Annotated in this window: 55 protein-coding genes and 6 pseudogenes (1 of these 61 running past the window's edge); 10 read left to right on the top strand and 51 right to left on the bottom strand. The window is 58.1% G+C overall.

The window, feature by feature from the left end; all coding sequences use genetic code 11:
* Positions 1-267: the final stretch of a LysR family transcriptional regulator gene (locus tag NCR98_RS22560; RefSeq protein ID WP_250527356.1), read on the top strand. 648 nt of this gene lie to the left of the window's left edge; the window shows 267 of its 915 coding nt (coding positions 649-915); the start codon falls outside the window, past its left edge; its stop codon occupies positions 265-267.
* Positions 268-299: 32 nt separating this feature from the next.
* Here NCR98_RS22560 and NCR98_RS22555 read toward each other — a convergent pair whose 3' ends face one another.
* The 7 genes from NCR98_RS22555 to NCR98_RS22525 form a co-directional block, all read right to left on the bottom strand.
* The gene (locus NCR98_RS22555; protein WP_250527436.1) at positions 300-1,307 is read right to left on the bottom strand and encodes a zinc-dependent alcohol dehydrogenase family protein; all 1,008 of its coding nucleotides are present in this window, start codon (positions 1,305-1,307) and stop codon (positions 300-302) included.
* Between the two features lie 5 nt (positions 1,308-1,312).
* Complete coding sequence (locus NCR98_RS22550; RefSeq protein WP_250527355.1) at positions 1,313-1,882, bottom strand: NYN domain-containing protein; 570 nt, start codon at positions 1,880-1,882, stop codon at positions 1,313-1,315.
* A gap of 9 nt (positions 1,883-1,891) precedes the next feature.
* Positions 1,892-2,788, bottom strand: a complete 897-nt coding sequence (locus tag NCR98_RS22545; RefSeq protein WP_250527354.1) for an alpha/beta hydrolase — start codon at positions 2,786-2,788, stop codon at positions 1,892-1,894.
* 72 nt (positions 2,789-2,860) lie between these two features.
* A complete protein-coding gene (locus NCR98_RS22540; RefSeq protein WP_250527353.1) occupies positions 2,861-3,226 on the bottom strand; it encodes a EutQ-related cupin domain-containing protein in 366 nt (121 codons plus the stop codon).
* A gap of 50 nt (positions 3,227-3,276) precedes the next feature.
* Positions 3,277-3,789, bottom strand: coding sequence for a flavin reductase family protein (locus NCR98_RS22535; protein WP_250527352.1), 513 nt, complete (start codon positions 3,787-3,789; stop codon positions 3,277-3,279).
* Positions 3,790-3,793: 4 nt separating this feature from the next.
* The gene (locus NCR98_RS22530) at positions 3,794-4,150 is read right to left on the bottom strand and encodes a DUF4286 family protein (RefSeq protein WP_250527351.1); all 357 of its coding nucleotides are present in this window, start codon (positions 4,148-4,150) and stop codon (positions 3,794-3,796) included.
* A 22-nt stretch (positions 4,151-4,172) separates the two neighbouring features.
* Complete coding sequence (locus NCR98_RS22525) at positions 4,173-5,228, bottom strand: LLM class flavin-dependent oxidoreductase (RefSeq protein ID WP_250527350.1); 1,056 nt, start codon at positions 5,226-5,228, stop codon at positions 4,173-4,175.
* A 489-nt stretch (positions 5,229-5,717) separates the two neighbouring features.
* Between NCR98_RS22525 and NCR98_RS22520 the strand changes: the two genes are divergently transcribed.
* Complete coding sequence (locus NCR98_RS22520) at positions 5,718-6,701, top strand: aldo/keto reductase (RefSeq protein ID WP_250527349.1); 984 nt, start codon at positions 5,718-5,720, stop codon at positions 6,699-6,701.
* A 96-nt stretch (positions 6,702-6,797) separates the two neighbouring features.
* Positions 6,798-8,111, top strand: coding sequence for a multidrug effflux MFS transporter (locus NCR98_RS22515; protein ID WP_284503920.1), 1,314 nt, complete (start codon positions 6,798-6,800; stop codon positions 8,109-8,111).
* Between the two features lie 34 nt (positions 8,112-8,145).
* Here the strand turns inward: NCR98_RS22515 and NCR98_RS22510 are convergent, their stop codons facing one another.
* The 8 genes from NCR98_RS22510 to NCR98_RS22475 all read right to left on the bottom strand — a co-directional run bounded on the left by NCR98_RS22510 (position 8,146) and on the right by NCR98_RS22475 (position 14,752).
* On the bottom strand, positions 8,146-9,198 hold the full coding sequence (locus NCR98_RS22510; protein WP_250527348.1) for an alcohol dehydrogenase family protein: 1,053 nt from the start codon (positions 9,196-9,198) through the stop codon (positions 8,146-8,148).
* 58 nt (positions 9,199-9,256) lie between these two features.
* The gene (gene ehuA / locus NCR98_RS22505) at positions 9,257-10,084 is read right to left on the bottom strand and encodes an ectoine/hydroxyectoine ABC transporter ATP-binding protein EhuA (RefSeq protein ID WP_502799793.1); all 828 of its coding nucleotides are present in this window, start codon (positions 10,082-10,084) and stop codon (positions 9,257-9,259) included.
* A gap of 26 nt (positions 10,085-10,110) precedes the next feature.
* Positions 10,111-10,785, bottom strand: coding sequence for an ectoine/hydroxyectoine ABC transporter permease subunit EhuD (ehuD, locus tag NCR98_RS22500; RefSeq protein WP_250527347.1), 675 nt, complete (start codon positions 10,783-10,785; stop codon positions 10,111-10,113).
* A gap of 1 nt (position 10,786) precedes the next feature.
* Positions 10,787-11,434 carry an ectoine/hydroxyectoine ABC transporter permease subunit EhuC gene (gene ehuC, locus NCR98_RS22495; protein WP_250527346.1) on the bottom strand — a complete coding sequence of 216 codons (648 nt, stop codon included), beginning with the start codon at positions 11,432-11,434 and terminating at the stop codon, positions 10,787-10,789.
* An 86-nt stretch (positions 11,435-11,520) separates the two neighbouring features.
* Complete coding sequence (locus NCR98_RS22490; protein ID WP_250527345.1) at positions 11,521-12,369, bottom strand: transporter substrate-binding domain-containing protein; 849 nt, start codon at positions 12,367-12,369, stop codon at positions 11,521-11,523.
* 312 nt (positions 12,370-12,681) lie between these two features.
* Positions 12,682-12,876, bottom strand: coding sequence for a hypothetical protein (locus tag NCR98_RS22485; protein ID WP_250527344.1), 195 nt, complete (start codon positions 12,874-12,876; stop codon positions 12,682-12,684).
* A 29-nt stretch (positions 12,877-12,905) separates the two neighbouring features.
* The gene (locus NCR98_RS22480; RefSeq protein WP_250527343.1) at positions 12,906-13,604 is read right to left on the bottom strand and encodes a flavin reductase family protein; all 699 of its coding nucleotides are present in this window, start codon (positions 13,602-13,604) and stop codon (positions 12,906-12,908) included.
* Between the two features lie 260 nt (positions 13,605-13,864).
* A complete protein-coding gene (locus NCR98_RS22475) occupies positions 13,865-14,752 on the bottom strand; it encodes a LysR family transcriptional regulator (RefSeq protein ID WP_250527342.1) in 888 nt (295 codons plus the stop codon).
* On the opposite strand from NCR98_RS22475, the gene NCR98_RS22470 reads away from it, so the two are divergent.
* Entirely contained in the window at positions 14,745-15,020 is a 276-nt protein-coding gene (locus tag NCR98_RS22470) for a hypothetical protein (RefSeq protein ID WP_250527341.1), read from the top strand. The genes NCR98_RS22475 and NCR98_RS22470 overlap by 8 nt on opposite strands.
* 112 nt (positions 15,021-15,132) lie before the next feature.
* On the opposite strand, the gene NCR98_RS22465 is transcribed toward NCR98_RS22470, so the two are convergent.
* The 8 genes and pseudogenes from NCR98_RS22465 to NCR98_RS22430 all read right to left on the bottom strand — a co-directional run.
* On the bottom strand, positions 15,133-16,155 hold the full coding sequence (locus tag NCR98_RS22465; RefSeq protein WP_250527340.1) for an LLM class flavin-dependent oxidoreductase: 1,023 nt from the start codon (positions 16,153-16,155) through the stop codon (positions 15,133-15,135).
* A 257-nt stretch (positions 16,156-16,412) separates the two neighbouring features.
* Complete coding sequence (locus NCR98_RS22460) at positions 16,413-16,784, bottom strand: Rid family hydrolase (protein ID WP_250527339.1); 372 nt, start codon at positions 16,782-16,784, stop codon at positions 16,413-16,415.
* 81 nt (positions 16,785-16,865) lie between these two features.
* Entirely contained in the window at positions 16,866-17,840 is a 975-nt protein-coding gene (locus NCR98_RS22455; protein ID WP_250527338.1) for a dipeptidase, read from the bottom strand.
* 42 nt (positions 17,841-17,882) lie between these two features.
* Positions 17,883-18,431: an NYN domain-containing protein gene (locus NCR98_RS22450; protein ID WP_284503919.1), complete on the bottom strand. Its 549-nt coding sequence runs from the start codon at positions 18,429-18,431 to the stop codon at positions 17,883-17,885.
* A 16-nt stretch (positions 18,432-18,447) separates the two neighbouring features.
* The gene (locus NCR98_RS22445; RefSeq protein ID WP_250527337.1) at positions 18,448-19,347 is read right to left on the bottom strand and encodes an alpha/beta hydrolase; all 900 of its coding nucleotides are present in this window, start codon (positions 19,345-19,347) and stop codon (positions 18,448-18,450) included.
* A 198-nt stretch (positions 19,348-19,545) separates the two neighbouring features.
* Positions 19,546-19,689 (bottom strand): hypothetical protein, encoded by a 144-nt coding sequence (locus tag NCR98_RS22440; protein ID WP_250527336.1) that lies wholly within the window; start codon positions 19,687-19,689, stop codon positions 19,546-19,548.
* A gap of 423 nt (positions 19,690-20,112) precedes the next feature.
* A complete protein-coding gene (locus NCR98_RS22435) occupies positions 20,113-20,334 on the bottom strand; it encodes a porin family protein (protein WP_250527335.1) in 222 nt (73 codons plus the stop codon).
* Positions 20,335-21,141: 807 nt separating this feature from the next.
* Positions 21,142-21,468, bottom strand: a pseudogene (locus tag NCR98_RS22430) (amidohydrolase family protein); the annotation flags it as partial.
* 220 nt (positions 21,469-21,688) lie between these two features.
* On the opposite strand from NCR98_RS22430, the pseudogene NCR98_RS22425 reads away from it, so the two are divergent.
* Positions 21,689-21,912 (top strand): annotated as a pseudogene (locus NCR98_RS22425) (arginine--pyruvate aminotransferase AruH); the annotation flags it as partial.
* Between the two features lie 92 nt (positions 21,913-22,004).
* Here NCR98_RS22425 and gabT read toward each other — a convergent pair.
* The 9 genes from gabT to NCR98_RS22380 all read right to left on the bottom strand — a co-directional run bounded on the left by gabT (position 22,005) and on the right by NCR98_RS22380 (position 31,993).
* On the bottom strand, positions 22,005-23,300 hold the full coding sequence (gene gabT / locus NCR98_RS22420; RefSeq protein WP_250527333.1) for a 4-aminobutyrate--2-oxoglutarate transaminase: 1,296 nt from the start codon (positions 23,298-23,300) through the stop codon (positions 22,005-22,007).
* A 58-nt stretch (positions 23,301-23,358) separates the two neighbouring features.
* Positions 23,359-24,108, bottom strand: coding sequence for a class II aldolase/adducin family protein (locus tag NCR98_RS22415; RefSeq protein WP_250527432.1), 750 nt, complete (start codon positions 24,106-24,108; stop codon positions 23,359-23,361).
* Positions 24,108-25,586 (bottom strand): NAD-dependent succinate-semialdehyde dehydrogenase, encoded by a 1,479-nt coding sequence (locus NCR98_RS22410; protein ID WP_250527332.1) that lies wholly within the window; start codon positions 25,584-25,586, stop codon positions 24,108-24,110. Before NCR98_RS22410 ends, NCR98_RS22415 begins: the two co-directional genes overlap by 1 nt.
* 31 nt (positions 25,587-25,617) lie before the next feature.
* Positions 25,618-26,643 carry an ABC transporter ATP-binding protein gene (locus NCR98_RS22405; protein ID WP_250527331.1) on the bottom strand — a complete coding sequence of 342 codons (1,026 nt, stop codon included), beginning with the start codon at positions 26,641-26,643 and terminating at the stop codon, positions 25,618-25,620.
* Positions 26,640-27,695: an ABC transporter ATP-binding protein gene (locus NCR98_RS22400; protein WP_250527330.1), complete on the bottom strand. Its 1,056-nt coding sequence runs from the start codon at positions 27,693-27,695 to the stop codon at positions 26,640-26,642. The genes NCR98_RS22405 and NCR98_RS22400 overlap by 4 nt, the downstream gene beginning before the upstream one ends.
* Complete coding sequence (locus NCR98_RS22395; protein ID WP_250527329.1) at positions 27,692-28,480, bottom strand: ABC transporter permease; 789 nt, start codon at positions 28,478-28,480, stop codon at positions 27,692-27,694. Before NCR98_RS22395 ends, NCR98_RS22400 begins: the two co-directional genes overlap by 4 nt.
* 9 nt (positions 28,481-28,489) lie before the next feature.
* Positions 28,490-29,428: an ABC transporter permease gene (locus NCR98_RS22390; protein ID WP_250527328.1), complete on the bottom strand. Its 939-nt coding sequence runs from the start codon at positions 29,426-29,428 to the stop codon at positions 28,490-28,492.
* A 33-nt stretch (positions 29,429-29,461) separates the two neighbouring features.
* On the bottom strand, positions 29,462-30,946 hold the full coding sequence (locus NCR98_RS22385) for an aldehyde dehydrogenase (protein WP_502799792.1): 1,485 nt from the start codon (positions 30,944-30,946) through the stop codon (positions 29,462-29,464).
* Positions 30,947-31,012: 66 nt separating this feature from the next.
* Positions 31,013-31,993 carry an aldo/keto reductase gene (locus tag NCR98_RS22380; protein WP_284503917.1) on the bottom strand — a complete coding sequence of 327 codons (981 nt, stop codon included), beginning with the start codon at positions 31,991-31,993 and terminating at the stop codon, positions 31,013-31,015.
* Between the two features lie 104 nt (positions 31,994-32,097).
* On the opposite strand from NCR98_RS22380, the gene NCR98_RS22375 reads away from it, so the two are divergent.
* Together NCR98_RS22375 and NCR98_RS22370 are read left to right on the top strand one after the other, a co-directional pair.
* Positions 32,098-32,889 carry an alpha/beta fold hydrolase gene (locus NCR98_RS22375; RefSeq protein WP_250527326.1) on the top strand — a complete coding sequence of 264 codons (792 nt, stop codon included), beginning with the start codon at positions 32,098-32,100 and terminating at the stop codon, positions 32,887-32,889.
* Between the two features lie 49 nt (positions 32,890-32,938).
* The gene (locus NCR98_RS22370; RefSeq protein WP_250527325.1) at positions 32,939-33,649 is read left to right on the top strand and encodes a GntR family transcriptional regulator; all 711 of its coding nucleotides are present in this window, start codon (positions 32,939-32,941) and stop codon (positions 33,647-33,649) included.
* A 59-nt stretch (positions 33,650-33,708) separates the two neighbouring features.
* Here the strand turns inward: NCR98_RS22370 and NCR98_RS22365 are convergent, their stop codons facing one another.
* The 6 genes from NCR98_RS22365 to NCR98_RS22340 form a co-directional block, all read right to left on the bottom strand.
* Positions 33,709-34,317, bottom strand: a complete 609-nt coding sequence (locus NCR98_RS22365) for an amino acid synthesis family protein (protein WP_250527324.1) — start codon at positions 34,315-34,317, stop codon at positions 33,709-33,711.
* Between the two features lie 2 nt (positions 34,318-34,319).
* On the bottom strand, positions 34,320-34,724 hold the full coding sequence (locus NCR98_RS22360) for a carboxymuconolactone decarboxylase family protein (RefSeq protein ID WP_502799791.1): 405 nt from the start codon (positions 34,722-34,724) through the stop codon (positions 34,320-34,322).
* Positions 34,725-34,737: 13 nt separating this feature from the next.
* On the bottom strand, positions 34,738-35,568 hold the full coding sequence (locus NCR98_RS22355; protein WP_250527323.1) for a hypothetical protein: 831 nt from the start codon (positions 35,566-35,568) through the stop codon (positions 34,738-34,740).
* On the bottom strand, positions 35,565-37,319 hold the full coding sequence (locus tag NCR98_RS22350; protein ID WP_250527322.1) for a hypothetical protein: 1,755 nt from the start codon (positions 37,317-37,319) through the stop codon (positions 35,565-35,567). The genes NCR98_RS22355 and NCR98_RS22350 overlap by 4 nt, the downstream gene beginning before the upstream one ends.
* 206 nt (positions 37,320-37,525) lie before the next feature.
* Positions 37,526-38,698, bottom strand: a complete 1,173-nt coding sequence (locus NCR98_RS22345) for a porin (protein ID WP_250527321.1) — start codon at positions 38,696-38,698, stop codon at positions 37,526-37,528.
* A gap of 223 nt (positions 38,699-38,921) precedes the next feature.
* Positions 38,922-40,463 carry an ABC transporter substrate-binding protein gene (locus NCR98_RS22340; protein ID WP_250527320.1) on the bottom strand — a complete coding sequence of 514 codons (1,542 nt, stop codon included), beginning with the start codon at positions 40,461-40,463 and terminating at the stop codon, positions 38,922-38,924.
* 239 nt (positions 40,464-40,702) lie between these two features.
* Here NCR98_RS22340 and NCR98_RS22335 point away from each other — a divergent pair.
* From NCR98_RS22335 to NCR98_RS22325, 3 pseudogenes are all read left to right on the top strand, one after another.
* Positions 40,703-41,146: pseudogene (locus NCR98_RS22335) on the top strand (error-prone DNA polymerase); the annotation flags it as partial.
* Positions 41,147-41,335: 189 nt separating this feature from the next.
* Positions 41,336-41,615: pseudogene (locus NCR98_RS22330) on the top strand (transposase); the annotation flags it as partial.
* A 46-nt stretch (positions 41,616-41,661) separates the two neighbouring features.
* Positions 41,662-42,453 (top strand): annotated as a pseudogene (locus NCR98_RS22325) (IS110 family RNA-guided transposase); the annotation flags it as partial.
* Between the two features lie 158 nt (positions 42,454-42,611).
* Here the strand turns inward: NCR98_RS22325 and NCR98_RS22320 are convergent.
* From NCR98_RS22320 to NCR98_RS22255, 13 genes and pseudogenes are all read right to left on the bottom strand, one after another.
* Positions 42,612-44,288, bottom strand: coding sequence for an electron transfer flavoprotein-ubiquinone oxidoreductase (locus NCR98_RS22320; protein WP_250527319.1), 1,677 nt, complete (start codon positions 44,286-44,288; stop codon positions 42,612-42,614).
* 299 nt (positions 44,289-44,587) lie between these two features.
* The gene (locus NCR98_RS22315) at positions 44,588-45,232 is read right to left on the bottom strand and encodes a GntR family transcriptional regulator (protein ID WP_250527318.1); all 645 of its coding nucleotides are present in this window, start codon (positions 45,230-45,232) and stop codon (positions 44,588-44,590) included.
* Between the two features lie 172 nt (positions 45,233-45,404).
* Positions 45,405-45,947 carry a DUF2889 domain-containing protein gene (locus tag NCR98_RS22310; RefSeq protein ID WP_250527317.1) on the bottom strand — a complete coding sequence of 181 codons (543 nt, stop codon included), beginning with the start codon at positions 45,945-45,947 and terminating at the stop codon, positions 45,405-45,407.
* A complete protein-coding gene (locus NCR98_RS22305) occupies positions 45,937-46,770 on the bottom strand; it encodes an HpcH/HpaI aldolase/citrate lyase family protein (RefSeq protein WP_250527316.1) in 834 nt (277 codons plus the stop codon). The genes NCR98_RS22310 and NCR98_RS22305 overlap by 11 nt, the downstream gene beginning before the upstream one ends.
* Positions 46,754-47,650 (bottom strand): HTD2 family dehydratase, encoded by an 897-nt coding sequence (locus NCR98_RS22300; RefSeq protein WP_502799797.1) that lies wholly within the window; start codon positions 47,648-47,650, stop codon positions 46,754-46,756. The genes NCR98_RS22305 and NCR98_RS22300 overlap by 17 nt, the downstream gene beginning before the upstream one ends.
* Before the next feature lie 557 nt (positions 47,651-48,207).
* Positions 48,208-49,587: an MFS transporter gene (locus NCR98_RS22290; protein WP_250527314.1), complete on the bottom strand. Its 1,380-nt coding sequence runs from the start codon at positions 49,585-49,587 to the stop codon at positions 48,208-48,210.
* Between the two features lie 433 nt (positions 49,588-50,020).
* Positions 50,021-50,533: a nuclear transport factor 2 family protein gene (locus NCR98_RS22285; RefSeq protein ID WP_250527313.1), complete on the bottom strand. Its 513-nt coding sequence runs from the start codon at positions 50,531-50,533 to the stop codon at positions 50,021-50,023.
* 17 nt (positions 50,534-50,550) lie between these two features.
* Complete coding sequence (locus NCR98_RS22280; RefSeq protein WP_350029517.1) at positions 50,551-52,203, bottom strand: MFS transporter; 1,653 nt, start codon at positions 52,201-52,203, stop codon at positions 50,551-50,553.
* A gap of 280 nt (positions 52,204-52,483) precedes the next feature.
* Complete coding sequence (locus NCR98_RS22275; RefSeq protein ID WP_250527312.1) at positions 52,484-53,926, bottom strand: NAD(P)(+) transhydrogenase (Re/Si-specific) subunit beta; 1,443 nt, start codon at positions 53,924-53,926, stop codon at positions 52,484-52,486.
* The gene (locus tag NCR98_RS22270; protein ID WP_250527311.1) at positions 53,927-54,247 is read right to left on the bottom strand and encodes an NAD(P) transhydrogenase subunit alpha part 2; all 321 of its coding nucleotides are present in this window, start codon (positions 54,245-54,247) and stop codon (positions 53,927-53,929) included.
* Between the two features lie 18 nt (positions 54,248-54,265).
* Entirely contained in the window at positions 54,266-55,411 is a 1,146-nt protein-coding gene (locus tag NCR98_RS22265) for a Re/Si-specific NAD(P)(+) transhydrogenase subunit alpha (protein ID WP_250527310.1), read from the bottom strand.
* 395 nt (positions 55,412-55,806) lie between these two features.
* A complete protein-coding gene (locus NCR98_RS22260) occupies positions 55,807-56,739 on the bottom strand; it encodes an electron transfer flavoprotein subunit alpha/FixB family protein (protein ID WP_250527309.1) in 933 nt (310 codons plus the stop codon).
* Positions 56,740-56,753: 14 nt separating this feature from the next.
* A pseudogene (locus tag NCR98_RS22255) lies at positions 56,754-56,903 on the bottom strand (electron transfer flavoprotein subunit beta/FixA family protein); the annotation flags it as partial.

The following is a 56,903-nucleotide window of genomic DNA, read 5'->3' as shown; positions in this document are numbered from 1 at the left end:
CGCCGGCTCGTGCACGAATTCGGCGGATCGGTGCTGGTGCCCGTCAGGACGCTTCACAAGAACAACGCTTATGGAATACTGTACCCCGTGAAGGGTTCACCGCTTCTCGAGCGCAAAGCATATTTGGTCTACTCTGAGTCGTTGAGAGAGCGGGTGCCGGACATTTCGATCGACGATATCCGTTCGACGGTTCTCGCCCTGGTGCATGCGTCGCAGACCGACATCGTTTGCCTACAGCCGGCCTCAGGAAGGCAGGACCGTACGTAGACTGAACAGTATTGCCTGTACGCGTGGAGCGATCAGAACTCCACGCATATCTTTCCGAAGTGTGCGGCCTTGTCCTGCACGCGGAAAGCCTCGGCAAGATTCTCTAGCGGGAACACCGCATCGACCACCGGCCGCACACCTGTGCTATCAAGTGCTCGCACGAGTTGACGTTGGTGCTCGCGGCTGCCGACGATCAAACCTTGCAAAGTTTGTTGACGCACCATCATCGCGGCGGTCGGCACCGGTCCGGCACCGCCTGTCAGGACGCCGATCAACGCGATATGGCCGCCGATCCGGCATGATTTAATGGATTGCGCGAGCGTGCCCGGACCACCCACCTCGACGACGATATCTACACCGCAGCCGCCCGAGGCGGTGATCACCTCCTTGCACCAGTCAGGCTGATCATTGTAATTAATCAAGTGATCCGCACCGATCTCGCGAGCTCGTTCAAGTTTCGCGTCCGACGAAGAGGTTGCGATGACGTTCGCGCCGAATGATTTGGCCAGTTGCATCGCGAATATCGACACGCCGCCGGTTCCCAAAACGAGGACCGTATCGCCGGCCTTGATCGCGGCATCCACTACGAGCGCACGCCAAGCCGTCACGCCCGCCGTCGTTAATGTGGCGGCTTCTACATGCCTGAAGCCTTTCGGCGCGTGCGTAAACGACGAAGCCGCGCGCACGACGTACTCGACAGCAAACCCATCGACACCGTCACCGGGTACCGTCGAGAAGTCACCAACCGTAGGCGCGCCCTCCAGCCACGTCGGAAAAAAAGTCGATACCACGTAATCGCCCACTGCGAATTCGGTGACCTGCGAGCCCACCGCTTCGACGACACCCGCGCCATCGGCCATCGGAATGCGGCGGTTGCCCACCGGTTTTCTGCCATCGGCGACGATCAGGTCGTGATAGTTCAGCGAGGTTGCGTGTATGCGAACACGAATCTCCGACGCTCCGGGCATGCCGGGATCCGCGATATCGACGAACTCCAGACGATCGAGACCGCCTGGCGCTACTACTCGGATTGCTTTCATCGAGATCAAGCCGCTTCGTAGGTGGCCATTTCCTGGCTGAAATAAGGTACCGGCCCGCTTCGCACGTGCCGCGCGACGCTCGCACACGTGATGGTATGAGTGCGATCACAATGCCGATGGAGCGGGTTGAACGGATCGCGCTCGTATTGAAAGAACGCCACTTCGACTTTTTTCCCCATCTCTTGAAGTGCTGCAAGCGGCAAGGACAGATCCTGGCGCTTGCTGACGACGACAAAGGTATCGAATGCATCGGAGTGGGCGTCGGTCAGCAATCTGGTTGCCATCGCTGCTTCAATGCCTCGGTCCACAAAAATGCTCGACACGACCTGTGTGCGTCCGAGATGAATCTCTATGCCCTGATCGTGCAGAGTCTTCAATAACGCAATCTGATTCTGGTGCTTCACGGGATACGGTTGTTCGGGTAGTTCCGAGATGAAGAAATGGACTCTGCTGATTTCTGCGTTGTTGGTCGAACTTCGCAGAAAGGCCATCCAGTCCAGATCCACAGAGAAGCCCTGACCGCGTATGCCGTCAAGCAGTGGACCACCGTCGATGTAAAACGAAACTCTTCGCATAGCTTTAGCTCACTGTGTTTCGGTCAATCGGACCGCAGCGCCAATCGGGCAGCTTTCCAAAAACGCCACGATCGCGTTTGTCACGGGGCTTTCGGGACTTCCCATCTGAAATAGCATTGTGGAATGATCCTCGCCGTCCACGTCAAGGTATTTCGCGCAATGCCCGTGGGCCATCAATGCATCGACGAACTGTTGCGCTTGCCGGTGGAACTCCACCGACTCTTCCGCGCCGACCATCACCAGTAGCGGCGGCACGTTCTTGCCGATGTTTAACACTGCGCTCTCGCTGCGCACCGTGTCGCCTGTCAATTGCAGCCAGGGTTGCAACCAAGAGGATTTGAACGGGTACATGTCGAAGATGCCGCTCATCGGTACCACGCCCTTCACAATGTTCCCGGGAACACCGTAGCTAGCCCAGTCCGTCACCGCGACCATTCCCGCCTGCTGGCCGCCAGCGGAATGACCGACGACGAAGATCCGCTCCGGATCGCCGTTGATACCGTCGGCATTCTCGTACGCCCACACAATGGCCGCGCGCGTCGCCTGCGTGATATCGGGAATTGTCGCCACCGGACAGAGCGGGTAATCGGCCATCACCACCGTATATCCGCGCCGGTTTAGCCCATTCGCACAGATGCCGAATTCCTTGCGCGTGCCGCCGCGCCACCATCCCCCATGCACGAACACGACGATCGGCGCACCGGCGTTCTCCGCCAGATAGACGTCGATGCGTTCCTCGTGTCGCGGCCCGACCCTGACGTCCTCGAGACAGTTGTTCGCCCTGCGGCACATCTGGCTCTGACTCACCAAAAATTCGTAGTACGGCGCCTGGTCCCACATGTGATTGATCAGATCGAGCTGAAGACTAATGTCGTTAGGCGACGCATAAGGGGTACCGATAATCATCGTTTTGGCTCCGAGTCTAAATTTTTTCTCCAGGGAAATCCGGGTAGGCGTCATTATCCCGCGCAATGATCTTCAAGATCCTGCGTCCTTCTCAGCGCGGGCACGCCAGTCCACCGGGAACACGCCGTAAAAAGCCACCGCGTTTTCGCCGTCGAACGTAATATCGGTGCCCTTAGGAATCCACGCGAAATCGCCGACTTCCAAATTGTTCAGGACACCGCCAACGGTCAACTTCAGCTTGCCTTCTAGACAAATTGCGACCTCGTCGTACGGCAGGGCGACGGTGTTCGGCGCACGATGCACGCGGAACATACCGGCGCCCATTTCGCTGCTGAAGGTCTCGTCGACCATGCGATCCAGCATCGAGCCATCGACCGCGTTGTTGGCGAAACCTAGCTTGGCGTCATGCCGGCGAAACACCTGAAAAGGCTTCTTCATATCGAACTCCCTTTTATTAAATACAAATGGATAACAGATGCCTGTTACTTCTATAGGGTCTGAATGTCGTAGTCGACGCCCACATAAGCACCGCGAAAAAAACCCAGCGGTGTGCCATCGGCGGCGATAAAACGCTGTACCCGTCCAAGCAGGATAATATGATCGCCGGCATCGACGGTCTGATGCGGCGCGCACTCGAGGACTGCGAGGCTATCCGCCACATAGGGGGTTAGTTCGCCGATCAGACTGCGTGCGGAGGCCGCCTTGATTTCCGGATCGCGCGATGCGAATCCTTTCGAAATGTCTCGCTGCTGCTCCTGCAGAATGCTGATCGAAAACGATTTCGCAGTCGCGAACATAGCCACACTGGGCGAGCTCTTCAACAAACACACCAACACGAGCGCGGGCTCAAGCGACACCGAGGTAAACGAATTCGCGGTAAAAGCGCGAACGTCGCCGCCTGCACCGCGGCATGCAACCACGGTCACGCCGGTCATGAAACTGCCCAGCACTCGCCGGAACGCCTGTGCGCTGGAATCGGCTATATCGGTCCACGACGTCATGTCTTTAACTCTGCGCGTCCTGCACCGTACGGAACTGAATGTCCGTCAACGGTTCGAAAAAATGCAGTGAGCCGCCTGGCGCGATGCTGTCGGTAACGCGCATCGCCGGCGTGCCCAACCGCCGCGATAGTTCGGCAATCACGCTCTTCAGATCGGCGGTCTCGACTTCGTACTCGGTCAGATAAGTCCATTGACGCGACGCGCCTTCGCGTTGATCTTTAGCCAGCCGGAAACGCTGTCCGCTGACGAAACCCGGCACTTTCAATGCATCGGGCAAATGATGTGTGTCGAACCACTCGTTGAATTCCTCGTCTTTTCCTTCCGCGGAATTGAGCAGAACAATCAGCTTGTATCGAATCATTGCAGTCTTCCGTGAGAAACGCTCAGCCTGCTGCCGCTACTGCGGCTTCTTCAGGCGTGTGTAACAAGGGCAGAACGCGTTCGCCGAAGGTTTCCATCGAGGTCATGATGTCCCGATGATCCGGTCCGCAATGCGCCTGCATCATGAAATAGTCGAAGCCGAGTTCTTTCAGTTCCAGCAGATGTTCCGTGACGTATTCGAGACTGCCGATGGCGACGTTCTTCGCATAGTCCTCGGGCGAGCCCGGCAGATCGACCGGCGGAATGCGGCCGCTCTTCACCGTCGATGAATCTTTCAGGATGCCCATGAATTTGCGGTGCTTCTGGTAAGCAAGTTCGACCTTCTCGCGACGGTCGGCTTCGTCTTTCGCGATGTACACCCATTGGATGATGCCGATGTTCTGCTTGCCCTGATGCTGGTCCGCTACCGCTACCCCTTCGTGAAACGCATTCATCATTTCCTTTACGTAGGACATCGGATTGCGCAACTGTGCCATCTGCACGTGATAGCCCTGCTTGGCGATGTGATAGGCCGCTTCCACTCGCTGGGCAGACAGCCAGATCGGCGGATACGGGCGCTGGAAAACCGGCGGCACGATCGTGACGTCGTTGAATTTCGTGTGCTTCCAGTCGAGGGAAATGTCTTTCTCCACAAACAGCAGACGCATGGCGCGCAGCCGTTCTTCGAAGATCTCGCGAGCAGATTCATAATCGGATGGCACGTTGAAGCGGCGTAATTCGTACGGGCCGCCGCCGCGGCCGAACCCGACGTCGATGCGTCCGCGGGTAAGCTGGTCAGCCATCGCAAGTTCGCCGGCGAGACGCTGCGGGTCGTGCAACGGAAGCAACATGACCGCGAGAATCAGGCGTTGCCGTTTGGTCATGGCCGCAATATGGGTTGCTAGGGCAATCGGATCAGGCGTCGCGTTGTAGTCCATGAAATGATGCTCACCCATCAGGAAAGCGTCGATTCCAACCTGATCGGCCAGCTTGACCACCTCGAGCATCTCGGGAAAGAGATTGTCGATATGGTGATTATGATCAGGCCAGTGCCCACCCAGTTCCAGCGCAACCTGCATGGCAAACTCCATTTATTCGCATTAGATGATATCGATCGGCGATCTCGATGGGTGCCAATTTCGCATGCCAGAAACTTCTCAACAATCGAATTATTTTGTGACTTGGATCAATAATATTGAAGGATGGAATCTCGACTATCACCGTCTTCCAAGACCGGCGGAATGGGCTTCGCCAATTTCGGCGGAGTAATCCGCTGCTTTTGGTATGCGACGCCATCGATGAAGCGGATTACGGGCCGAGTTGAACAGAATTAATCCGGCTCGTCACATAACGGCGGGTGCTCGTCGTGATGTTTATAGGAAATCGTTTATAGGAAATCTTAAATCCGAATTCGCGCCGCAGTTATCGCCTGCCGACGCCTGCAGACAAACAAGCTCAAGGTATTAATGAATTTTCCTCACGACCTTTTCAACATCCAGCCCCATTGTTGAAAATGGGACAGCGGCATAAGCTGCTGGATTACTACCTCGTCGTCAAGGAGAGTGAAGATGGAAAAGCGCAGACTGGGAAACAGCGGCCTGGAGGTGTCGGCACTCGGCCTCGGCTGCATGGGATTGAGCTACGGCTACGGACCTGCCACCGAAACGACACAAGGGATCGAACTGATCCGCTCCGCTTTCGAGCAGGGCGTTACCTTCTTCGATACGGCCGAATGCTACGGCCCATTCCTCAACGAAGAACTGGTTGGCGAGGCAGTCGCGCCGTTTCGCGATCAGATCGTGATCGCCACCAAATTCGGCTTTGAGGACGGCGATTCGAAAAAAGCATTGAACAGTCGTCCCGAACGCATTCGTGAGGTGGCGGAACTCTCCCTCAAACGGCTGAAGACCGATCGTATCGATCTGTTCTATCAGCATCGCGTGGATCCGAACGTGCCGCTCGAAGACGTGGCCGGCACTGTCAAGGACCTGATTGCCGAAGGCAAGGTCAAACACTTCGGCATGTCCGAAGCCGGCCCAGAGTCCATTCGTCGCGCGCACGCCGTGCAACCCGTGGCTGCGCTGCAGAGCGAATATTCGCTGTGGTGGCGCGCGCCGGAACAGACGGTAATGCCGACGCTCAAAGAACTCGGAATCGGCTTCGTGCCGTTCAGCCCGCTGGGCAAGGGCTTTCTGACGGGTGCGATCGACGCGACGACCTCATTCGACAAAAGCGACTTCCGCAATGTCGTGCCGCGTTTCTCCGAGGAAAATCGCAAGGCGAATGCAGGGCTCGTCGAAGTACTCGGCAAGCTTGCCGACGACAAGGGCGCGACACGCGCGCAGATCGCGCTGGCTTGGTTGCTCGCTCAGCATCCGTGGATCGTGCCGATTCCGGGCACGACCAAGCTGCATCGTCTGGAAGAAAACGTCGGCGCGGCAAACGTCTCTTTGTCTGCCAACGAACTGGCGGCCATCGAGACCGCACTGAAGCAGATACAGATCGTCGGCGATCGCTATCCGGCTCATTTGCAACAGCGGGTAGCCAGGTAGGACTTGATGTCCACGACGTCCCGAGCAGGCAGCGCCATTGCGCTGCCTGCTCGTTTTTGAAGAACGCAATATGCGCGCAGAACCGGGAAGCAGACCATGACATCGAACAACCGATCGTCCACCGGACATGAAACCTATCCCGGCGATTCGCTTGCAAGCAGCACGACGAATCCCAGTGCGCCTGCCGGCATTCGTCACGAGGCGGAGAAACATGGTCTGCGCATCCTCGCTATCCTGAGTCTGCTCATGGCCTTCGCGTCGATTTCGACGGACCTGTATCTGCCTGCGCTACCGGCCATGGCGACCGCCTTGCACTCGAATGCCGGCGCGGTCGAATTGACGATCTCCGGGTATCTGATCGGCTTCAGCCTGGGTCAATTGCTGTGGGGCCCGATTGGCGACCGTCATGGGCGCCGCTTACCGATTGCGATCGGCCTCGTGCTTTTCATCGCCGGTTCGGCCGGTTGCGCCCTTTCGACCAGCGCCGGCATCCTCATCGGCTGGCGCGTGCTACAAGCCGTGGGCGCTTGTGCGAGCGTGGTGCTTGCGCGTGCGATGGTGCGTGATCTCTACACCGGACACCGCGCCGCCCAAATGATGTCGACGTTGATGACGGTGATGGCCATCGCGCCGCTCATCGGCCCGAGCGTCGGCGGAATGATCCTGCACGTAGCGTCGTGGCGAGTAATTTTCTGGGCACTGGTCGCGGTCGGCATTGCGACGCTCGTCGCATTGCGTGCGCTACCCGAAACCTTACCGCCGGACCGCCGCAGCCAGGAGCCGCTCGTCCATGCGCTCGCCATCTATGCACAGTTGCTGCAACATCGCCGCGTACTCGGATACGCGGGCGCCGGCGGCTTCTTCTACGGGGCGATATACGCGTACATTGCGGGCACGCCCTTCGCATACATCACGTATCACCACGCTTCGCCGCAAGCGTATGGCTTGCTGTTCGGACTCGGCATCGTCGGGATCATGGTGACGAATCAACTCAATGCGCGAATGGTGCGCGGCTTCGGCAGCGATCGATTGATGCGCCTTGGCGCGCTCGGCGCCGCCGTTTGCGGCATCGTGACCGGGATCGACGCGTGGACCGGTTGGTGTGGACTCGCGGGCCTCGTGGTGCCGATTTTCGGTTTCGTGTCCGCGACGGGGTTCATCGTTGCCAATGCTATAGCCGGTGCGCTCGGCACGTATCCATCACGATCCGGCGCCATGTCCGCGTTGATTGGCGCAAGTCAGTACGGCACCGGAATTCTCGGCTCGGCACTCGTGGGCTTTTTCGCCGACGGCACGCCGTGGCCGATGGGCGCAGTGATTGCCGCCATGTGCACCGGCAGCTTTCTCAGCGCCTCGCTGCTGGTGCCCACCCGGAACGATGCGGCGAACCCGGCGAGCGCCACGCGCTGACCCGCATGGCGCAGACGAACGCCGCCTGGACCGCCTAGACCGTCAGCACGATTTTTCCGACGTGCTTCTTGGTAAGGAACGACGCCTGGGCATCGGCCATCCGCGACAACGGATAGATCTCGGCCACGAGCGGCCTGATCTTTCCGTCTTCGATATGGCGAACCAGCGCACTGAATACCTCCCGCTCGAAATACGTGCAGCCGTAGAGCGTCAGATCTTTGAAATAGAAAGTCCGTAGATCGAGCGACACAACAGGCCCCGCAATCGCGCCGGACGCCGCGTAGCGCCCATTCGTGTTCAGAACGCCCAGCAGTTCCGGCCAGTCCGGACCACCGACCAAATCGATCACGACGTCAACACTATTGTTGCCGAGTTCCTCGACGAGCGACAACTCACGCCGATGAATGCGGTCCGCAGCGAGTGAGAGGAGCAACCCGGCCTTGGCTTCCACCGTGACCGCAATCACCCTGGCGCCGCGCAACTTCGCCAGTTGCACGACCGCCGAGCCCACGCCACCCGACGCGCCCGTGACGAGCACCGTCTCGCCAGCCATGACACGCGAACGGGTCAGCAGATTCTCCGCGGTTGAGTACGCGCAGGGAAACGACGCGAGTTCGGTATCGCTTAGCGGACTCTCCACTCGATGCGCGTTCGCTGCGGGAATGCGCACGTACTGGGCAAAGCCGCCGTCACAATCCGCGCCTAGATATCCGGCGGGGTTGCGCAACACGGGGTCGAGAATCACGCGCTCGCCGATCCGCGTGGCATCCACGCCTTCTCCGGTCGCGACGATCCGGCCGCACACATCCGCTCCCTGCACGCGCGGAAGATTCATGTCGCCGCCTTTCCATACGCCTTCGGCCAGATGCCCCGACGGCGTTTCGCTGCCGCTCGCGGCACCCCCTTGCGCATACCACGCGATGCGGTGGTTCACGTCCGTGTTATTCACGGCCGCGGCAAGCACCTTGACCAGCACATCGCCTTGCCGCACCGTTGGAACCGGTAGATCGTCGCGCAACACGAGCTGGTCGTAACCACCCTGGCCCACGAGTTGCATGCCGGTCATGAGCTCTGGAACTTCAGCCATAAGATCTCCCGATTCAAAAGCTATTCCAATACGAATTGATCGCCGGATGGCCGCGTTGTCAATTGGCCTCCAACACGGCCCTGAGGAATTTCTGCGTGCGGGGATTTTGCGGATGCTCGAAGATCTGTTCCGGTGTACCCATCTCGGCAATCTTGCCCTGATAGAAAAACGCGACACGGTCCGATATCTCTCGTGCAAAACCCATCTGGTGCGTGACCATGATCATCGTCAGGCTGTGTTCGCGAGCTAGCTTCCGGATCACCGCCAGCACTTCGCCGACTACTTCCGGATCGAGCGCGGACGTCACCTCGTCCAGCAGCATCACATTTGGGCGCATTGCCAATGCTCTGGCGAACGCGACACGCTGCTGCTGACCGCCCGAGAGTCGTAGCGGATGCTCATCCATCTTCGACGCGAGCCCGACCATTTCTAGTAACTCCACCGCCCGCTCACGCGCTTCTTTCTTCGACAGCCCCAGCACCTGCACCGGACCTTCCATGCAGTTCTGCAGCGCCGTCATGTGCGGAAACAGATTGAAGTGCTGGAACACCATGCCAATATTCGTTCGCATTCTGCGCAAATGACGATCGTTCGCTGGCACCAGTTTGCCGCCACGTTCCATATGGGTAAGCGGCTCGCCGTCGATCGCAATCATGCCGCCATCGATCTGTTCGAGCGTCATGAGGACACGCAAAACGGTCGTCTTACCCGAACCGGAGGGTCCGATGATCGAGATCAGTTCGTTGCGCCTGACGTCGAGATCGAGCCCATCCAGTACCGTAAAATCGCCATAACGTTTCGTAACGTTGCTCAGGCGGACCATCGACCGCTCTTGCGGCGATGAGTCGGAGCGGGGTTGAGGGCGGCTCACGGTATCGAGCGTCATACTTTGCCTTTCATCGATTAGATTCATTACGGAGCCCCTCGAAACTTTCTGGCGATGCCCTTTTCGGCTTTGGCCAACAACACGAAAACCGGTGCCGCTACGAGAAAAGAGAGCACGCCGATCAGCGTGAAAGGTTCCAGAAAGCGGTAGCTGTTGGTGCCGATCGTGCTGGCCGTCTGCACCATCTCGGCAATCGAAATGACCGACAGAATCGACGTGTCCTTGAAGCAACCGATCAGATAGATGCGCAGGCCCGGCATGCTGGCCGGCAGAGCCTGCGGAATCACGACACGCAAGAGTGTTTTCACCGGACGCAATCCGATCGCCTTAGACGCTTCCCATTGCCCTTTCGGCACCGACATCAGCGCACCGCGATACACCTCCGACAGATACGCCCCGTAATGCACGCCCAGCGTCAGCATGCCCGCGACCCATGGGCTCATAGTGATGCCCATCTGCGGGAAAACATAGAAAATGAAAAACAGTTGCACCAGAATCGGCGTCGTTCGGACGAAGTTTGTCAGTTCACGGACGAGCCAGTTGAGCGCGCCATAACGTGTACGTTGCCCGAGCAGCAGGAACATGCCGAATAAGATGGCGAGCCCGAAGCCGGTCATCGTCGCCAGCACGCTAACCCCCAGCGCGCGCAGGATGGTCAGGAAAATCTCGATCAAAAATGGCCATTGCCAGTCGAAACTCATATCAGACGATCCCCATGCGTTTTGCCCACATCTTCTCGAACATATTGAATAGCGGAATGATAATCAGGCGCGACAGCACGTAATAGAGAATCAGTGCCGTGCCGAACGCCTGCGCCGATTGCATGGTCAGTCCATTGATGCTTTTGACTTGGTACATTAGATCCGGAATCGCGATCAGCGAAACCAGCGACGAGTACTTCAGGTATTCGACCAGCAGGTTGCCCCACGTAGGAAGGAAGAGCCGCATGGCTTGCGGGAATATGATTCGCGTCATCCGTTTGAGCGGCGACAGGTTCAGCGCGACCGATATCTCGTACTGCCCCCGCGGCACGGCGCGCAGCGCGCCGATCACGGCTTCCGAACCATATGCGCCCATGTTGCTGCCGAGACTCAACACGCCGACCAGTCCCGCCGCGAACGAAAGGCCAAGAAGCGGAAGCACGTAGTAAAGCCAGAACAGCTGAATCATCAGCGGCGTGCTTCGGAACACTTCAACATACGCGACCGAAACATAGCGGATCACGCGCACGGGCGACAGCTTCATAAAAGCCAATGCAACTGAAAGTACTGTGCCCAGAACGATGGAACACCCGTACACTTCAAGCGTGACTAGCACACCGGACACCAGATCTTGCCGGTTGGTCGTCAAGAACTCTAAGTAAGTCATCTTTCACCTCTTTGCTTGCCGACTGCTGCGTGCGGCCGGCATGCGCTCCACCGACCGCATTGCCACCATCAACGGTTCTTGCAAGCCCATGTCGCAGTGACGTCCGGCTCGGGGAGATATTGCTGGTCGTACGAGTCGGACTTGACCATCGACATCATTTCGGGCGTACCGAGGTACTTGCGCTGCGCGACGTCGTATGCTTTCGCGAAGTCGGCATCTTCCTTGCGGAAGCCGCTAGCTGCCCAGTTTAATGAACTCTTCGGCTGTTTCTTCAGATCGCTCAGGTCGAACAGGCCCGGGTTCAGCCGCACAATCTCCTGCGCCTCAGGAAGATTCTCCGCGCCCACGTCGATGCGACCCGCCTTCATCGCGGCAGTCAGTTCCGTTCTACTCGGGAACGACACCATCTGTGACAGATCCATGCCCTCCTGCTTTGCCGTGCTCATCGAGTTCGTGCCGGCGATAAAGCCGACGCGTGATTTCAGGCGGCTCAAGTCCTGCCAGGTTTGCACTTTCTTCGGATTGCCTGCTGGCAGCAGAAACACGTCGCCGATCACGGCCAGCGGGTCGGCGAACTCGACGTTCTGGCAACGCGCCGACATCACGTACAGTCCGCACGCCACCACGTCGAAGCGACGTGCCATCAGACCGGGAATCAGTCCACCCCATTCCGGCATGGGCACCAACTGAACCTTGAAGCCCATCTTTTTCAAAGTCTCGACCGTGATGGTCGTCGCGAATCCGCCCGCGGTGTCCGGCGCTTTCGTGTAACACCACGGCGCCGCATTCGCGTAGCCGACACGCACTGGTTCACCACTCTTCGCACGGTCCAGCAGACTTGCCGCCGATGCCGGCGCCGACACTATGCCGAACACAATAAGCAAGGATGCGCAGAACAGGATCATCGCCTTGCCCAACGACTGCAAGCTTCGTCGTAGCTTACGGGCATCCGCCATCACACTGCCAAATTTCGACATCGTTACTCTCCAGTTGTAAGCCCCGAGCGCATCGTTGCGCCGGGGTAGAATAAACTCGGGATACCAGGTCTAAATTCAGACACGTGACGAAGCCCAGACAATGCGGCACCACCAGGAAAGCTGTAGGCCGGTTTAATTGGAGGCAGTCGTCGGTTGTGGATAGCCAGTCGTTCCGGACCAGGCATCCCAGGAAACAGGTTCCACCTGCATGAGCACGACACCACCGCCATCCAGCAAATCGAAATACACGCCCTAGCGCCCCGACACCACTCCGTTCAGATAGCCCATCAGCAGTCCCGCTTTCATGACACCGGCGACATTGCTCAGCGCAGAATTGCTCTGATCGACCATTGCCCACCGGGTGCCGTCCGCCATTACGCCGGATTCCACTTCGGTCTCGCTTTGGACCAGAAAGATCATCGTCGTGTCGACTTCGTCCGCTTCCATAAAACGGAGTAAGGAGCAGCCACGCTGATTTACACACCGATCCCCGAAAACCGTTGCTGCAACGCGTGTTCGAAGCGGATGCCGCTGTGCAGCGCAACGGTCGGAGTGGACCACATACTGCTGCCTGGACTGCGCACCAGCAGCACGCGGCCGTTCTGTCCGAGCACGCCGCCGACGGTCACCGACGCACGCACCGGTGCCTTCTCCAGCGGCGCTGCTTCCACGCCGACATACGCGCCACGCAAACAGGCCAACGGTCTGCTCTTGTTGACGACGAAGCGCTCGACCTTGCCAATCAGGATCAGATGGTCGCCGGCATCGACGACCTGCTCCGGCGTACAGAGGAACGTCGCCAGGCTGTCGGGGACGTACGGCACCGTGTCGCCGCACAGATGGGTAGTCGCCGCCAGTTTTGTTTCCGGGTTGCGCGAAGCGAACGCGTCCGACAAAGGCAGTTGTGACGCTTCGAGCACGCTGATCGAATAGCCGTCGACATTGGCAAACGCACCGACACTGGCGGAGCGCCTGGCGAGGCAGGCCAGCACGAGCGGAGGATCCAGCGAAACCGACGTGAACGAGTTGGCCGTGAAGGCGCGCACCTCGTCGTCTTTTGAACGGGTCGCAACGACAGTCACACCGGTAGCGAACGTGCCAAGTGTCCGGCGAAAATTCGCCGATTGCAATGCTGTGGTGCTGTGCCGGACTTCGCCTTCCTTTGCCTTACTCATTGCTCCTGCCCTCATCCTTCCTCGTTGCATCGCCAATACCGCTGCTGATGTAGCTATTTTTTGCTAGACGTCGTGTTTTATAAATTGAAAAAAAAAATACAATTCTTATAAATAGTTGAACTGAGACTGGGCGACCCGGCACGCTTGCGCAATCAGGAAGGCATAGGAGAGCACCGGCCGACAAGCAGACGCTTACCGGCCGGACGTGGAATGAAGAATAAGGAGGAATAACGAAGCCATGCGCAGCGCAGGCCGCGCAATCAGACCAGCGCGGGTGCGCCCATGGGCCTGAAATTCAGCGCCGCCATGACGGATTCCTTAAAGCCGTCCAGGGTTATTTTCGCGTACTTCGACTCCATCGCTTCGATGGAATAGGCCAGATATATCGACCGTTCTATTTTCTCGACATCGTGCACGCGATACATTGGTCGCGCGAGTTTCTTCGACAGCAGGAAGCGCTCGGGCATATATATTGACCCGCCGAATTTCTGCACCAGTTCCAGCCCTGCCGAGAATTGCGAGACATGAATGATCGGCCGCTTGCCGGCCACGTCAAAATGATTTTCCACGTAGATACGATAGGCGTCGCCCCAATCGATTTCGATGAATGTCGGATCCCAGTCCACCCTGCCGCGATCTTCGGTCGAGACGAGTACCAGCGGGTCTTCGAAGAGCTGGATGAACTTGATGCCGTCACGCGAGAACACCTCGCTGCTCAGACACAGGTCGAGCCATCCCTGAAACAGCATGTCCGTCAGTCTTGCGCTGGTCTCGCTCTCGCAGCGCACCGCAACGCCCGGATGTGTCTCGCGCATCTTCGTGATCCAGTTCGTCAGAAATCCTTCGAAGATCATCGAGTCGATACCGACAGAAAGTTCGATATCCAGTCCCGGTGCGAGCGACATCTGACGCCGCATCAACTGCCAGGCGCGGACCATTGCTTCGGCATGGCGATGGAACTGCGCGCCTTCTGCGGTAAGGGAGACGCCATACTTATTTCGCAGCAGCAGAGTCTTGCCGAGGAGATCCTCAAGCGACTTGATGCGCATGGTGATTGCCGAGTGGGTAACGTGCAGACGTTCGGCAGCTCGGCCGAAGCTTCCTGTCGCCACGACCTCGAGAAATGTTTGAGCGAATGCAATGTTCATTGTTCCGGGGTTCGACTGGTATGAGGTTTCAACGCGCTCGCGCAAAGGCGATGGAACCGGCTCGCCAGCGTATCGACATCATGCCCGAATCAAAAAATCCGCATTCGATGCGGACAAAAATGCGCGAAGACCGACCGCTTATGCCCCCAGAAATCCGGCACGCTTGCGTCAGGCGTTGAACTTTCAAAACCGCGCTATGACGGCACAAAGAACAGCCATCCATCAGCCGAAAATAACGGTGCAGAGGAATGAAGACAAAGGAGGCTGACGGCCGACAGAGCGGCAATCCGCCACATTGACTGGATACCATCTCCGCGCCACCGGTCGCGCAAAAGCGAGGGGCCTTCGCTCGAGGCAGATCACGCGCCTGATAAGCCGACTTACTTCATTTTTGGATGGATGTACTCCGCGAAGCGATCGAGACCCGCAAGTTCGTCCGCGTTCGATGCGCCAAAGCCCGTCTTCATCACCATCAGGTCGACACCCATTTCCTTCATTTCGAGCAACCGTTCTTCAACATAATTACGCGTACCGATCACAAGGCCTTTTGCCAGATCTTCGACCGTGTCCGGCATTTCGACTCCCGGAATGATCCCGTCCTGGACTTGCACCGTGTTGTTGAATATTCCCCAGAACTTCTGTTGCTTCACATAGGCGATATCGAGTTTCTGCCGGGCATCCGCATCGTCTCTAGCGACATATAACCACTGCAGATGCGCAAAGTCCGGCTCCTTCTGCGGATTGCCCGAATCCTTGACGCCCTCACGGAACGAATCGAGCAGACCCTGAACATAAGACATGGGCCGGCGCAGCGACGATGTGAACACATGATAGCCATTCTTTGCCGAGTGATAAGCAGCCTCATTACGCTGGCAGGTCTGCCAGATCGCCGGATGGGGCGTTTGCTGCGGAGGCGGCATTATGGTCGCATTGTCGGCGCCGCAATACTTGCCCTTGAACGTCACGTTCTTTTCGGACAACAGCTTACGGAGCAGCAGGAACTTCTCTTCGTAAATTTCGCGCAGCGAATCGACATCCGAAGGCCGGCACATGCGGTCAAACTCGTAGGGCGCACCGCCCCGGCCCGGTCCGATCTCGAGTCGTCCTTTGGTCAGATGATCCACCAGTGCGACATCGCCCGCCAGCACACCAGGATCGTGAGCCGGCAACATCAGGATGGCGGCGACCAGACGCGGGATCGAGATTAACGGCGCGACGTGGGAAAGAATCGCCAATGGTGACGGCGTCGAACCATAGTCCATGAAATGATGTTCACCAACTACCAGGGCGTCAAAACCAAGTTGATCCGCCTTGCCGACTACTTTGAGCATCTCGGGAATCAGATTATTGAAATCGCCGCTTTCGGGAGACCAATAACCGCCCAGTTCAATACCAATCTGCATGTACCCACCTCTTGAATGTTTTGTTGCAGGCAAGGTTATGGTGTCACGCGCCATCACTTGAAGACAAACGAGAAATATTGGCTGTCGGGACAAATAGTCTTAAACGCGATTCGTGTTCATTCATTCGTGACGCCAACTTTTTTTCGAAGCGCCGGATCTATCCGCAAACGTCACCGATCCAAGCTATACAAAAATCGCGCGACCATTGCGCGCGATTTTCGACATTCGACCTGCGATAGGCGAAGCGCCTATCGCTATCAGTCGATCATCGCTTCCACCTTGATTTCGATCGACATGCCGGCTACCAGTCCGGAGACGCCGACGAGGGTTGACGTAGGTTTGTACTTTGCAAATACATCCGAGTGGACCGCTTGGTACTCCGCAGTCGTCGACATATCTGTCACATAGATCACGACGCTCACGATGTGGCTCAAGTCCGCACCGAAGTGAGCAAGAGCCTTCTCGATCTTTTTGTACACCAGCCGGGATTGCGACGTCACATCGGGACCCGCCAGCTTCCCGTGCTGATCGAGGCCGCCAGTTCCCGAAACAAATATCATGTTGCCTTGTTTAAGGGCACGGCAATAACCACCGGAGACTTCCGTACCATCCAGGTATTCTTCACGCATGACGCCATTCCTTTACTTAAAAATCAACGGATAAAACCTGACTGGAGTGTTCAGCTTCGACGTTCTGGCCAAGCGACTCTGCTACTTCCAGACACGACCAAAGAAGTCGAGCCAGTTCCTGCCCATCACTTTCTCGATTCGACCAGCCGACCAGCCGCGCCGCTCAAAGGCGGCGTAGAAGTTCGGATAGTCGGCACACGAACGCATTCCTTCCGGATAGGTCACTTCACCGAAGCGTGTCAACTGGCGCGCGTAGCCCTTATCGCGGATGCCGTACTCAATCAACTCATGCGTCAGATTCTTCGCGAGGTCGGTACCGATGCCGACGTTGTCCTCGCCCAGCAGATTAGCCACGTGGTCGATCTGCACGACGTAATCGTCGATCGTGGCCGCTGGTCCTTTTGGTGAGAACGGCGGAAAGCCGGTGACTCCCACGAAGCCGCCGCGATCCACGATGAATTGCAATTGCTCGTCAGACTTGTTGCGCGGATGCTGCTTCAAAGCCAACGGCGCAATGTGCGTGTAGCACACTGGATCTTTTGAATAGCGGATCGCATCGTCGGCGGACTTCGGACCCACGTGGCTCAGGTCGATCAGAACGCCCAACCGGTTCATTTCATCGATCGCCTCGCGGCCGAAGTCGGACAGGCCGCCGTCGTGACTTTCGTAGCATCCGGTGGCAATCCAGTTTTGCGTGTTGTAGGTCAACTGCATTACCTTCACGCCCAACTCGTGGAAGAGTTGCAGGTATTCGAGCCGGTCTTCGATGCCGCCCGTGTTCTGCCAGCCGAGTACGACGCCGACGCGATTGGTCGCACGTGCGATTTCGACGTCTTCCAGACGATAGACCTGCATGATCAGATCGTCGTTTTCACGCAGGAATTTCTTGTAGGCGCCGAGCTTGCGCATCGTGCCTTCGAAGTTCTCCCAGATCGAGCAGGTGCAATTCGCAAGCGACAGTCCGCCAGCATGCATCTCTTCAAACAACTCACGGCTCCATTCAGCCACGACCAGGCCATCGACGATCAGATGGGATGCACGAGTCACTTGAGTCATAGAACTCCCTAATCTAAAGAAAAGGCGCTGTCCGCCGAGCGGTTATCGGTAGGAATACACCGGCTTTCCGCCGCGGCGAATAAACCCGGCAACATCGGGCACGGTCAGTTCGGCATAGGTGTCGCAGTGAGCAATAAGCCGGTTGACCGGATCGGTCGTGTACTCGTAGAAGCGCAGATCGACCGCCTTGCCCATTCCACGCACGGCCTGAATCGGCTCGACCAGGTCCGGCCGGCGCGTGACCAGCAGCGCGCGGTCGTAGTCATTGCGCGCGGCTTCCCTGATCATCCGCGTGGAGAATCCGGCTTCGATCCCGCGATCAATATAGATATGCGCCTTGATCTCCGCGGGATAGCTGACCGGCTCAAATCCCTGCTCCTTGAAACGCGCGGCGATTTTCAGTTCGTGCGCCCGCCGTGCCGGGTAGATATGTTCAGGCGCAATCGAGCTGAAGTAGTACATTCGGTTGAATTCAGCTTCGGGCATGAGCTTGCGGATCAGTCCTGCGAGGTCGATATCCATTGACATGCCCAAACCACGCGTGCCGTTCAGAAAATAGGCACCGTCTACGTAAACGTTAGTCCTTTGCATCGTTTTTCCCCGGCGATCAGCAGGTCCTGAAGAAATCAACAATCGACTTCACCGTCTTGCTCTGCGGATCGCACAGATCGAAGACATACGTCGAGTGATCTTCCTCGGGGAATACGGCATATTCGGTGCGCAAGCCTTTCTTCCGGCAAGCATCCACGAAGAGGCTGGCCTGGCGGTGAAATTCCTGCGATTCCTCGTCGCCGACCATGATCTGCATCGGCGGTGCCTTCTCCGGAATTTGAAACAGCGGGCTTTGCGAGATCACCGCTTCGACCGTGAGTTGCACATAGGTCTGGATATAGCAGGCTTTGATCGCATGCATGTCGTAGATGCCGCTCATCGGTGCGACGCCTTTGAGTACGTTGGCGGGCAACCCTTCTTCTCGCCAGTCGGTGAGCGCCATCATCGCGGCGAGATGGCCGCCTGCAGAATGCCCGACGAGAAAGATCTGGTCCGGATCGCCGTTGACTTCCACCGCATGTTCATAGGCCCACGCGACCGCTGCACGGCATGCCTGCGTCTGATCGGGAATACGCACTTTCGGGCACAGCGCGTAATCAGCGACAACCACCGTATAGCCGTGATGCCAGAAACCATTGGCAGCGTAATTCCACAGCTTGCGGGTATTCTTATGCCACCATCCACCATGAATGAAGATGACGATAGGTGCGCCGGGCTGTCTGGCAGGGAACACATCCACGCGTTCTTCATCGCGTGCGCCAACTCGAATATTGACGATCGGCTTTAATGCTTCTACCGTCTTTTCACTTTGAACCTTCAGAAACTCTAGATAGGGAGCAAGGTCCGAATAGGAGCGAACGAGATCGAGGTGACTACTGATCTCATCCGGATGTTCATAAGGGGTTCCGTAAAGCATCGCACGTCCTTTTCGATATTCGCATGCTGATTCGGCCATGCAGAGGTCATTCGCTTTTCAAGCTGGTCAGATTAAAGTAACGGAGCGTATTATTCCAACTCAATCGAGTCTGGATTATACGAAGACAACTTCTCAATCAATTTCAATTAAATGTGACTCAGGTCACGTTCCTTGAATCGATGGTCTGGCGCTTGGCAGGATCGTTGGTGATTTAGCCTGGCAGCGCACACGCCACAATCAGAACTGGTGCGCAATACCAATCATCGTGATGATGCGATCCGATTTGCCGGCGAGCGGCCAGGTAACCGCGCTCGAGGCTGCCGCCGCGCCCGTTCCATTCTGGCTCGACGCATGGCCGTAAGCGGCTTCGGCATAGATCATGGTCAACTTGCTCAGTCCGGGGACGTGGCCGCAGTTCCTTGCCGATAGGTCGCGGACGAATCGCCGCGCGATTTCAGCAGATCGTGGCCGGCCTCGATGGTCCGCGACGGCCTTGCCCTCCAAGTTGTAAAGCGCGAGACGTTGTTACAGCGCTCAGCGTTTCAGAACGTCGAATAGGCGTTGGTCATGTTTTGGAGAGGCTGTAGTAGCCGCCAAATATGACTTTTCCAATCTGATAGCTTGGACCGGCACACGCGATAATGACGAACTGGCGGTCTCATAAGCGGCGTTGACGGTGGGAAGAAGAGTTCGGTGCCACTGCCGGTGCAGCGCTCCAATTCGACCGGATTTCCATTATCGGAATGATGTAGCCGGCGGCGAAAGCCAGGTTGTCGGTGCTGTAATTCGCCGCGCCGGCGACAGCTAGCCTGATCCCGTCGAGCCCGCAACGGTACCGGATGCGTACAATGCACCGAGCTTGAGGCCATTCCACGACGGGCTCGGCCACTTCACTGCATTGCTGATTCCGATCGAGCTGTCCGCGAGATTGACGTCGCCTGGCGCGGTGGAATACTCAAGGTAGTAGTTGCCCTGTACAGGTGTCACGATGTCCTGCAACACGTCGAACTGACGAACGAGCGTCAATGTGACGTATTATCGTCCGACAGGCCCACGTAGGCATTGCGGTCGAACAGGCCGTCGCGTTGTGCAAAGCGCCGCTACATAGATCGAACTGGCATCCAACTTCGAAGATCGCATTCAGACCGCCAGCGAGATCTTCCATGCCGCGCAACCCCCGACGGCTGATATATCTTACTCAATTGCATGGAAAGCTGGTTACTTTGGCCGCCGGTGTAATGCAAGTACTGCCGGGATTCGTTGAGCCGGCCATACAGCTCAACCGAAAATTGAGCATTCGATTGCTGCGATATCACAAAAGCCGATAGTACGACCGCCGCACTCGCGACGATTTTCACTTTAATGCTCGACATGTCAATCACCTTGATTGGAGTTGATGAAAGATCGACCGCAATGGGTGTTAGATAACCAGATAAGTCTGTTTAGAAATTTCAGCAGTAGGCAAATTGTTTAGTTACCCAATTCAAACTAATAAAGCAAATATTTGACTCTGTAACTCTGCTAATTGGCCGACGTGTTCCCGTCATGCCGGGAAAGAGCCGTCCCTCCGTCAGCCGATTGAATTGATGCACGGGATAGCTGAAATCACCTCGCAGGCTCGTGGAATTCGCCCACATTGTTGAACATCATCGAGCGGCACCACACTGTCCGGTTGACAGAACGCCGTCGAGGCCAAGAAACCGCCTTGGAAAACGCTCACTCGGTCGCACCGGCCTGAAAGGCTCGCCGATTGCGATAGGCGGCGCAGCGTTCGATTACGTGCATCGCTGAAATGGACTAGAACCCGCACTACGACGCGGGAAAGCAAATCGTCTATTCGACGCTGCATCCGGCCTCCATCGCCTTTCGGATGTTGTTGCGGCGCACGCCCCGCGCGATTTTTATCTTCGCGATGCCTTCCGGCCGCGCCCCGCTCTTCTCTCCTCTGGCAATGGTGAAGTCGGAGATCGACAGTGTGGGCACCAGCCATGTGCCTTGCTTCAACATGATATCGATGCAGGCTTCGTCGATGAACGAGCCATGCTTCACCGTATCCACCCCGGCTGCCAGAACGTGGCGGATGCCCTCAGTGGAGTGCGCGTGTGCAGCCACGCGCATGTCGGAGTCATGGGCCTCGGAAACGATGACCTTCATTTCCTCGACCGTATAGTTCGGCTAGTGCACCTTGTCGCCGGCCGAAAGAGTACCTTCGGCGCAAGCGGCGTCTTCGACTTCGCCGGGTCATAAGGATATGAATGCAGCGACGGATCAAACCACCACGCGTCGAGCGGCGCGATGGACTCGGCCAGCGGATCAGCAGCTTCTAGAAGTCGTACGCTATGACCGGTTGGCGACTGGGCTGGATCATCGGCCGGAGACCGTCGATACACTGCGTTGCTTGCTGCCCGAAGCGGGCATATACATGATGATTGACGTGCGCGCAACGTTAGCACGTACGTTTTCACGTGGCAGCTTTTCCGCGAGAAAGGTGTCTCACTGCTGGATGCGAGCCTGTTTGGCGAAACCGCGAAGGGCTTCATGCGGCTCAGACTGGTGGTGGACGAGCCGCGTCTGATCGACGCCTGCGATCGCACCGCGGATTTCGCGCGCCGTGAAGTTGCGCGGGCGTGGGTTTGTGTGAAGCCGGTCACGCGCAAAGAGCGGGCCGTCGCAACCCACTCGCGTGTTAGCCAGCGTTAGACCACCAGCGCTTGGCGTTGTGTCGCGGCTTCGCGCATCACGTCCACTAGATTCTCGATCCCTTCGGCGAACTGCGCATCGCCGATCGTCAACGGAAACAGGAAGCGGATCACATTCGCATTCACGCCGCAAGTCAGCAGGATCAGCCCGCGTTCGAGCGCGAGAGTCTGCACGCGCTTGACGAATGCCGCATCCGGCTTGCGCGTTTGCGGATCGCTAAATTCCGCCGCTATCATTGCGCCGGGACCGCGCACATCGATTAATTGCGGCACAGTTTCGCGCAGTGCGTGCAGATGTGCCTTCAGGCGATCGCCAAGCACGATCGCACGCTCGCAAAGCCGCTCTTCGTCGATCACGCGAATCACCGCCAGCGCCGCCGCGACCGCCAGCGGATTGCCTGCGTACGTGCCGCCCAAACCGCCCGGCGCGGCGGCGTCCATCAGATCCTTCCGTCCGGTGACCGCCGACAGCGGGAAACCGCCCGCGAGACTTTTCGCCATCGTCGTGATGTCGGCACACACGTCGTGGTGTTCCATCGCGAGCAGCTTGCCGGTGCGCGCAAAGCCGGTCTGCACTTCATCGGCGATCAGCAGAATGCCGTACTGATCACAGATCGCGCGCAGGCCGCGCACGAAGTCGGCGGGCGCGGGATTGAAGCCGCCCTCGCCCTGGACTGGTTCGAAGATGATCGCGGCGACGCGCTGCGGATCTACGTCCATTTTAAAGAGCGCATGGATCGCTGCAAGCGCGTCGTCGGTGCTCACGCCGGCCGATGCGCTTGGAAACGGCGCGTGAAAAACTTCCGACGGGAAAGGGCCAAAGCCGAGCTTGTAAGGCGCGACCTTGCCGGTCAGCGCCATGCCCATCATCGTACGGCCATGAAAGCTGCCGCCGAACGCGATCACAGCAGGCCGCCCGGTCGCCGCGCGCGCGACCTTAATCGCGTTTTCCACGGCTTCCGCGCCGGTGCTGAACAGCGCAGTCTTCTTGTCGAAGTCGCCGGGCACACGCGCATTCAGCGTTTCTGCGAGCTCGACATACGACGCGTACGGCACTACCTGATAGCAGGTATGCATGAAGCGATCGAGCTGTTCGCGCACCGCATTAATGACCCTCGGATGACGATGCCCCGTATTGAGCACCGCAATGCCCGCTGCGAAGTCGAGATAGCGATTGCCTTCGACGTCCCACAATTCGGCGTTCTGCGCACGATCGATGTGGAACCGACACATCACGCCGACGCCGCGCGGCGTGGCGGCTTCCTTGCGTTGTATGAATTCGCTGTTGTTCATGACGCTGATTCCTTGATGATGGCGACGGACCATGGCCGATGAACCGCCGGATGAAAAGTCAGTCGAGATACGACGACGTAGTCGGCGCGAGGCGTCGCAGATACGCGTTCCACTCGCGGCGATAGGGATCGTCGCTGGCAGCGTTCGACGTGCGTTCCCACTCCTCGTACTGCGTGGCGGTCAGTTCGCAGACGGCGTCGTTGAGCGGCCAGGCACGCTCACCGGTTGCCTGAATTGCGAGTTGCACGCGGCACGCGCGATCAAGGTTAAGCATCAGGATGACCGCTTCAGCGATTGATCCGCCGCACGTCAGCAGACCGTGATTGCGCAGGATCATCGCGGTGTGCGCGCCCAGATCGGCGATCAGCCGCTCGCGCTCGGCGAGGTTGACAGCGATGCCTTCGAACGCGTGATACGCGATGCGTCGATGAAATTGCAGCGCCCACTGGTTGCACGGCTGTAAGCCGCACGCGAGCGACGCCACCGCGACTCCCGCTACCGTATGCGTGTGCGCGACACATTCGGCGTCATGGCGTGCCTGATGGATTGCACTGTGAATCACGAATCCAGCGGGATTTACGACGTGTTCGGTCGGCTCAACGATGCGCCCTTCCGTATCGATCTTCACCAGCGAAGACGCGGTGATCTCGCGAAACAGCAGGCCATACGGATTGATTAGAAACTGGTCGCGTGTCCCAGGAACGCGCGCCGAGATGTGCGTATCGATGCCGTCGTCGAGACCATAGTGTGCGATCAGCCGATAGGCTGCGGCAAGGTCTTCCCGTGCTCTTCGCTCCTGTGCGGCGATCAAGCGACACCGCCCATGCACAGGTATTTCAGTTCAAGGTAATCATCGATGCCGTACTTTGAACCTTCGCGCCCGAGTCCGCTCTCCTTGATGCCGCCGAACGGCGCGACTTCCGTCGAGATTAGCCCTTCGTTGATGCCGACCATGCCGTATTCGAGCGCCTCAGCAACGCGCCAGATGCGCCCGATGTCCCGTCCGTAGAAGTACGACGCCAGGCCGAATTCGGTGTCGTTTGCCAAACGGATCGCTTCTTCTTCGGTCGAAAAGCGGAAAATCGGTGCTACCGGTCCGAAAGTCTCTTCGCGAAAAATCTTCATGTCGCGCGTCGCGCCCGTCAGCAGCGTTGGCTGGAAAAAATTTGCGCCATACGCATCGGCTTCGCCACCCACCATCAGCTTGCCGCCGCGCGCAAGCGCGTCGTCGACGTGCTCCTGCGCTTTCGCTACGGCCTTTTCATCGATCAGCGGTCCGAGCTTCGTGTCGCCGTCGAGACCGTTGCCGACCTTCAACTGTGTGATCGCGTTCGCCAGCTTGCCGACGAACGCATCGTGCACGCCTTCCTGCACGAGGAAGCGGTTCACACAGACGCAAGTCTGGCCCGCATTGCGGAACTTAGACGTTATTGCGCCGTTCACGGCCGCATCAAGATCCGCATCGTCGAACACGATGAAAGGCGCGTTTCCGCCCAATTCCATTGAGGTCTTCTTGACGGTGCCCGCGCATTTTTCCAGCAGTAGCTTGCCAATTTCCGTCGAGCCGGTGAACGAAAGTTTCCTGACGACCGGGTTGCGGCACAACTCGTCGCCGATCAGCGCCGCGTTGCCCGTCACGCATGACAGCACGCCGGGCGGCACGCCCGCGCGTTCGGCCAGCACACATAGTGCGAGCGCCGAAAATGGTGTCTGGCTCGCCGGTTTAAGCACCATCGTGCAACCAGCGGCAAGTGCCGGTCCAATCTTGCGCGTCAGCATTGCGGCTGGAAAATTCCAGGGCGTGATCGCCGCGCACACACCGATCGGCTGCTTGATGACGACGATGCGGCGATCGCCTGCTGGAGCGGGAATTGTGTCGCCGTAGACTCGCTTCGCCTCTTCTGCGAACCACTCGATGAAAGAGGCGGCATAGACAATTTCGCTGTGGCTTTCCGCGAGCGGTTTGCCCTGCTCGCAGGTCATCAACGTCGCGAGATCGTCCTGATGTTCGAGCATTAGATCGTACCAGCGCCGCAGAATTGCCGCGCGTTCCTTGCCAGTTTTCTTAGACCACGCAGGCAACGCGCGTTGCGCGGCATCAATCGACGCGCGCACCTGATCGAGCGTCGCGCGCGGCACCGTGCCGATCGTGCGGCCATTGGCCGGGTTAGTCACGACGATCCGCGCGGAAGGGTTCGACGCTGTCCATTCGCCGGCGATGAACGACTGTTCGCTAAACAGCGACGGGTCGCGCAACGCGGGCATGGCAAGCACATCAATCGACATCAACAACTCCAGTTCGGAAATGAAAGTGAGGTCACAACACGTCGTCACGAATGCATGCCTTGAAGTGCAGCGGCGCAACCTCGCGTATCGCTGGTCGCTGCTGCGCGCATTCCGGCACCGCGTAAATGCAGCGCGTGCGAAATACGCAACCGCTAGGCGGCGAGACAGGATCGGCGACATCGCCTTGCAGCAAGACGCGTTTTCTACGCTGTTCCGGCCGATCGTTGGGAACGGCGGAGATCAGCGCTTCGGTGTACGGGTGCTTTGGCGTCTGCGTAATCGAACGCGCCGGTCCGATCTCCATGATCTGCCCGAGATAGACCACGACGATGCGATCGGACAGATATTCCATCACCGTCAGATCGTGCGAAATAAACAGCATCGCGAGATTAAGGCGCTGCTTCAGTTCATCAAGCAAGCTTACGATCTGCGCCTGAATCGATACGTCGAGCGCGGAGATTGGCTCGTCGGCGACTATAAACTTCGGATTGACCGCTAGCGCCCGCGCGATCACTACACGCTGCCGCTGACCGCCCGACAGCGCGGTCGGGCTGCGGTCTTTATAGTCATCGGACAGCGACACAAGGTCGAGCAGTTCACTTACGCGCCGGTTCACTTCGCCTTCGGTCGCGTAGATGTTCTGGACCCTCAGCGGCTCCGCGATCACATCGCGAATCTTCATACGCGGGTTGATCGACGCGAACGGGTCCTGGAAGATGATCTGCGCGCTGCGGCGGTACTCGCGCAGCGCCGATGCGTTCATTGCCATCACGTCCCGGCCGTCGAAGCGGATTGCGCCGCCCGTAGGCTCAATCAGGCGCAGCACGGATCGGCCGATCGTCGTTTTGCCCGAGCCGGATTCACCCGCTAGGCCGAGCGTCTCGCCCGACATGATATCGAATGAGACGTCGTTGACGGCGTGCACGTGGCCGACGAGCTTCGAGAACATGCCGTGCCGGATGTCGTACAACTTTCGCAGGTGGCTCACAGTCAGTAACGGCGCCGCGGCAGCCTGCGTGGCCGCCGTGTGAACGGGGGAATCGAGAGTGGGCGTCATATCGTTTGACCCTGCAAGACGGGCATGCATTGCGGCGTCTGCTCCAATTCGCGCCAGCGCAGACAGCGCACCTGGCGCAGGCCGTCGTTGGTCGCTTCGAGCGATGGTACCTGTTTGTCGCAACGTCCGACGACCGCATGCTCGCACCGCTTATGGAAAGCGCAGCCGCCCGGGAGCGACGCCGGGTTCGGCGCACCACCCGGGATCGGTTTGACGCGGTGACGCGCGTCGCCCAGACGCGGACGTGAGCGCATTAACGCCTGCGTATAAGGCATCAACGGACGGTTGAACAGCTCCCCGACTGGCCCCGTTTCGACAATCTCACCCGCGTACATCACAAGCGCGCGATCCGCGATCTCAGCCACCAGCGATAGGTCGTGCGTAACGAAAAGAATTGCCATCTGCGTTTCCTGCTGCAGCTGTTTCATGCGTTCCACGATCTGCGCCTGCACAGTCACGTCGAGCGCGGTCGTCGGCTCATCCGCGATCAGCAACGCAGGATGGCACGACAGCGCAATCGCGATCATCACGCGCTGACGCATGCCGCCGGAAAGCTGATGCGGATAGCTTTTCAGGCACTCTGCGGGGCTTGGAATGCCGAGCATCGATATGAGGCGCAGCGCTTCAGTGGCACGTTCTCTTGGCCGCATCTTCCGATGCGTTCCGAGCGCCTCTTCGATCTGCGCGCCGATGGAATGAAGCGGGTTCAGCGAAGACATTGGCTCCTGAAAAATCATCGCCGCATCGTTGCCGCGCATGCGCTGCAATTCACGCTCTCGCAGCATGACGACATCGACGGTCCGTCCGTCTTTGCGAGCAAGACGAATGCAGCCGCGCACCGACGCATTGCCTTCAATCAAACCGAGCAGCGCAAGTCCGGTTGTCGATTTACCGCAACCGGACTCACCGACGATCGCAACGATCTCGCCCTTGCCTATTGAAAACGAAACGTCGCGCACGACTGAAGTAGGCGGCTGTCTCTTGCCGCTGTCGAACGACACGGAAAGATGCTCGACCGTGAGCACGCGGTTGTGTTCTAGAGTGGCGGTCATTTAATGCTGGTTCCGATCAGGTAGAAACTGAACACGGTGGCGGCGACAGCGGCGCCCGGCGCAAAACTCATGCTGGGGTTCATCGCCAGATAGTCGAACCCAGCGCGTACCATCGCGCCCCAATCAGGCGTCGGCGGCGGCATTCCAAGGCCAAGAAACGACAGACTCGCGGAAGTGAAGATCGAGTACGCAACCGTCAACGCGAACTGCGCGGCAACGATGCGCGCGGTGTTCGGCCAGATGTGCTTTAGCATGATCCAGTCAGCGCGCGCGCCAACCGCTTTCGAGGCCTCGACAAACACCGACTCTCGCAATGCAAGCGTTTGTCCGCGCACAAGACGCGCGATGCGCGGCCAGCTGACGAAGCCCAGCACGAGCACAAGGTTGATAAGCGTCGGACCGATCATCGCGGTAATGATGAGCGCGAGAATGAGCCCCGGCAGCGCGATAAAAATGTCGATCACTTGCGTGCACACCAGATCGACACGGCCGCCGAGATAACCGGCGACGAGGCCGACCGGAATGCCGATGATAGCCGCGATTACCGCCGCGCCGATCCCGACGATCAGCGACGATTGCCCGCCAAAAATTAGGCGCGAAAGGATGTCGCGGCCAAGCTCGTCGGTACCGAGCAAATTGTCGCCGCCAGGCGGCGCGAGAAACATGATGCTGCTCGCGGTCGGATCGTGAGGCGCGAGGAACGGTGCGAGGAGTGACATCGCGATCATCACCAGCAAAATCAGGCCGCCGACTTGCACTTTGGGACGTTTCAGAATGTCGAGCACTTCGAACTCCTAGTTCAGCCGGATCTGCGGATTGATCAGCATGTAAACGACATCGGCAAGCAAGTTCATCACAATCACTGCAACGATGATGAACATTCCGACCGCTAGCATCACCGGATAGTCCCGCGAAAGAATCGACGTGACGAAAAGCTTTCCGAGGCCGGGCATCGAGAACAGCGTCTCGGTGACGACCGCGCCGCCCATCAGCTGACCGAGACTGATGCCGATATAGGTGATGACCGGTAGGATCGAGTTGGGCAGAATGTGCCGGAAAGATACGCGGTGAGCCGAAAGACCCTTGGCCCGCGCGACGCGCACGAAAAGCCGCTCGCGCACCGCCTGATACTCAGCGCGATAGACCAGCGTGAAGGCGCCGAAGTAATAAGCGGCGAGCGTAGCAGTCGGCAGAATCAAGTGTTCAAGATGCACGAACAACCCGCGGTCCCATGGCACCCAGCCCACCGATGGTAGCCAGCCGAGCTTTACCGAAAAGACGAAGATCGCGACCATCCCGAGCATGAAATTCGGCACGGTCATACCGACAATAGACAGCACGGTCGCAAACGGCGTGATCACGCGCTGGCCCCACGTCATACTGCTGAGGCCAACCGAGACGATGGTCGCGACCGTGATCGCCAGCACCGCGAGCTCGACCGTCACCGGCAGCGAGCGCAACATCATCTCGGCGACGGTCTGATGCGTTGTGTACGAGCGGCCAAGGTCGCCGGTCAGCGCGTGACTGACCCAACTCAAGTACTGCAGAACGGCCGGTCTGTCGAAGCCCATCTGATGGCTCAGATCGGCGATCGCTGCAGGTGTTGCATCCTGGCCGAGCATTAGCGCAGCCGGATTGCCGAAGAACACCGCAACGCTAAAAAACAGTAACGCGGTGATGAAAACGAGATTTGGCGCGGCCCATACGAGCCGTCTGCCTATCACTGTCAACATAAGAGCATGCCCCCGATAAAGCGTGCGGCGCGTTCAGCGCATTACGAATGGATCTGCGACCGCTTCGCCGCCGACCTCGATCATTATTGCCTTCGTCTCTGTGTAGTCCTTGAGGGCATCAATGCCCGCTTCGCGGCCGTACCCGCTCTGCTTGAAGCCACCAAACGGCACGTTAACGCCGGTCACACGATAGGTGTTGATCCACAGGCGTCCCGCCTGAATAGCGCGCGCCGTGCGCATAGCGCGCGCGAAATCGCGGCTGAAGATGCCGCCGGCGAATGCGTAGTCGCTGTCGTTTGCAATGGCGATGGCTTCCTCGTCCGTTTGGAATTTCAGCACGCTGAGCACAGGGCCAAACAACTCTTGACGCACGATCGGGTAGTCGCTTGAATTGCAGAGCGCGATCGTCGGCTCGAAGCACAGATTATGCAAAAGTCCTCTGACGCGCTTACCCCCGGCGACCACTCTGGCCCCCCGTTCGACTGACTGCGCAAGCAGCGTTTCTATGCGACTCACCTGCCGCTCGGTCGCGAGCGGCCCCATGTTCGTCGACGCGTTTGTCGGGTCGCCGATCGTGATGGTCTTCACGCGGTCAACAAGCTTTTTGATCATCACATCGTGGATCGATTCATGCGCGATCAACCGGGAACCTGCCGCGCAACTCTGCCCGCTTGCGCCAAAAATTCCAGCGACGATCCCGTTCACGCAACTGTCGAGGTCGGCGTCGTCGAACACGATCACCGGCGACTTGCCGCCCAGTTCGAGCGAGAGTTTGGCAATGTTGTGCGCGGAGTTGGGTATTAGCTTGCGCGCGGTTTCCACACCGCCGGTAAACGCGATACGGCGCACCAGGGGATGGCTAGTGAGCGTTATCGCGCAAGGATTGGCGTGCCCGGACACAAAGTTGATGACGCCCGGTGGAAATCCGACCTCGTGTGCGACTTTCGCCAGCGCGAGCAGCGGCGCCGACGCATCTTCGGATGCTTTTATGACGATCGTGTTGCCGGTCGCGAGCGCGGGCGCGATCTTGTACGCCGATAGCTGCAGCTGAGAATTCCACGGGATAACAGCCGCGACCACGCCGACCGGCTCGTGCAACACAAGATTCAGCATGTTCGATGCGGACGGAGGGATCTCTCCCTGCAGCTTGTCGGCGAGGCCCGCGTAGTAGGTGTACGCACGCGCAGTGTGCGCTGCCTGCCAGGTCGTTTCCTTCAGCAGCTTGCCCGTGTCCTGCGTCTCGACGAAGCCAAGCCGGTCCTTGTTTTCGACGAGCTTGTCGGCAAACTTCTGCAACAGCGCCGCGCGCTCATTCGGCGTCATCCTCGGCCATGGTCCGCTCGTGAATGCGCGATGCGCGGCCTGTACGGCGCGATCTACGTCGGCGGCGGTCGCGTCGGGAATGGTTGCCCATTGCTGGCCAGTCCAGGGATTGAGACTGTCGAACGTGCGGCCGTGATCCGCCTGCACGAATTCACCGTCGATGTACATTGCGAAAGTTTCGATTTGCTGAGTCATAGAAGCGCCTCAATGAGGGATGGCACGGCGCGCAGTGTCCGTGGCGATGAGTGGCTGCGGTGGCGCTCAGTGAGTCCTGACATCGAGCGGGCGCGTTTCGTACGTATCGATCAGCACGCGGTTATCGTCGTCGTCGAGCCGGGCGTTGAGCGCAGCTACGGCACTCGTCACATGTTCGGCTTTGGTGGCACCGAAGATTGGTGATGTAATGCCGGGCTGGCGCAACGCCCAAGCAAGTGCGATCTGCGCCGGTTCCACGCCGTGCTTTTCCGCAATCTGCGCGACCCGTTTTTGCGCCATAAAGTCGCCGGGACGGTGGTAGTGCTTGAGCGTGTAATCGTCGGACTCGTGACGGACGGTGTGATTGGCCGCTTTGCGCCGATCCGCGCATAGGAAGCCACGCGCGAGCGGGCTGAACGGCACTATCGCAATGTCATATTCACGGCAGAACGGGAGCAGTTCTCGCTCGGCTTCGCGGTGGCAGATGTTGTATTCGCATTGCATTGACGCGAACGGTGTGCGTCCCATCTGCTTTGCGAGGCTCACGCAGTGTACGAAAGCCCACGCGGGCATTGTCGTCGCACCGACATAACGGACCTTGCCGCTCGTGACCAAGTCGTCGAACGCGACGACCAATTCTTCCAAATCCGTGTCCGGTTGCCAAATATGCGTTTGCAACAGATCGATGTAATCGGTTTTCAACCGCGCGAGCGATGCATCAACGGCGCTAATCACGTGCTTGCGCGAATAGCCACGCGCGTTCGCGTGTCTGCTCATCGGATTACCGAGCTTGGTGGCCAGCACGATCTCGTCACGCGAAGCGTAATCCCATAGCGCATTACCAAGCACCGTTTCGCTCGCACCCGACGAATAGAAGTCACAGGTATCGATCAGATTGATACCGGCCTCGACTGCAGTGCGTAGGATCGGGCGCGCCTCATTCTCTTCCAAGATCCACTTGCGCCACGAGGGGCTTCCGATGCCCATTGCACCCAGTCCGATGCGCGAAACGCGCAGGCTCGATCGACCAAATCTTACGTACTCCATGAAGCAGTCCCCCGTGAGTCGTATGTCTATCCAATATTGACCAAGTCTAGTCGAAATGTATTTTGTCAGCTAGTATCTCGTATACCAACAGATTAAGTGGGGTGATGCAAGTGGAAAAAATTCGTGCGAGCGACGGGTTGGAGCTTAGCTACGTGAGGCAAGGGAGCGGGCCGTTTGTTACGCTCATACACGGCATTGGTGCTGATCAGGCGAGTTGGGACGCTATAGCTAGTCAGCTTGAAATGCGTTTCACGGTGATTCGCGCGGACCTGCGCGGCCACGGCGCGTCGGACAGAATGACTTGCTGCTCGCTGGATGATCTCGTAGCAGATCTTGGTAGGCTGCTTGATGCAGTGGGAGCGCAGAAAACACATCTGGTTGGCTTTTCATTGGGCGGGTTAATCGCGCAGAAATATGCGATCGAAAATTCCGTGCGGCTTGATCGGCTTGTGCTGATCAGCTCGGTGGCCGAGCGTACCGATGAGGAGCGCGCCCGCGTGTTGACGCGTGCGGATCAGATCGATCGCGAGGGGATTGCAGCGGTCGTGGCGGCAGCTGATGAGCGGTGGTTCACGCCCGCATTCAAAGCTGCTAATCCGCAGCGCATCGCCGAGCGCCTCGAACAACTCGTGCAAAACGATCACCGTTCATACGCAGCGGCCTATCGCGTATTCGCCGAAGCGGACCGGGGGATGGCCTTCGAACGCATCACCGTACCGACGCTGGTAATGACCGGCGAAAACGATCCGGGATCGTCGCCGCGGATGTCGCGCCTGTTACATGAGAAAATTGCAGGGTCGCAGCTACGCATCCTGCCGGAATTGCGCCATAGCGTGCTGCTCGAAGCGCCGGACCTGATCGCCGGATTGCTGCTTGACTTTTTCCAGCCAACATAAAAACCGACCGGGCCGCGCATAGCGGCCCACATGTAGACAAGGTGTGACGATGACAGAAGACGCAATGGTTGCCCAAGAACTGGGGTTGGGCGTCACCAAGAACGAAACCATCCGCATAAAAACGCTGAACGTACTGCGTGAAGCAATTATCGCAGGACGGCTCGCCCCGGGCCAGAAGCTAATCGAACGCGACTTATGCGAGCAGACCGGCGTGAGCCGCAGCAGCATCCGCGAGGCGCTGCGCAATCTTGAATCGGAACGGCTCGTCGAGAGTCTCGACACGAAAGGCGTTGTAGTAGCGACGCTGACGCCCCAAATTGCCGCAGAGATCTACGAAGTGCGCGCCGCGCTCGATTCGGAAGCGGCGCTGCATTTTGCCGAGCGCAGCACCGATGCCGACATCGCCGAACTCAAAGCGACTTTCACCGCGCTAAAGACGACGCCGGTCGAGAACGACGATGAGTTCCTAGCGGCATCGAATCGCTTCTACGCGATCATCTACCAGGGCGCACGCAACGAAACTGCGAAGTACGTGATGCAACTGCTCGGCGCACGCATCAGTCTTCTGCGCGCCACAACGACGCGACGCGCACCGATCGATCGACGGCATCGCACAGTGGAGCTAATGGGGAAGATCTTTACCGCGCTGAGCAAGCGCGACGGCAATGCAGCCGCCTCGGCGGTTCGCGCACTTATCGAGCGTTCGGCGCAATCGGCATCCGCGTTGCTGAAAGAATCTCAGGGAAACCGGCAAAGTTGACTCCCGAGCGATCCTTGTTTCGACGATGCAGTGCTCTCACAAGCACTGCCCTCTATGCGTTAGCGTGGCGCTGCAGCTTCCGCCTCCGCTTCTTGCGCGATTTCCTTTGCATCCTGATGCCGATCTCCGATGCGCGCGTGCGGCCGTCCGCCGCTTGCAGCTCCCAGCACAACAACGATTTCGTCGGGGTTCGGCGCATCGGGAATTGCGAATTCGAGCGTGATGAAATACGCCCGCGCCGAACCGTCGTGAATGTGCTTAATCGGGATCTGTAGAGACGTATTCAGCCCGCCGCGTTTGTTCGTGAACGACAGGAAGCTCTCCGCCTGGACCGCGTCCCGGTAGTGATTGCCGAAGCGCAGATTGTGGATCACTGCCGACGCGTGCTCGACCTCCCCGCCACCGCCTACGACCGCGCTCTTGCCGTAGGCTTCGATGAATGCCTTTCCACCAATTTCATCGAGCATACGTGCCGTCATCACACTGCCGAGTTCGCTGCAGCCCTCGCGCTGTTCGGGCGACAAATCTTCGACGAAGCCACGCCCGAACCACGGATTGCGAATCACCGCCGCGATACCGACAATCGTGACGGGCGTAGTCAGCGCCTTCGCGCCTTCGATGAACGTGGTTTCCTTATAAACCACGGTTTTGCGAATCGAAAACGGCATTGTTATTCCTTGGGAGAATTTGTGGGTTGGGTAGCAAGTTCGGCAAGCACCTTACGCGTGACGCGAAAGCAGTCGACGCCTACAGGAATGCCGCAATACACCGCGATCTGGATCAGCGCGGCGCGCAGTTCGTCACGACTTATCCCATTCTTCAACGCGCCGCGCACGTGCAATTCGAACTCGTGCATTTTGCCAAATGCAGCGATCATGCCGAGGTTGAGCAGGCTGCGCTCACGCGGCACGAGCGTCGGATCACCCCACACCGTGCCCCAGCAGTATTCGGTGACAAGTTCCTGAAACGGCCGATTGAAATCATCGGCGTTCTTAAGCGACTGATCGACATATGCGTCGCCGAGCACCTCACGGCGGCGCTGTTCGCCAATAGAAAAGCGTTCTGCATCCATCATGTCTCCTTTCACGTCACGCGGCAGGACTCGGCGCCTGGAAGCCCGCCTGCATCCGCGAGCGTTCCGACGACGGCGCCCACGTGCGCGTTTCGAGTTGGTACAGAAAGCCGAGGTCGGCTTTCTGTACATCCACACCGTGTGAGTAGGCACGCTTAAGCGCGTAACCAATGTGCTGGCAGGTGATGCCGCTTTCCTTCGCATTGTCCGCACGCGCGCCGATGCCGTCGTCGGCGACGAAAGGAAAGGCGATGACATCAAGCGAGTTTTGATCGGCGTTCGCTGCGGGCAACGTCGGCAAGAATTTTTCGCCCGCGATCTCGCGCCACGACGCAATTAATGCATCGCTGACTGACGCATCCCCAAGTTGGCCCGACAACGATGTCACATCGCCATCACGCGTCGCCGCGTAGACGCGCCACGTATGCTTGCCATCGATGATCACCAGCCCAAGCCCGCGTTTTGCTGCAATCGTCGCTGCGCCCGTGAGACCGATGAGATCAGCGAGATGCGTGACGCCAACGCGCACCGCGCCACCTTTTCGCTTTGCCATCCCAGCGATTAAGTCAACCACCCGCGGCCCCATGTCGAGCATCGAACGTCCCGCCGCATTAATGACGCCAGTGCTCGCATCAAAGCTCGGTTGATGGCCGGAAAACGCGGCGACCAGCGCCCTTTCATGCTCGCGCACTGCGGCAAGCGTGTGACCATCGAGCGCCTGCGAGTATGCGAGAACGCGCGCCATCGCTTCGATTGCGCCGACCGGACAGCCCAGCGCACGTAGACTCCACCATGAGACACGGACGATTTCAGACATCGCCGCCGAAACCGTTGCCGGCTGATTCATGACAACGTCTCCGTCTGGATGGCCGGCTCAACCGGATAACGCCAGTCTCGCGTCACGCCGGCGGCAATCTCGCCCGGCAGCGGAATGCCCTGGAAGAACACTCCACGCACATAACGGATGGAAAGCGGCGTCGAACATTCAATGCCAAGCGAGGCAAGGAAAAAGCGGATTAACTGAGCAGGAATAAAGTCTCGGTGAATCAGGTTATCTCGGATTTCGGCGTACGGCAGGCCGTCGAGATACTGCACACGCGACACCGCCATCTCCAATTCCGGGTGCGAAAACATCAGTTCGCCGACCAGCGCATCGTCCTCGAACGTAGTTGCCACGCACGCGAGCCGTTGCACGATGCCGATATGATCAACGAAAGACTCGAACTCCTCGTGCGGATCGATGATGCGTTCGCCGCGGCGCTGCTCGCCGTTGTCTGCAGAGTGATACCAGAACGTCTGACGCGTCTTTGACAGCAGCATGTCGTAGCGCAACGCCCAAGTGTAGTTTTTGCGTAGCAGGCGCTTCAGTTCGCCTATCGGCATCTCCGCTACCACGTCGCGCTCGCGCGTCGCTCCGACGGCGAGATAGTCGGCGAAGCGGTCGGAGACTGCGGGGTACAGGTCAATCAGCGCTGAATTGAGGTGTTCCTGAGTTTCCGCATCGAACGATTCGGCCGCCTCTGCGAGGTCCTTCCATGTCCTAAGACAGCGGTTGTCGTCTAGCCAGCCAAGAATCGTGCGCAGATTTCCGGCAATCACCTTGTTCGGCACCACGTAGTCTTCCGACTGAACCTGCACGGTGCCGCAGTACGCGGCGACGCGCCTGAGAAGGTCGCGCAGCCGCGCGGTGTGAGTCCCATCGACGGGCATCGATTTCGCGTAGCCGAGCGCCGCCTCACGCACCGTCAGCCACGTTGATACCCAATGCGGCCAGCGCTGCAACGCGACACACATGCCCTGTCCCGACGAATTGCCGACTGCGAGGTAGCGCGCGATGTCGTCGGCGAGGCGAACCGCGTGCGGATTGCGCGCACGGGCGATCGCGTTGACGAGGTCGATTGACACCTGGCGAACCATGTAGAGGCCGAAAAGATCGGCGAAAAATGGATGAGCGAGCGGATGATCTTCGGGAATGCCGAGGTACGACAACGAGCCGTTGCGACCGCTGCCCTGGAAACCACCGTTACGCAGGAGATAGGCAGACGCACTGCCGATCAGCCCGGACTCCGGCTGGTGCCCCGACGCCAGCGCGTCCACGACGTGATCAAAGATACGCGCACTGCGATTAGCAGGCGTCCAGCCAAGGACCATCGCATCAGTGCGCATCGCTTCGACGTTCTTAAGGTCGAACGTGGCGAACTCGCGCTCGATGCGTGTCGCATCCGGTGTTCCGACGAACAGTGCCCCGAACATGTCGCGGTTCGCGCCATCCGAGCGCCGTCCCACCTTTTCTTTGCCATCCCATTCGTAAGCGCGCGCTATGTACGTGAAATTCACGCCGCGCGCGCTTATGCGATATACCAGCCGCGCCTGCCCCGTCGCCTCTGCTTCGCACGACTCTAGCGAGACCTTCCAACGTTCGTCGACCATATGACGCGCCAGCACATATGCAAAGCTCACGCGCGACGCTTTCATCGCGCCGAGCAATGGCCCGATCATGATCGATCCTGCAGGCCGCATGTGGCTAACGACCCTCTCGACCGCTCCGGCACCCAGCAACCCCGTCGCGGCCTCCCTCAAGAAGGGTGGCAATTCCATCGGCATAGCTGTCCTTATTGTTGCCCGCAGTGTCCACACCGACGTCTTAACAGACAGGTGAGATTCATGTCTTTTAGTATACCATCTTCCGGTATGGTGATCTAGATTTTTCGAATCCGGATTTGCCCGATTTGCAGCGTTCGTGCACGATGCGAAGTCGCCGGCGACAAAGCGGGCGCCCGCTATTAAGGTCGGATTCGTACGAGTCAGAACCTGTGACGGATCCCTGCGACGGTGACGACCTGCCGATTCGTCGACGATTGAGTCGCAAAAGCAATCTGCGCAACGGCGTTGGCGCCGGTTGAGTCATGGCCCGACGCCTGTTGGAAGATGCCGACGAGATAGAGGTCTGTGCGTTTCGACAAGCTATAGTCCACGCCAAGGTCGACTTGGTGATAACGTGCGCCCGAGCGGCCGCCGAGACTGCCGCCCGCCGTGTAGTGATAAGCCGCTCCGACCAACAATGACGGCGTCACAAAATATTTCGCATTCGCTTCGACGATGTTGAAGACGGCGGTGCCACGCAGTCTGCCAGTTGCACCGGTAACGGCGGTCGTGCCTAGGTCGTTGAACGACGCGTGGCTATACACGACCCCCACAGAGCCGTCTCCGATCTTGTACGTCGCGCCCGCCGCCGCCACGTCCTGCGTGCCTGCGGTCGCGAGACCGGAGATCACAGGGCCGGACATGTTCGAGCCGGTCGTGCTGTCATTGGCTTTGTTGCCCCACAATGCGTAGTTCGGGTTGAAGGTCTTCGTGTACTCTGCGGCTAAGCCGATTGAGCCTATGTTGTAGCCAGCCGCCGCCGACCAAACCTGGTTGCGCGCGAAGTTACCCGCAACTCCGCCAAAGGAATACGTGCCACCGAACGAGAAGCCGCCGAAACTTGGCGACCTGTACTTGACCGAGTTGTTGACACGATAGGTGCCGTCCAGGTTGTCGAGATCGGCGGGATGCGCCCCATAGCCTGCGCCGCCGAGGGCCCATTGCGCTGCCGCGGTCATGCTACCGACGAAGTCGTAGCCCGTCGGATAATGACGGCCAAAGGTCAGCGACCCCCAAGACTGCGCGCTCAGCCCGACGTAGGATTGACGTCCGAAGACGTCGCCGTTCTGACCGAGCGCACCCGTCGACGAATTAAAGCCTCCTTCGATGTTGAAGATGGCAGCGAGTCCACCACCCAAGCTTTCGGTCCCGCGAAGGCCCCATCGGCTTCCCGATTGACTGCCGCTTACTAACCCGATTTGAGAACCGGTGCGAGCGTTGTTGTTGAACAGAAACCCTTCGTCGACGATGCCGTAGAGCGTCACGCTGCTTTGTGCCACCGCCACGCCCGAGCTTCCCGCTAGAAGCAAAACCGCCAGCGATATCTTTTTCATGTTTGTCTCACCATATAAGCGCTTTGCATCGACCATGTCCTGCCCGTTTTACAGACTGATCGTAAGGACCACTAGATAAATAAAAAACACGACGATGCTCCTCCGCTTGTCGAACGGATTCGTCGCGTCTGCGTTCATGCTCGAGCGTCAGGCAAATCGCGTGCAGCGCGCACTGCGCTGGCGTCCGCGAATCGCCGATCGTCCTATTGTGCTGTCCCGCCAATCAGCCCGGCGATTTCCACATGTTGCGGAAGCGCGGAATCTCGTCCGGCAGCCATACGTGGTTGTGCACATTGCTTCGCATCGCCGCGTATTCGATTGAAAAAAAGAGCGGGACGTAAGGCAGATCGCGCGTGATGATCGCTTCGATCTCGCCGTAAAGCTTTTTGCGCGTGGGTTGATCGATGGCGTCGCGCGCCTGCTGGAGCAGCTTGTCGACTTCAGGGTTGTGATACTTAGTGCTATTCTGCGCGCCCGTGCTGCCGAACAGCAGCGGGAAAAGGCCGTCCGGGTCTGGACGTTGCGCCCAACGAATCGGGCTGAAGTTGATGAGCCCCTGCGATAGTCGCGGATACCAGTCGCTTTGTGCGATCGGATCCAGCTTCACAGTAACGCCGACCGCCTTCAACTGTTCCTGCACGAGCTGATCAATTTGCTGCATCAGCATAATCTGAGGTGTCGATAAATTCACAGTCAGGTTTGCCACACCAGCTTGCGAGAGCAGCGCTCTGGCCTTCGCGGGGTCGTACGGATACGATTTCACCGAAGCATCAAACCACCAAGCACCCGGCGGCGCGATCGATTCGGCGATCGGCACCTTGCCGTTCATCAAGATCTCAACAATGCGTTTGCGATCAACCGCATGAGCGATGGCCTGACGCACCAGTGGATTGTTGAAAGGCGGCCGGTCAATCTGCCATTGGAGCGCATACCAGCGGCTGGCCGGACCGGGGTCGAGCACTATGCCGGGCTGCTTTTCGATCGGGCGAATATCGATCGGCGAAAGCGCCGAGATGTAGTCGACTTCGCCGGTGCGCAACCGCTGCATCGCAACGATCGGGTTCGACGTATCGCTGAATACCACGCGGTCCAGATACGGCTTGCCTGGCTCCCAATACGCCGGGTTCTTGTCTACCGTTAGCGAATTGCCCGGAATCCACTCCTTAAAGACGAATGGGCCAGTGCCGACCGGATGCGTCGCGAAGTCCTTGCCATACTTCATCATGGCTGCCGGAGACGCCATAAATCCCTCACGCTGCGCAAGCATACCGAGCAATGCCGGGCTCGGCGATTTCAGGTGCAATGTGACTGTTCTCGGATTATCGGCCTGCACGCTTTCGACAATCGCCGCGAGCTGCGGGCGCAGCGGCGAGCCGACGGCCGGATCGAGACGCTGGTCGAGATTGATCTTGACAGCGGCGGCGTCGAACGGCGTTCCGTCGTGAAAGCGCACACCATCTTTCAGATGCAACACGAGCCGCTTGCCAGCATCAAGAATCTCCCAGCGTTCAGCGAGTTCCGGTCCAATCGACGCGTCGGGGGTGACCGACAGAAGAGTGTTGTAGATCAAATAGAGCGGCTGACGTTCGGAGAAGTTGACCGAGAACGTTGGATCGAGCGTTTTCGTATCCGACGTGAACGCAACGCGCAATGTGCCGCCGGTGACTGGCTTAGCAGTCGTATCAACAGCGGAGAGGCTAGGTTGCGCAAATAAAATTCCGGCGCTTGCTGCACCGGTAACCGCAAGAAAGGTACGACGACGCATCGGAACAATCCTTGACCATTGACTGATTGAATGTAGGATGATCGTATTCTGTCGGACAATCAACTGGAAAAAAATAAGTGGTTACCCACGTCAGCAAAGTCGCACGTCACTACAGCCGATTCTCAGAACGGTTGATCGGCACCGCCTGCGCGTACGGCTGTACGACGACCGGCTGGAACTATTTCTCGTGTTGAGGTCCACTAATTTCGCTAATGTGGTGCACTAATTCTGCTAATTAAGTCGATCCGTCGCGCGGAAACATGCTGTTCGAACGCTTCATCTCGAAGGAACGTGGCGAGCCGCCGGATATCGACGTCGATTTCGAGCATCAGCGGCGCGAGGAAGTCATCCAGTACATCTATCGCAAGTACGGTCGGGATCGCGAGGCAATTGCGGCGGCGGTGTCCACGTACCGGCCACGCAGCGCGTTGCGTGAGACCGGCAAGGCGCTCGGCATCGATCCACAGATCGTCGACAAGGTGGCAAAAAGCCATCAGTGGTTCGATCACTCACAGGATTTGCTGCGTCGTTTCGAAGAGACTGGGCTCGATCCAGAGAACCCACTCACTCGAATGTGGGCGAAGCTCGCCGCACAGATCCTCAATGTTCCGCGACATCTTTCGCAGCATTCGGAGGTTTTGTCATCAGCCGCGGCAAGCTCACGAGACTCGTGCCGGTTGATGTGTCCGGTCTTTCAGGGGGCTGTTCCAGTCGGGCACGGCGGCAACCGATCGCCAAAGTGCACTTGAAGATCGACGTGCTCGCGCTTGGCATGCTGTCGGCGATTCGTCGCACGCTCGATATCAAGTCTCCCACTTACAATAGCTGGTAGGCATAAGACTGTGTATATGACTAACAACAAGAACGAAGTAATGGAAGTGTTGACGGGACCTGAGCGCCGACGGCGCCGGTCGGCTGATGAGAAGCTGGCGATGGTTCGGGAGACGTTCGAGCCCGGCAAGACAGTTTCGATGGTGGCTCGGCTGCACGGCATCAATCCGAATCAGCTGTTTCAGTGGCGCAAGCTGCATCAGGACGGCAAGCCTGTCGGCAGTGAGCGCTGGAGAAGAAGTTGTGCCGGCGTCCGAGTTGAGCGACGCGCTGAAGCAGATCAAGGAGCTCCAGCGGCGGCTGTGCAAAAATGGTATGGACGCCTCCTCATCGCATAATTGAGGTCTCGTCCTACCGGAGGGCGCAGATGGAACCGACAGTCGTGGGCGTACATATCGCCAAGCGGGTTTTCCAGCTTCACTGGATAGTCGCAGACACTGGCGAGGTGCTCGACAAACAGCTTCGTCGTGACAGTTTCCTGGAGCACTTTGCTAATCGCGAAAGATGCCTTATCGGGATGGAGGCTTGCGGAGGCTCACAGCACTGGGCACGTCGTCTCGTGGAGCTTGGACACGAGGTCAAGCTGATGCCCGGCAAGCTGGTGAAGGCCTTCGTGACAGGAAACAAGAACGACGTAGCCGACGCGCGTGCTATCTGGGCAGCAGCAAAACACCCAGGTGTGAGGGCCGTGCCGGTTAAAACTGAAGCCCAGCAGGCCGTTCTGGCGTTGCATCGGATACGGCAGCAGCTCGTCATCTTCAGGCGCTCCCAGTTTAACTGCCTTAGGGGTTTGCTGAGCGAGTACGGCGAAGTAATGGGCGTTGGGCGCGCAGCAATGAACCGGGCCATGCAGGAGGTCCTGCTGCGCCTCGATTCACGCCTGCCCCGCGTATTAGTGGATTCTCTCCGGGAGCAATGGCAACGGCTGGTCGATATCGATGGGCAGATTGCCGTCATCGAGCAGCGGCTACGTGGATGGTTACGTGAGAATCCCGCCTGTAGGGCAATTGCAGAAATCCCGGGCGTAGGGTTTCTCACCGCAACTGCTGCGGTCGCGTCAATGGGCGACCCGAAAGCCTTTCGTTCAGGGCGGGAATTTGCTGCGTGGCTTGGACTCGTCCCTGCGCAATTTGGGACCGGGGGAAAGGTTCGCCTGATGACGCGCATCGACGGCTCGAAGATCGAGCTGGGCTGAACCGAACACTGGACCACGCAGAGAAAACATCATGTTTGCAGTGCGCGCGGTGCTGGTGCCGCGTGCATGGCGGCTCACGCTCACGCTTGCGTGATCGGTATGTTCTGTATCCGAGCATTTGACTACATGTTGGGATAGTTTGGCCCGCCGCCCCCTTCCGGGGTTACCCACACAATGTTCTGCGTCGGATCCTTGATATCGCAGGTCTTGCAATGCACGCAGTTCTGCGCGTTGATCTGCAGAGATTCCGTGCCCGCGTCGGTCTTCACATACTCGTAGACCGCGGCCGGGCAGTAGCGGCTTTCTGGACCAGCATAGGTACGCAAGTTCACGTTGACCGGTACGCTCGGATCCTTCAACGTCAGGTGAGCGGGTTGATTCTCCTCGTGATTAGTATTCGAGATGAACACGGACGAAAGACGGTCAAACGTGAGTCTGCCATCCGGCTTCGGATAAACAATTGGTTTGCACTGCGTCGCCGGCTTCAGCATCTCGTGATCTCTGTGTTGATGATGCAGGGTCCACGGCACGTTGCCGCCCATCACCTTCTGTTCGATTCCGACCATGAACGTGCCGAGGTACAAGCCCTTGCTCATCCATTGCTTAAAGTTGCGTGCACGATGGAGTTCCGCCTTGAGCCACGACTTTTCGAACGCTTCTGCATAGGCGGTCAACTCGTCATTCTGGCGGCCAAACTGGACGGCTTCGAACGCAGCTTCGGCGGCCATCTTGCCCGACTTGATCGCCGCGTGGCTGCCCTTGATGCGCGATGCGTTAAGGAAACCCGCGTCATCGCCCGCGAGCGCGCCGCCGGGAAATGTGAGTTTCGGCAGCGACAGCAGACCACCGGCCGTAATCGCCCGCGCACCGTAGGAGATGCGCTTGCCCCCTTCGAGGAACGCGCGAATCGACGGATGCGTCTTGTAGCGCTGGAACTCTTCAAACGGCGAGAGATACGGATTCGAATACCCGAGCCCGACGACGAAGCCCACGACCACCTGATTGTTGTCCATGTGGTAGAGGAACGAGCCGCCGTAGGTATCGGGTTCGAGCGGCCAGCCGGCGGTGTGGATCACGAGACCGGGCTCGTGCTTGACCGGATCGATTTCCCACAATTCCTTGATGCCGATGCCGTACACCTGCGGATCAGAATTCTGGTTGAGCTTGAATTTGTCGATCAGTTGACGGCCAAGATGCCCGCGCGCGCCCTCACAGAACAGCGTGTATTTCGCGTGCAGTTCCATGCCGAGCTGGAAGTTTTCGGTCGGCTCGCCGTCTTTGCCCACGCCCATGTTGCCGGTGACGACGCCGCGCACGGCGCCGTCACCGGCGTAGAGCACTTCGGCGGCCGGAAAGCCCGGGAAGATTTCGACGCAGAGCGCCTCCGCCTGCTGCCCCAGCCAGCGCGTGACGTTCGCGAGGCTGATGACGTAGTTGCCGTGGTTCTTGAAGTTGTCGGGGAGCAGCCAGTTCGGCACCTGCTTCGCGTCGTTCTGCGACAGGAAGAGGAAACGGTCTTCCGTCACTTCGACATCGAGCGGCGCACCTTTTTCCTTCCAGTCGGGGATGAGATCGGACAGGCCGCGCGGATCCATTACGGCGCCGGACAGGATATGCGCGCCGATCTCGGAGCCTTTCTCCAGAACGCATACACTGATCTCTTCGTGACGCGCTTGTGCGAGCTGTCTAAGTCGTATCGCCGCAGCGAGACCCGCGGGGCCACCTCCAACAATCACCACATCGTATTCCATCGACTCACGAGGGCCGTGCTCTGCAATTAGGGTTCCACTATTGCTCATTGATTGTCGCTCAAGTTTGAGTTGGACCATACCGTTGCCATGACCATTAAACGGTCATCCAAGTGCTTCGCCACCGCAGGACACGATGTTGTCGGCAAGCCGTTCGGCGGCCTCGACGCCGTTGCGGTAATTGATGCATCTGCGATATTCGCTTCGCGTCGCGCGAGACGAGCCGCCGGTGATGATCAGCGTGCGCCGATTGTCCGGCGCGCTAGGGGATTAGGCGGGGTGAGAAGAAGTGCTCCTCGCTGCCTTGCGTCTCCTAAAAGAAGTTCACCTTCCCCTTCCGCCACGGCGAATCAGTCGTTCGCGGACGCCGTGACGTTCTCCTCGCCCCGATAACAGCCGGCGTTGGTGTGCTCGATCATCGCGGCGAGCGCGCCGGCGCGGTCGCCCGCCTCGAGACGCCGCGGAATCTCATCGTGCTCGTGCAGCAGTTGCTTGCAGTGGACCACCCGGTCATCGCTAAAATTGAACGGATACTTCGCCCACAACACGCGGACGAACTGCAGCGTCTGCGGACGATCGGCAATCTCGTAGATCCGGAGATGGAACCGGACATTGGCGGCGCGCACCGGAAACGGCGCGCGCGACTTCGTCAGCTTGGCGAGCCCCTTGTGGATCGTGCGCAGCTCCGCGATTTCGCCGTCGGTGAAATTTTCGAGCGCCGATTCCATCAGCCGGCTATCGAGAACGACGCGCAACTCGAAAATCTCGCGCGCGCTCTCGCAGTCGATTTCCAGCACGAGCAGCCCCTTGTGCGGGACGCTGAGGACGAAGCCTTCCATTTCTAGCGCCCTGAGCGCCTCGCGCACCGGCGTGATCGACACGCCCAGCTCCTCGGCGATCTCCGCCTGCTTGAGCTTCTCCCCGCGCCGGTACTCGCCCGAGATAATCCGCTCTCTCAGCCGCTCAGCCACCTGATCCAGCTTTGTCTGAAACACTATATGAACCCCAGAGTGTCTTGCCAATAAAATGTATGGTCGTGGTCACTCGAACACGGGCACCAGACGCTAGGCAAGTCATTCGCTCATGTCTCATCGTTAGCTATGGCTCGACTCGGTGCCGAGCGATAGCTATAGTCGGGCGATTTGGCTGCGTTGCTCTAGGGACGGACTACGTCCGCCTCACGCCAACCCATTGAGGGTAATGTTCCCTTACCAACGGCCCGTCTTCTGCCCACGCATGACAACCACCAATTTGCAATGGACGCGTCTCCGAATTCCGGTTGATGAACGGTGCCAACGTTTGGATTGAACCGGCGGCCATCGCACCCACTAGTTCAGTAACGTGGCTACATCCGTTTATGCCGCGAAACAATTCTCCGACGGCTCTTCTGAACCCCGCTCCGACACGAAGTCCAACGAGCTTCTTATACTGCTTCCTAATCTCGTCACATACACCGGCATAGGGCTGCGCATCCATCGCCACATCCACTGCAAGGATCGTCAGGCTCAAATCGAGCGTCCAGCGCAACCTCATACAGTGGATGGCATCTCCAGCTTTTCGTACACAGGAATGAAGGCTGAGGTCATGATCCTTTGTATCAGTTAGGCTCCCTTCGACATCCCAAAGACCATCTTCCCTTTGGAAACCCTCGATGAGCATTTGTCGAGCGTGAACCCGTTGGCGCCCAACTGGCAACACGTCAAGCGGCATCACCAACCTCCGTCAATGAAGCAAGTATTTGCTCGGCCCTCAACACGACAGGACGGTCGACCATTTTGCCATCTAGAGCGACCGCGGCGCCTTGTGCTTTGGCAACACTTATTAGAACGCGTTTTGCCCAGGCCACGTCCGCCTCGGATGGTCGGAAAACGTCGTTCACAGGACCCACTTGCTTCGGGTGAATACATAGTTTCCCTGCAAATCCACGGCGCTTACTGTTGACGGTCTCCTGCGTTAAACGCTGAAGATCGTCTATCACCGGGGTTACACCATCGATGGGCGGCTTAAGTCCCAAAACTCTTGACACAAGCACCAAGGATGCGCGATATGGATCGAGCTCCGCCCCATCGCCTTCAATATTCATATCGACCTGAAAATCGAGAGTGCCGAAAAGAAGTTGCCTGACGCCGTGAGTTGATGCGACATCTCGGACATTCCAGATTCCTGCTGCAGTCTCGATCAGCGGATACACAGGAATATCGCTCGTGAAGTCCTTGGTCACAATCGCGATTGCTTCACTCGACTCGGCTTTCGGCAACACTACCCCGGAGATTCCCGGCAAATCGAGCAGCTCAACGTCCTCATCAAACCAAGGAGTTCCGGGGCCGTTAATGCGCAGCAGAACTGGATGTTCGGCCGAAGCCCATGACGCAATGGCAGTTCGCGCTTGCGCCTTCGCCGTCGGTGCGACCGCATCCTCGAGATCGATAATGATGGCGTGAGCCCCGCTTTTCAACGCTTTGTCGAAACGTTCAGGCCGATCGCCAGGAACGAACAAGAGGGAATGAAAATGCGCCTCATGAGTTGTCAGCATCGTGATTGCCTTTGAACGTATCGCGGTTCAATTCGCGCAGCCCACCGACTTCGGCTTGAGCGCGCATGGTTAGCCACCCCTCGTTGTCTTTCGCCCAAAGTTCGATGGTTTTCCCGTCGGAACTCGGCTGCCCGCAAACCGTGAAGGAATTACCAAGAAAAGTTGGTCGCACAGCCTTGAAGGTGAAGGTCTTGACCACCGACTCAGGAGCCTTTCGACGTACGAGATCTAACAGCAAAGTCGCCACAAAAGGTCCATGAACCACGAGATTTGGATAACCCTCTTGGTGCAGAGCATACTCCCTGTCATAGTGAATGCGGTGACTGTTGAACGTTAAGGCCGAATAGCGGAACAGCATCGTTTCTGTCGGGGCGATCTCGCGCTTCCAAAGGTACTCCGTAGGAGCTCGAGTAGGCTGCGGCACCGCTGCGCCTGGTACGTAAGCCTCACGATAAACGATGTCCTGCTCCTCCTCGATCACGACAGAATTTCCGATTTTCAGCAGGTGGCGAACCGTCACGAAACCCAACCGGCCCGTTCGCCCCGATTTCTCCTCGACGTTGGTTACGGTTGATGACCGACGAATTACTTGACCAATCTCGATCGCGCTATGAAATTTGAGACGGCCGCCCGCCCACATGCGTCGAGGTAGGCCAAGGTCTGGCAGAACCCCCCTTTTTTTTGGGTGCCCGTCGGGTCCGAGCTCATTGGTCGCTGTCAGTGGCCAGAAGAGAATCCAATGCCACAGTTCCGGGAGCGCGCTCCCAATTGACGGGAGGTTTGAATAGTCAAGTGTCACACCCAAAGCTCGCGCTCGGGCGACGGACACGTCATCGATCATCTCAACGGCGGCGCGGTACTCTTTATTAACGTTCGTCATGCTAATTTTTCTCCGAACTTCTGCGGTCAGCATGGGCCAATGACCCTTGGCGCCGACGCTCCGCTTTGAACGAAACCGTCGGTACCTACTAGCTCAAAATAATGCATAAGGCGACATGCAGAGTCTGATCCAGAGCGGAAGAGTAGAGTCCTTGACAGTCGGAAAACTGCTGTGCGCCGTTGTTCGCGTTAAAGCCCGACTCCAAGGTAAAGATCGCCTTGTTGCCACCGCCAAGATCCTCAGTGCCTTAAAAACCAAAACGGCTTCCATAGAGCAATCGGGACACTAGCTTCGTGGTCGACTTCCCTCCGCTTGTGGATCTGAGTGTAGATTGATTGTTGGTGTAAACAAGACCGTCGTCCACAATGCTGTAAAGAGTAACGCTGCTTAGCGCGCTTGCAATCTCGGATACGCATTCAGACGCGATAGCAACCCCAATTATAAGTCGCGCGTTAATATTCATTCTTGTCTCCGTTGATGTAATCTAACATTTTCAATTATTTTACTTCGTTGTAGTACTCTACGACCACCGAAGGATGGACTTCTAGGTGAGTAGTTCAGTTGGAGCGGCGATGGCTCACCACTTTTTCCTTTAGCGTCTCATCGGGCCGATCCGGGCGAGCAGCTTCCTCAAGCGATAGACGCGATGGGTCACCTCCTAGCAACGCGGTGCTTATGGCGCCAACAAGTAGGATGCCACCGATCATCCAAAAGACACCGTCCATCCCATAGAGCCTCATCGCTTCAAGGACGGCATATGAGCCGAACACAGCACCCAAACGTCCGGCACCGAAACTGAGCCCACTTCCGGTTGATCGTGCCGTCGTAGGAAAAATTTCGCCGCACAAGATGTCAAGCGCGTTTGCCGCAGAGATGACAAAAAACGACATCAAAAATCCCGTTGTCAATAGTGTTGCTTCACTGTGGGAACTTGAGAATGCCACCGCAAAGATCCCAGCTAACAGAAATGAAACCACCGCGATTCGAATTCTTCCGATTCGGTCCAACAGAAACATCAAGATCAAACTGCTGATCGGAAAAGCGGAAATCATGACAAGTGTGAAGGTAAGCGATTTCGTAATCGTGAATCCCCGCCCGGCCATGAGTGACGGCAACCAGGTTACCAACGCATAGGTTGAAAGGAATGCGCAAAAGAACGCGATCATAATCGCGGTGACCCGGCGTGTGTATCTCGTGAATACGACGACAAATGGATCTACTCGAGCGGTATCGTCAGCTGTCGGAGGAAGCATGTCCGGGAGATTAGCCACGCCCATCTTGCGCAGTACCACTAACGCTTCACTTCCTCTGCCTCGCGCAGCGAGCCATCGTGGCGATTCGGGTAGCGCAATTCGCAAGAAGAACACTGCCATCGCGCCCACGCCATTTAGAGCGAATATGCCTCTCCAGCCGAGGCTGTCGCGAAGCAAAAGTGAAACCAGAAGTGCCACCGGAAATGCTAGGGTTCCACCGAACAGGTTCACTAGCCCCAAGGCCAAACCTCGAGATCTCCGAGGAACGAATTCGGCGGCATACGAGTAGGCCAGTGGAATCTCTGCGCCAAGCCCCAACCCTGCGATGAACCGCAGTACTGCCAGGAATCGGTAATCCGGGGACAACGCTGACGCGATTGTTGCTAGCCCATATATTGCCAAGTTCATCTGGTAGATGAATTTCCGCCCGAGGCGGTCCGTGAGGCCGCCTTGGAGGACACTTCCGAGAAGCAAACCCGCGAATGTAGCGCTCGCAATGATCGCGATCTGAGATTGAGTCGCAAACCGCGTCGCGATTAAATCAGGAGCTAGGGATCCTAGTACAGAGACGTCGAAGAAATCGAAGAACAGCCCCGCTATGATAAGAGTGAGAATCTTTGTGTGGTAACGTTGGAACGGAAGGTCGTCAAGAATGCGCCCAACCCGCTGCGAAGCAGTCTCCATTTATAGGTCTCCTATTCACATTGAATGTTAACTTGTGTAAAACACTCCTCTAGGGTCCGGCGTTGCATCTCCGCCATCGTTCCCGCCACTCACTTTCGCGCGCCAAGCGCAAACGGTACCAGCCAGACAAATAGAATCACCGCAGACCCGCTAAAAACAATCAATATTTCCCAAAGTTATTCTTAACCAATCTCGAAACCGCTGTCGGTCAAAGGTGTACCTTGCTTTCGAACCGGTGCCGTTTGAAGATTTTTGCAGCTAGAAGAATCCTATCGATCGGGTTGCCTTCGATCGAAAATCCAGTGTGGTCGCGCGCTCTAGACCTGATCCTCGGTACACCGAGAGGTCAATGGTCGTCGCGTAAATGCCCCGGCAGGCGAGAACGGTCCAGCAAATCCGCATCTTGTTAGCCGGCTTAAATATAAGGGACCGATTAAAGTTCTTGGATGCATCGACCGACTCTCCCCGAAACGCGGGGCTGCGTACTGAAATTGGCCGCTAAGGTCACAGGAGCTCGACAACTCCAGTCGAGAATGTGGCTACGTTCGGCGATTTTCCACCCCTTGTCAGTCGTCTTCTCGAACTTATCGATATAGCGCAGGCCACGCATATCTGCGTTTCCCTCAACCCCAACCAGAAAAGCGATTGCCACGGTTTCTACATCGGCCGCACTATCGCTGGTAAAGCTTGTGCGAATACTTCCAACCAGGTGAGTGCAGATTCGACACACGCCCGATTCAAGATTAGCGAAAAGAGGAATTTGCTCAATCAATTCATCAACGTCTTCTACTTCTGGACGCCCGTCATATTTTGCTCTGACATCCGAAACGAAGCACGTTTTCATTAGATCCCGATCACATGAGTCAGCCGCGCGAAAATACGTTTCGATGACGTCTTCGATTGCTGACTGGTCGATGATTTGGTATATTCGCGTGGACTCGCTCATATAGCTTTCGCACCTCTCTATATCTCAATGTGGTTATGCCGGGTCTCTTTCAACCAGACAGCGCCGATTATGATCGTTACCGCTGCTACGGCGACGGGGTACCACAAGCCCGCGTACAAATTGCCTCGTTCTGCTATCAAGGCAAAAGAAATGCTCGGTTGTAGCCCCCCGAACCAACCCGTAGAGATGTGGTACGGGACAGAGAGGGACGTGTACCGGATCCTTGCCGGAAACATTTCGACCAAGATAATGCCCATCACCGAATAGCTAACGGTAGCGTATATCGCGAGGACAAGGAGAAGCCCAAAGACGGCGGGAATGTTCATCTCCGCGGTTGTCGTACGTTGCGGATATCCGGCCCGCGCTAATTCTGTTTTTAAAGACTCATCCAACTGACGCGTCTTATCCTTTGCCATCGGCTCATTCATTCCAGCAAGATTGACGGACTCGATGGAACGATCTCCGACACTTATCGTTCCATTCGGTGACCCTGGCCGATCACTCATTGCAAAGTTGACGGATGCACGTGAAAGAGCAAGCTTTGCGACGTCGCACGAAGATGTGAACTTCTTGTTTCCCGTCGGGTTAAGCATCAGCGAGCAGTTCGACAAATCTGCGGATAACACGACTGGTGCTGAGGCCAGCGCTTTCGCGAGGCTTGGATTCGCAGCTTCTGCGATACCTTTGTAGATCGGAAACAGCGTCGCGGCTGGAATAATGAGCCCGGCGAGCAACACTGGTTTTCGTCCAATGCGATCCGATAGCCACCCGAATATGACAAAGAAGGGACAGCACAAAACGAGTGCAGAAATGACGAGGATGTTCGACGTCGTCGGATCTACACGGAGGGCCTGTGTCAGGAAGAAGATAGGAAAGAATGCACTTGTATAATAAAGTACCGTCTGTCCCGCGCACATCCCAAAGATTGCGAGCAATATCAACCGAAGATGCTTCCACTGCCCAAATGCCTCCCAGAACGGGGCTTTGGACTCGCGTCCACTCGCCTTCATCGCGAGAAAGACGGGCGATTCTTTGAGCGAAAGGCGAATATACAGTGAAATAAGAAGCATGAAGATGGACACGATGAATGGTAAGCGCCATCCCCAAGATTCGAACCTGTCACCGGAGAAATGAATGCTGGACGTTACGACTACGAGCGCGAGTACCATGCCGGCCGTACCCGTCGTTTGAATCCACGCCGTATAGAGCCCACGCTTGTCCGGCGGCGAGTGCTCGGCAACGTATGTCACCGCGCCGCCGTACTCTCCTCCAAGAGCCAGACCTTGAACCATTCTCAGAGTTATGAGCAGCGCAGGCGCGATCATGCCAACATCGCGATACGTCGGTAGCAGTCCAGTGCAGAAAGTCGCGAATCCCATTAGGATGATGGTGAGCAAGAACGTCTTTTTACGGCCGTACTTGTCACCCAAACGTCCGAATACGATCGCTCCAATCGGGCGGATAATAAATCCGGCTCCGAAGCCAAGCAACGCGAAAATGTAGCCGTACGTCGGACCCACAGACGAAAAGAAATTCTTCGCGATTACTCCAGCTACGCTCCCATAGATTAGAAAGTCGTACCACTCAAAGAGCGTGCCTAGTGCTGAACCGATGATGACTTTTCGCTCTTCCGATGTCATCCTGCGACTGTTAGCTGCGACCGTAGTCACTGTTGTCTCCGTGTTCGTTTTTCCGAGTTGGTACGTTGGCCGTCTGCACCACTGATGCCAGACCCCACGTTGTCGCTCAGATTTTTAAGATGTCTGACACCACGGACGACGCCTGACGTCTTGCGCATCCGGTGCATGCGTATAAAGTAAGAGTGCCTGCCTCGACCGACCGAGGCAATTTGCCTTTGCTTAAGAAGGCGTTTGTTCACGCTCATATTGAGTGCCAAGGATACCGGCTACCATTGGTCAACGGCATCTTACGAGTTTGCAATATGGTTATCTACGCCACAGCCTTCATCATTTCCTCGACGACCTTCTTCGCGTCTCCGAACACCATCATCGTCTTGTCCATATAGAACAGTTCGTTATCGAGTCCGGCGTATCCCGCCGCCATCGAGCGTTTGTTCACAATGATGGTGCGCGCCTTGTACGCTTCGAGAATGGGCATGCCCGCGATCGGCGATTTCGGATCGGTCTTAGCCGCAGGGTTCACCACGTCGTTCGCGCCGAGTACCAGCACGATGTCCGTCTGGCCGAACTCGCTGTTGATGTCCTCCATCTCCTGGACCATCTCGTAAGGCACTTCGGCTTCGGCGAGCAGCACGTTCATGTGTCCCGGCATCCGCCCCGCGACGGGGTGAATCGCATACCGCACGTCGATACCTTTCTCGACAAGCTTGTCGGTCAGCTCCTTCAACGCGTGCTGTGCGCGCGCCACGGCCAGACCGTACCCCGGCACGATCACCACGCTTTCCGCATTGCCGAGCATGAACGCGGCATCATCGGCAGAACCGGATTTGACCGGACGCCGCTCCGTCGCCCCGCCTGTTGTAGCACCGCCGGCCTCGCCGCCGAAGCCGCCGAGAATCACGTTGAAGAACGAACGGTTCATGGCCTTGCACATGATGTACGACAGAATCGCACCCGACGAACCCACCAGCGAACCCGCGATGATCAGCATTGGGTTGTTCAGCGAGAAACCGATGCCTGCCGCTGCCCAGCCCGAGTACGAGTTCAGCATCGACACGACCACCGGCATGTCCGCCCCTCCGATTGGGATAATGATCAGCACGCCCAGCGCGAACGCGATGAGCGTCATGATGATGAACGGCAGCCGCGACTGCGTGAGCATGAAGATCACGCCGAAGCCAAGCATTGCGATGGCGAGCAGAAGGTTGATCAGATGCTGCCCCGAGTAGACGACCGGCGCGCCCTGAAACAGCCTGAACTTGTACTTTCCCGACAGTTTGCCGAACGCTATGACCGAGCCCGAAAACGTGATCGCGCCGACAAACGTCCCGATGAACAACTCGACGCGATTGCCGTACGGAATCGGCTCGCCGAGCGGGGCGAGTCCGAACGCCGCAGGTTCGGCGACCACGCCATACGCGATACACACCGCCGCGAGACCGATCAGCGAATGCATCGCCGCGACGAGTTCGGGCATCTTCGTCATCTCGACTTTCGCCGCAATGTACGCGCCTGCGCCGCCGCCGACGACCAGCGCGACGAACAGCAGCGACAGCCCGGGCGCGAGGTTCGCTTCGAGATACGCGGCCTGTTTCACGATCAGCCCGAGCGTCGTGACGATGGCGATCGCCATGCCCGCCATGCCGAACGTATTGCCAATGCGCGCGGTCTTTGGATTCGACAGGCCCTTCAGCGCCTGAATGAAACACACCGACGCTACGAGATAAAGGAGAGTAACGACGTTCATGCTCATTTACGCGGCCTCCTTGCTCGCGAGCTTCTTCGGCTCTTTCCTCTTGAACATCTCGAGCATGCGCCGCGTGACAAGAAAGCCTCCGAATACGTTCACCGCCGCGAGCAGCACGGCGAGCGTGCCGAAGAACTTGCCGGCGACGCCGACCGTCAGGCCAACCGCGAGCATCGCGCCTACGATGACAATCGCCGAGATCGCGTTGGTCACGGCCATCAGCGGCGTGTGCAGCGCGGGCGTGACGTTCCACACCACGTGGTAGCCGACATAAATGGCCAGCACGAAGATGATGAGGTTGATCACTGTGTGATTGATGACGTCCATTCGCGTCTCCGTGAGGGGTTAGGCGGCCGCGCGCGCGAGTTGACCGTCGCGGCACTGGAGCGTAGCCGCAACGATATCGTCGGCGAGATCGATGTTGAGCCTGCCTTCCTTGGTCAGGATCAGCTTGAGGAAGTCGAGCAGGTTGCGTGCATAGAGCGCGGAGGCGTCCGCCGCCACCATCGACGCGAGATTCGTGTGGCCGACAATGTGCACGCCATGCTTCATCACGACCTTGTCGACTTCGGTGAGCGGACAGTTGCCACCCTTGTTGCCTTCGAACTCGGAGCCGCGCCCGGCGGCGAGATCGATGATCACCGACCCCGGCTTCATGTGCTTGACCGTTTCGACCGATATCAGGGTCGGCGCGGGGCGGCCGGGAATCAACGCGGTGGAGATGACAATGTCCGCAACCTTGGCACGTTCGTGCACTTGCGCGGACTGTCGCGCGAGCCAACTCGGTGGCATCGGCCGCGCGTAGCCGCCCACGCCAACGGCTGCTTCGCGTTCTTCATCGGTTTCGAAGGGCACGTTCACAAACTTCGCGCCCAGCGATTCGATCTGCTCCTTCACGCTTGGCCGCACGTCCGAGGCCTCGACGACCGCGCCGAGACGCTTGGCCGTCGCGATCGCCTGAAGGCCCGCAACGCCCGCGCCCAGAATCAGCACGCGCGAGGCCTTCACGGTGCCCGCGGCGGTCATGAGCATCGGCATGAATCGCTGGTAGTACTGGCAGGCCATCAGCACTGCCTTGTATCCTGCGATGTTCGCCTGCGACGAAAGCACGTCGAGACTTTGCGCGCGCGTCGTGCGCGGCGCGGCTTCGAGGGCGAACGCAGTCACGTTGGCGGCGGCGAGGCGCGCGGTATTTTCCGTATCGAAAGGGTCGAGCATGCCGATGAGCACGGCGCCCGGTTTGAACATCGCCAGTTCGCGCTCGCTGGGCGATTGCACCTTGAGGACGATTTCGGCGGAAAAGGCCGTGGCGGCATCGACGAGATCGGCACCGGCCTGTGCGTATGCATTGTCGATGTAGCTTGCGCGCAACCCCGCGCCGCTCTGAACAGAAACGCGATGTCCTTGCGTGACAAGTTTCTTGACCGTCTCGGGTGTTGCGGCGACACGCGACTCGTTCTGCTGTTTTTCTGCCGGTACTCCTACTTGCATCAATCGACCTCGGGTTGATCTTGTTTTAAATCGAATTAGCGCGCCTTTCGGAACTAAGTGCGTGCCGATGAGGAGACCGCCGGGATGAACTTTGAACAGTATTTTGGGCCGAATGACCTCAAGGCTTCTTTAGCGTCCTGCCAATTGAAAGGCTCTTTTTTTCTGTCCTTCAGAGGCCAGAGTACATTCTCCGGGGCATCACAGAAGTAGTTCCCATTGCCCTTCTTCAGATGCCAGACAATAATGATCCATCCAGTCAAATTGCGTTCTGGACCAAGGCCAGCTCTGATTCGTATCGCTAGTTGACCCGCGTCGTTTCGACGACTCGCTAGCGTGGTTGTAACTCTCCTCGTCGGCACTTTGATTCACGGTGCTTCTTCCTTGAAGGCACATTCTTAAATTCCTGCGGTGAGTTCCGGCACGACCGCGAACAGGTCGCCGACCAGACCGTAATCCGCGACACTGAAAATCGGTGCTTCCGGATCCTTGTTGATCGCGACGATGACCTTGCTGTCCTTCATGCCGGCCAAATGCTGGATAGCGCCGGAAATACCGACTGCCACATACAACTGCGGTGCGACGATCTTGCCCGTCTGACCCACCTGATAGTCGTTCGGCACGTACCCGGCATCCACCGCCGCGCGCGATGCGCCCATTGCCGCGCCAAGCTTGTCGGCCAACGGTTCGAGCACCTTCGTGTAGTTCTCGCCGCTGCCAAGACCACGTCCACCCGACACGATGATCGAAGCCGAAGTCAGTTCCGGCCGATCCAGCTTCGTGACTTCGCGGCTGACGAATGACGAGATGCCAGCGTCGGCTGCCGCTTCGATCTTCTCGATCGATGCACTGCCGCCTTCTGCTGCCACCGAATCGAAGCCCGTTGCACGGACCGTGATGACCTTGATCGGATCGCTCGATTGCACCGTCGCGATGGCGTTGCCCGCGTAGATTGGACGCTCGAAGGTATCGGCGCTGTCGACGGCGGTGATGTCGCTGATCTGTGCGACATCCAGATGCGCCGCGATACGCGGGGCGATGTTCTTGCCATAGGCCGTCGCGGGCGCGAGGATGTGCGAATAGTCCTTCGCGATATTCAGCACCGTGCCCTCGACGTTCTCGGCCAGACCTTCGGCGAGTTGAGGCGCATCCGCAAGCAGCACTTTAGATACGCCTGCGATCTTCGCTGCCGCATCGGCCGCGCCCTGCGCGTTCGCACCCGCGACCAGCACATGAATATCGCCACCGATTTTCGATGCCGCCGCTACCGTGTTCAACGTCGCGGCCTTGATGGACGCGTTGTCGTGTTCCGCAATTACCAGAATTGTCATTTCGTGCGTCTCCGTTACAGGACCTTGGCTTCGGTCTTGAGCTTCTCGACCAGCGTCTTCACGTCCGGCACCGTAATGCCTGCGCTGCGCTTAGGCGGCTCGACGACCTTCAGCGTCTTCAGTCGCGGCGCGACATCCACGCCAAGGTCGGCCGGCTTCACGAC

Source organism: Caballeronia sp. GAWG2-1 (genome assembly GCF_023631405.1).
Lineage (GTDB): Bacteria > Pseudomonadota > Gammaproteobacteria > Burkholderiales > Burkholderiaceae > Caballeronia.
Note: the sequence above shows the minus strand (reverse complement) of the source record. Positions and strands in the feature narration are given on the sequence as shown.

Excerpts from the sequence above, each read along its gene's own strand:
- NCR98_RS22485 (WP_250527344.1), bottom strand. The coding sequence starts at position 12,876 with ATGGAAGCGGACGAAGTCGACACGACGATGATCTTTCTGGTCCAAAGC.
- NCR98_RS22470 (WP_250527341.1), top strand. The coding sequence starts at position 14,745 with ATGTTCATTGTTCCGGGGTTCGACTGGTATGAGGTTTCAACGCGCTCG.
- NCR98_RS22275 (WP_250527312.1), bottom strand. The coding sequence starts at position 53,926 with ATGAGCATGAACGTCGTTACTCTCCTTTATCTCGTAGCGTCGGTGTGT.
- NCR98_RS22530 (WP_250527351.1), bottom strand. The coding sequence starts at position 4,150 with ATGATTCGATACAAGCTGATTGTTCTGCTCAATTCCGCGGAAGGAAAA.
- NCR98_RS22460 (WP_250527339.1), bottom strand. The coding sequence starts at position 16,784 with ATGCGTGAAGAATACCTGGATGGTACGGAAGTCTCCGGTGGTTATTGC.
- NCR98_RS22290 (WP_250527314.1), bottom strand. The coding sequence starts at position 49,587 with ATGGAGACTGCTTCGCAGCGGGTTGGGCGCATTCTTGACGACCTTCCG.
- NCR98_RS22375 (WP_250527326.1), top strand. The coding sequence starts at position 32,098 with ATGCAAGTGGAAAAAATTCGTGCGAGCGACGGGTTGGAGCTTAGCTAC.
- NCR98_RS22355 (WP_250527323.1), bottom strand. The coding sequence starts at position 35,568 with ATGAATCAGCCGGCAACGGTTTCGGCGGCGATGTCTGAAATCGTCCGT.
- NCR98_RS22450 (WP_284503919.1), bottom strand. The coding sequence starts at position 18,431 with ATGCAAAGGACTAACGTTTACGTAGACGGTGCCTATTTTCTGAACGGC.
- NCR98_RS22270 (WP_250527311.1), bottom strand. The coding sequence starts at position 54,247 with ATGGACGTCATCAATCACACAGTGATCAACCTCATCATCTTCGTGCTG.
- ehuA (WP_502799793.1), bottom strand. The coding sequence starts at position 10,084 with ATGACGCTCGATACCGTGAGCCGCCCTCAACCCCGCTCCGACTCATCG.
- NCR98_RS22465 (WP_250527340.1), bottom strand. The coding sequence starts at position 16,155 with ATGCAGATTGGTATTGAACTGGGCGGTTATTGGTCTCCCGAAAGCGGC.
- NCR98_RS22400 (WP_250527330.1), bottom strand. The coding sequence starts at position 27,695 with ATGACCGCCACTCTAGAACACAACCGCGTGCTCACGGTCGAGCATCTT.
- NCR98_RS22540 (WP_250527353.1), bottom strand. The coding sequence starts at position 3,226 with ATGAAGAAGCCTTTTCAGGTGTTTCGCCGGCATGACGCCAAGCTAGGT.
- NCR98_RS22370 (WP_250527325.1), top strand. The coding sequence starts at position 32,939 with ATGACAGAAGACGCAATGGTTGCCCAAGAACTGGGGTTGGGCGTCACC.
- NCR98_RS22380 (WP_284503917.1), bottom strand. The coding sequence starts at position 31,993 with ATGGAGTACGTAAGATTTGGTCGATCGAGCCTGCGCGTTTCGCGCATC.
- NCR98_RS22390 (WP_250527328.1), bottom strand. The coding sequence starts at position 29,428 with ATGTTGACAGTGATAGGCAGACGGCTCGTATGGGCCGCGCCAAATCTC.
- NCR98_RS22345 (WP_250527321.1), bottom strand. The coding sequence starts at position 38,698 with ATGAAAAAGATATCGCTGGCGGTTTTGCTTCTAGCGGGAAGCTCGGGC.
- NCR98_RS22405 (WP_250527331.1), bottom strand. The coding sequence starts at position 26,643 with ATGACGCCCACTCTCGATTCCCCCGTTCACACGGCGGCCACGCAGGCT.
- NCR98_RS22360 (WP_502799791.1), bottom strand. The coding sequence starts at position 34,724 with ATGATGGATGCAGAACGCTTTTCTATTGGCGAACAGCGCCGCCGTGAG.
- NCR98_RS22440 (WP_250527336.1), bottom strand. The coding sequence starts at position 19,689 with ATGATCTATGCCGAAGCCGCTTACGGCCATGCGTCGAGCCAGAATGGA.
- NCR98_RS22525 (WP_250527350.1), bottom strand. The coding sequence starts at position 5,228 with ATGCAGGTTGCGCTGGAACTGGGTGGGCACTGGCCTGATCATAATCAC.
- NCR98_RS22350 (WP_250527322.1), bottom strand. The coding sequence starts at position 37,319 with ATGGAATTGCCACCCTTCTTGAGGGAGGCCGCGACGGGGTTGCTGGGT.
- ehuD (WP_250527347.1), bottom strand. The coding sequence starts at position 10,785 with ATGAGTTTCGACTGGCAATGGCCATTTTTGATCGAGATTTTCCTGACC.
- NCR98_RS22445 (WP_250527337.1), bottom strand. The coding sequence starts at position 19,347 with ATGGCCGAATCAGCATGCGAATATCGAAAAGGACGTGCGATGCTTTAC.
- NCR98_RS22365 (WP_250527324.1), bottom strand. The coding sequence starts at position 34,317 with ATGCCGTTTTCGATTCGCAAAACCGTGGTTTATAAGGAAACCACGTTC.
- NCR98_RS22535 (WP_250527352.1), bottom strand. The coding sequence starts at position 3,789 with ATGACGTCGTGGACCGATATAGCCGATTCCAGCGCACAGGCGTTCCGG.
- NCR98_RS22385 (WP_502799792.1), bottom strand. The coding sequence starts at position 30,946 with ATGACTCAGCAAATCGAAACTTTCGCAATGTACATCGACGGTGAATTC.
- NCR98_RS22320 (WP_250527319.1), bottom strand. The coding sequence starts at position 44,288 with ATGAGCAATAGTGGAACCCTAATTGCAGAGCACGGCCCTCGTGAGTCG.
- NCR98_RS22310 (WP_250527317.1), bottom strand. The coding sequence starts at position 45,947 with ATGCCGCTTGACGTGTTGCCAGTTGGGCGCCAACGGGTTCACGCTCGA.
- NCR98_RS22265 (WP_250527310.1), bottom strand. The coding sequence starts at position 55,411 with ATGCAAGTAGGAGTACCGGCAGAAAAACAGCAGAACGAGTCGCGTGTC.
- NCR98_RS22475 (WP_250527342.1), bottom strand. The coding sequence starts at position 14,752 with ATGAACATTGCATTCGCTCAAACATTTCTCGAGGTCGTGGCGACAGGA.
- NCR98_RS22455 (WP_250527338.1), bottom strand. The coding sequence starts at position 17,840 with ATGACTCAAGTGACTCGTGCATCCCATCTGATCGTCGATGGCCTGGTC.
- NCR98_RS22340 (WP_250527320.1), bottom strand. The coding sequence starts at position 40,463 with ATGCGTCGTCGTACCTTTCTTGCGGTTACCGGTGCAGCAAGCGCCGGA.
- NCR98_RS22545 (WP_250527354.1), bottom strand. The coding sequence starts at position 2,788 with ATGATTATCGGTACCCCTTATGCGTCGCCTAACGACATTAGTCTTCAG.
- NCR98_RS22555 (WP_250527436.1), bottom strand. The coding sequence starts at position 1,307 with ATGAAAGCAATCCGAGTAGTAGCGCCAGGCGGTCTCGATCGTCTGGAG.
- NCR98_RS22305 (WP_250527316.1), bottom strand. The coding sequence starts at position 46,770 with ATGCTGACAACTCATGAGGCGCATTTTCATTCCCTCTTGTTCGTTCCT.
- NCR98_RS22515 (WP_284503920.1), top strand. The coding sequence starts at position 6,798 with ATGACATCGAACAACCGATCGTCCACCGGACATGAAACCTATCCCGGC.
- NCR98_RS22520 (WP_250527349.1), top strand. The coding sequence starts at position 5,718 with ATGGAAAAGCGCAGACTGGGAAACAGCGGCCTGGAGGTGTCGGCACTC.
- NCR98_RS22480 (WP_250527343.1), bottom strand. The coding sequence starts at position 13,604 with ATGAGTAAGGCAAAGGAAGGCGAAGTCCGGCACAGCACCACAGCATTG.
- gabT (WP_250527333.1), bottom strand. The coding sequence starts at position 23,300 with ATGAACAACAGCGAATTCATACAACGCAAGGAAGCCGCCACGCCGCGC.
- NCR98_RS22285 (WP_250527313.1), bottom strand. The coding sequence starts at position 50,533 with ATGAGCGAGTCCACGCGAATATACCAAATCATCGACCAGTCAGCAATC.
- NCR98_RS22260 (WP_250527309.1), bottom strand. The coding sequence starts at position 56,739 with ATGACAATTCTGGTAATTGCGGAACACGACAACGCGTCCATCAAGGCC.
- NCR98_RS22300 (WP_502799797.1), bottom strand. The coding sequence starts at position 47,650 with ATGACGAACGTTAATAAAGAGTACCGCGCCGCCGTTGAGATGATCGAT.
- NCR98_RS22550 (WP_250527355.1), bottom strand. The coding sequence starts at position 1,882 with ATGCGAAGAGTTTCGTTTTACATCGACGGTGGTCCACTGCTTGACGGC.
- NCR98_RS22410 (WP_250527332.1), bottom strand. The coding sequence starts at position 25,586 with ATGTCGATTGATGTGCTTGCCATGCCCGCGTTGCGCGACCCGTCGCTG.
- NCR98_RS22510 (WP_250527348.1), bottom strand. The coding sequence starts at position 9,198 with ATGGCTGAAGTTCCAGAGCTCATGACCGGCATGCAACTCGTGGGCCAG.